The organism is Sphingomonas sanguinis, from assembly GCF_001476905.1.
Classification (GTDB): Bacteria; Pseudomonadota; Alphaproteobacteria; order Sphingomonadales; family Sphingomonadaceae; genus Sphingomonas; species Sphingomonas sanguinis_B.
Genome location: NZ_LDTE01000001.1, coordinates 56,022 through 111,283 on the forward strand (window position 1 = coordinate 56,022; position 55,262 = coordinate 111,283).

Here is a 55,262-nt window from a genome sequence, read left to right on the forward strand (position 1 = left end):
CCTCGGCGACACGTAGCGATACGGGCGTCAGGACCGGGATGCCCAGGCTTTCCGCCGCCTGCTGCACGGGCGAGGGCACCAGTTGCCGTCCGCGACGCCCGCCGGGACGCGGTGGCTGGCTATAGCTGGCGACGACATCATGCCCGGCCTCGACCAGTGCGTGCAGGACCGGGACGGCAAAGCCCGGCGTACCCATGAAGATGATCCGCATGACGCGTCCTCTCCCCGCTGGCGGGACGGCGCGCAACCCCCTATCTGTTCGTCATGGCATCCCCCGAGATCGAGGCGCTGACCCAGGCGCTGGCGCGTATTCCTGGCCTTGGCCCCCGATCGGCACGTCGCGCGGTCCTGCATCTGCTCAAGAAGCGTGAGGCAGCGCTGAGCCCGTTGCTGGCCGCGCTGAGCGCGGTCGAGGAGCGGCTAGAGACCTGTTCGACCTGCGGCAATATCGACACGGCAAACCCGTGCGCGATCTGCGCCGACCCTAGGCGGGATGCGGGGGCGCTGTGCGTCGTGGAGGAGGTCGCCGACCTCTGGGCGTTGGAGCGGTCGCGGCTGTTTCCGGGCCGTTTCCATGTTCTGGGCGGCCGTCTCTCTGCGCTGGAGGGCGTGCGGCCCGAGGATCTCAGCATCGACGCGCTGGTCCGCCGGATCGAGGGCGGCGGGGTGGACGAAGTGGTCCTTGCGATGAACGCGACGCTGGAGGGCCAGACCACAGCGCATTATATCGCCGAGCGGATCGAGCGCTTCCCCGTGCGGGTCACGCAGTTAGCCCACGGCCTGCCGGTCGGCGGCGAACTCGATTATCTCGACGAAGGGACGCTGGCCCAGGCGCTGCGGGCGCGGCGGCCGGTCGTCTGATCCGCTGGCTTGACGGTTTGGGCCACTGACCGTAGCGAAACCGCCATGGCCATTCTTCCCATCGTCGAAGTTCCCGACCCCCGCCTGCGTCTCGTCTCCAAGCCCGTCGAGACCGTGGACGATAGCGTCCGCCAGCTCGTCTCCGACATGATCGAGACGATGTACGACGCGCACGGCATCGGCCTGGCTGCGATTCAGGTTGGCGTCGATCAGCGTATCCTCGTCATCGACCTGCAGGAGGAAGAGGATGAGGAAGGCAAGCCGGTCAAGAACCCCAAGGCCTATATCAACGCCGAAATCCTGTCGGTCAGCGAAGAGCTGTCGACCTATAATGAGGGCTGCCTGTCGATCCCCGAGCAATATGCCGAGGTGAAGCGGCCCGCGACGTGCCAGGTCAAGTGGCTGGACGAAAAGGGCGAGGCGCATGAGGCCGAGCTCGACGGTCTGCTCGCCACCTGCATGCAGCATGAGATTGACCACCTGAACGGGGTGCTGTTCATCGATCATGTCAGCCGACTGAAGCGCGACATGCTGATGCGCAAGCTGACCAAGCTCCGTAAGGGCTGAGCCCAGCTAACCGTTGCGTTTTGCGAAGCCGGTCGAATAGCCTTGTTCGACCGGCTTCGTTCGTTCTATGTTCCGACCTGTTTCCCGTATCTGACAGGTTGTTGAAATGCCCGAATTGATCGCCGTCGCGCTGCTCGCCCTATTGCTGGGGGGCATGGTCGGTTGGCTGGCCGCGCGGCGTAAGGCCGATGGGCTGGCGGCCGAACTGGCTACCGCGACGACCCGCGCCGCCGAGGTCGAGCCGCTGCGCGCAGCTCGCGAGGCGGCGGAGCGGGAACGCACCGATGCGCTGCAGGCGCTGGCCGAGCTGCGGGGCCGGGCGGCCGATCTCGATGTGATCCGGGCAGCGCGCGATGCCGTCGAGGCGGAGCGCAACACGGCGTTACGCGAGATCGCTGAGCTGCGGGCGCGGGCGCAGGAGCGCGAGACCGCCTATGCCCAGACGCTGGAGGCGCTGGGGCAGGCACGCGAGCAGATCAACGCCCAGTTCGGTGAGGCCGCCGCCCGCGCGCTGGAAGTCGCCCAGCGCCAGTTTCTGGAGCGGGCCGAGGCGCGGTTCCGTCAGTCGGAGGAAGCCTCGGGCCAGACGCTCAAGGCCTTGCTCGACCCGGTGCACCAGCGGCTCCAGCGTTACGAGGAAGGGGTGCGCAAGGTCGAGGACGAGCGCCGCGATGCGTTCGGCGAGTTGAAGGGCCAGATCGAGGCGATGCGGATCGGCCAGGAACGTGTCTCGGGCGAGGCGGCCAAGCTGGTCAATGCGCTGCGCAACGCCCCTAAGGCGCGGGGGCGCTGGGGCGAGCAGCAGCTTCGCAACGTCCTGGAAACCTGCGGCCTGTCCGAACATGCCGATTTCCAGACCGAGGTCAGCGTCGCGGACGGCGAAGGCGGACGTCTTCGTCCCGATGCGATCGTGCGCGTTCCGGGGGGCAAGGCGCTGGTGATCGATGCCAAGGTCTCGCTGAACGACTATCAGGATGCGTTCGGCGCGGTCGATGAGGCCGATCGGCAACTGGGGCTGTCGCGCCATGCCGCGGCGATGCGCGCGCACGTCAACGGGCTGGGTAACAAGAGCTATTGGAACCAGTTTGAGGACGCGCCCGACTATGTGATCATGTTCGTACCGGGCGAGCATTTCCTGTCGGCGGCGTTGGAGCATGATCCGACGCTGTGGGACTTCGCGTTCGACAAGAAGGTTCTGCTGGCGACGCCTACGAACCTCATCGCCATCGCTCGGACCGTCGCCGCCGTCTGGCGCCAGGAAAAGCTGGCGCAGCAGGCGCACGAGATCGGCGTGCTCGGCAAGGAGTTGTTCGGCCGCCTGTCGGTCATGGGCGGGCATGTCGCGAAGCTGGGTAAGAATCTCGATACGGCGATGACCGCGTATAATGCCTTTGTCGGCAGCCTGGAGAGCAATGTCCTGACCAGCGCCAAGCGCTTCGAGGCGCTGAACATCGATACGGGCGGCAAGACGATCGAGTCGCCACCGCTCATCGAACAGTCGGTGCGTCCGCTGACCAAGCTGATGCCGGTAGCGGAACTCACCGACGCGGCCGAGGTGGCGGAGTAACGCCCTACGTCCTGACGGAGTGGCGGGTCGCCATCTCCGTCAGGATCGAGTGATATCGTTCAGCCCGCCTTCACGCCACCTTGTTGGGCCAGAACTTCATAGGCCATGACCGCCGTCGCGACCGCCGCGTTCAGGCTGTCCGCCTTGCCCAGCATCGGGATCTTCACCAGCGTGTCGCACGCGGCGGCATAGTCGTCGGGCATCCCCTGCGCCTCGTTACCGGTCAGCAGGAAGGTCGGCGCGGTATAATGCGCCGCGCGATAGTCCGAGTCGGTGTCCAGGCTGAGCCCCACCAGCTGGCCCGGCCCCTGCCTCAGCCAGTCGAGAAAAGGCTGCCACTCGGTCCGCACGATCGGCACGGTAAACAAAGCGCCCATGCTGGCGCGCACCGCCTCGACGGAGAAGGGATCGACGCACTCACCGATCAGGATCAGGCCGCCCGCGCCTACCGCATCGCCGGTGCGCACGATCGTGCCCAGATTGCCCGGATCGCGCAGGCGTTCGGCGACCAGCCAGATACCGGCCTTGCTGCGATCGAGATCGTCCAGCGTGACCGCGAATTCCTCGAACACGCCGACGACCGCCTGGGGATTGTCCTTGCCCGACAGCTTGGACAGGATATCGGGCGTCGTCTCGATCGCCTCACCCTCGGCGGCCTCGACCGCCTTGACCAGATCGCGGACGAGCGGGTGATTGGCAGAGGGCCTGGCGTAGAACAGAAGGTGCGGCAGCCGCCCCGTCTCGCGCGCCTCGGTCAGGATGCGCAGGCCCTCGGCCAGGAACTGGCGCGCCTGCTTGCGGTGGCGCTTGTCGCGCAGGTCGCGAGCCCACTTGATCAGCGGGTTGGAATAAGCCGTAATCTCACGAGGCATCAGTCTTCGCCGAACTTCGCTTCCACGAGCGCGACCAACGCTTCGACCGTCTCTCCCGCGCCATCGCCCGCCGCACTGATCGTGATGGTGTCACCCATGGCGGCACCCAGCATCATCAGGCCCATGATCGACGTGCCGGTCACCGTGCTGCCATCCTTGGCCACGCGCACCTCGCAGGGCTGGGTAGACGCGAGGGTGACGAACTTGGCGCTGGCGCGGGCATGGAGGCCACGGCGGTTGGTGATGAGGACGGTGCGGCTCTGCTCCGTCATGCGGCGGCCTCGCCCAGCACTTCGGAGGCGACCGAGATATATTTGCGACCCGCTTCGCGCGCAGCGGCGACGGCGTCGACGACCTGCATCGACTTGCGCGCCGATCCCAGGCGGATGAGCATGGGCAGGTTCATGCCCGCGATCACCTCGACCCGGCCCCGCTCCATCAGCGAGATGGCGAGGTTGGAGGGCGTGCCGCCGAACAGGTCGGTCAGCACGATCACGCCGCGCCCGGCATCGACGGTGGCGATGGCGGCAGCGATGTCGGCGCGCCGCTCCTCCATGTCATCCTCCGGCCCGATCGCGATGGTGGCGATCCGCTCCTGCGGACCGACCACATGTATCATCGCGGTCACGAACTCATCGGCGAGCCGCCCGTGCGTCACCAGAACCAGACCGATCATGTCAGACACGCATATCCATCATTGCTTGGCCGGCCCGGCTTCCAGAGAGTCTTTCGGCACGGCACTCAAATCACGATGTACCACCGTGGGCGAAAATCCGCCTTTGCGCAACCGTCCCGCGATCCGTTCGGCGACATGGACCGAACGATGTCTCCCGCCGGTACAGCCGATGGCGATGGTGATGTAGGATTTTCCGCTGGCGATATAGCGCGGGACCAGCGTGTCGAGCAGCGTCTCGATCTGGCCCACGGCGGTCTCATAAGCAGGATCGCGGCGGATATAGTCGATCACGCCCTGATCCAGCCCCGTGCCCGGGCGGAGCTCGGCCGACCAGTGCGGATTGCGCAGGAACCGCATGTCGAACACCAGATCGGCGTTGCGCGGCAGCCCCTTGGAGAAACCGAAGGACATGACGGTCAGCACCGGTTCGCTCAGCCCCTCGACCGCGTAATTGGCGCGCAGCCATTGGCCCAGGTCGTTGCTGGTCATGTTAGTCGTGTCGAGCAGCCGGTCGGCCATGTCGCGAACCGGGGCAAGCAATGCCCGCTCATGCGCGATTCCGTCATCGGCCGATCGGTCCATCGCGAGGGGATGGCGGTGGCGCGTCTCGGCATAGCGCCGCTTCAGCTCCGCGCCGCCGCAATTCAGGAACAGCGTCTCGATCGCCAGATTGGGGCTTTCGTTTAGCCGCCGGATGCTCTGCGTGATCTGGTTGGGAGCAAAGTCGCGGGTGCGTACGCCGATGCTGATCGCCAGCGGCCGGTTCTTGCCCTCCATGCCACGGGGCGGTGCGGCCTCCAGCAGCCCGTCGAGCAGGAATAGCGGCAGGTTGTCGACCACCTCCCAGCCGAGATCCTCCAGCGTCTTCAACGTCGTCGATGTGCCCGCACCGGACATGCCGGTGACCAGCAGGATACGTTTTCGGTCCATTATGGGCGTTCCTTAAGGCACGATACCAGAAGTTCGACCTTGATCGGGGCCGAAGCGGGCAAGGGGACAAGGCTATAGACGGGGATTGTGACGCCCGCGATCACGGTTTCGCGAGGCTCGGGCAGCCGCTCTTCCCCTTCGATCTCGCTGACCAGACGGATGGCGAGCCCGATCGTCGCGGTCGGGCGATGGGGCAGGGGCATGATGCCCACCCCGCGCACTTCGATCCGTCCCGCGATCCGGTCCGGCACGACGACTTGCAGGCTGCCATCGACTTGTCGAGCGTGGAGATAATCGTCGCCGATCAGCGTCGCGCCGCGATCGATCAGCCGCAACGCCAGATCGGATTTGCCTGCGCCCGACGGACCGAGCAGAAGCACGCCGGTCTCGCCGATCGCGACGGCGGTCGCGTGGATCAACTCCGGCTCTTGCGGCCCCGTCATGCACCGACCGCCAAGGGAAGCCGCACGACGAAGCGGGCACCGCTCAACCGGTCTTCGCGCGACTCGACATGGATGCGGCCCTGATGCGCCTCGACGATGGTCCGCGCGATGGCGAGGCCCAGGCCGGAATGCTGGCCGAAATCCTCGCTGCTGGGGCGGATCGAATGGAAGCGTCGGAAGATCGCCTCGCGCGCTTCTTCCGGCACGCCGGGGCCTTCATCCTCCACCCGGACAACGACATCCTCCTGCTCGCGCGCCAGGCTGATCGCCACGACGGCGTCGTCGGGGGAGAAGGACAGGGCGTTGACGATCAGGTTCTCGAACACCCGCTCCAGCCGTGCGCCTTCGCCTGCGATGATAGCGGGGCCCGGTTCGGTCGAGTCGAAACGCAGGCGGATGCCCCGTTCGACCCCGCGCGCCTCTCGCTGAGAGATCAGGCCTGCCAGCAAGGCGTGAAGATCGACAGGATCGAACTTGGCGCGGCTGAGCTGTGCGTCCAGTCGCGAGGCATCCGAAATGTCGGTGATCAGCCGGTCCAGCCGCCGCACATCGTCGCGCACGATCGCCAGCAATTGGGCCTGGAGATCGGGGTCGTGGACCGTCTCCAGCGTGTCGACCGCCGAGCGCAGCGACGCCAGCGGATTCTTCAACTCATGCGTGACATCGGCGGCAAATGCTTCGGTGGCGTCGATCCGGGCGCGCAGGGCCAGGCTCATGTCGGATAGCGCGCGCGCCAGCATCCCCAGCTCGTCCCGCCGATCGGGCAGGCGGGGCACCACGACCTCGCGAGCCCGCCCCAGCCGGACCCGCACCGCCGCACGGGCAAGGCGACGGAGCGGCCGGACGATCGTCCTAGCGAGAAACAGTGACAGCAGGACCGATATGAGCGCAACGAGTGCCAGCAACACGCTCAGGCGGAACCGCTCGATCCGTACCGTCTCGGTGATGAAGCGGGCATTTTCGGTCGCCATGATCGTGCCGCCGCCGGGCAGGGGGGCGGCCGCGGTGATGACGGGGGTCCGGTCGGGCGCACGCCAGACCGAGGCAGACACGCGCCCCTCACGCGCCAGCCGCACGTCGGGCCATTCCGCGCCGCCGCGTCGCTCGCGATAGAGCGGAGGCCGCGCTGCACCGACCACCGTGTCGATCCCGGCGTCCAGGAAGCGGGCGATCACCTGCCCCCAATCCTGCTTGTCGGGATCGCGCAGCACGACATTGCGGATGCCGAGCGCGCGGCTGTCCGCGACCAGGCTGCCTTTGGCATCGAACAGCCGGATGCGCCCGCCCGTATCGCGCGCCAGCCGCATCACCAGCACATCGCGCTCCTCGCTCCGCACCGAGGTCAGCGCCTCGCCCATCAGCCGCACTTCGCGCAGCGACTGGGCAACCCGGTTGTCGAGCAGCCGGGTACGATAGCTGTCGAGATAGAAGAACCCGCCTGCCAGCAGCAGCAGCGCAAAGATGTTGATCGCCAGAATCCGCTGCGTCAGCGAAATCTGGCCCGACCAGCGTAACGCCAGGTCGGGGGCTTCACTCCTCGGAGAATCGGTAGCCGGCGCCATAGAGCGTCTCGATGGCGTCGAATTCGGGGTCTACCTGCCGGAACTTGCGGCGCAGGCGTTTGATGTGGCTGTCGATGGTGCGGTCGTCGACATAGATGTCGTCCTGATAGGCGGCATCCATCAACTGGTTGCGGGTGCGCACGATGCCGGGGCGCTGGGCCAGCGTTTCCAGGATCAGGAATTCGGTGACGGTCAGCGTCACCGGCTCCCCCTTCCACGTCACGCGATGCCGCGCCGGGTCCATCGCCAGCGCGCCGCGTGTCAGCGGTCCCTGCGCATCGGCAGCGGGCGTCCCCTGCGGCGTGCCGACATATTCCGACCGGCGCAGGATGGCACGGATGCGCGCGATCAGCAGGCGCTGGGAGAAGGGCTTGGCGATATAGTCGTCCGCGCCCATCGCCAGGCCCAGCGCCTCGTCCAGCTCGTCGTCCTTGCTGGTCAGGAAAATGACCGGGATCTGGCTCTTCTCGCGCAGGCGGCGAAGCAGCTCCAGCCCGTCCATGCGCGGCATCTTGATGTCGAAGATCGCCAGGTCGGGCGGATTGTCGGTCAGCGCCTTCAACGCGGCCTCGCCATCGGCATAGACGCGGGTCACGAAGCCCTCCGCCTGAAGCGCGATCGACACCGAGGTCAGGATGTTCCGGTCGTCATCGACCAGCGCGATGGTTGCGGTCATGCGATCAACCCCAGAGCCCTGTCATGCGAAGGAACCGCCATAAGCGTCGGTTAGGCCAAAGTGAGACACGGCTCAACCATCTTCGCGTTCGGAGCTGTTTGACGTGTTAAACAAATCGGCTATGGAACCGGTCAACGCATACGTATTCGCATGCGCTGGATAGGGCCGGGCGACCATGACCCGGGCGGCTTGGGGAATGAGGAAACTCTTATGAACGAACGGATTCCTGAGATCGGTTTGCAGGCGCAAGGCATCGAGACCCGGGCGACGCTGCACTGGAACCTGGTCACCGCACGACTGATCGAAACCGCCGTCGCGCGCGGCGAGGGCAAGCTGTCGGCGGACGGTCCGCTGGTCGTCGAGACGGGCGAGCATACCGGCCGGTCGGCGCAGGATAAGTTCATGGTTCGCGACGATGAGACCCGCGATACGGTCTGGTGGGGCAAGACCAACAAGCCGATGAGCCCGGACGATTTCGCCGCGCTGAAGGCCGATTTCTTCGCGGCGTTGGGCCAGAAGGAAGACCTGTTCGTCCAGGACCTCTATGGTGGCTCGCAGCTCGAGCACCGCGTCCGCGTCCGCGTGGTGACCGAGCTGGCCTGGCATAATCTGTTCATCCGCACGATGCTGGTCCGGCCGGAAGAGCATGAGCTGCGCAAGTTCGTCGCGGACTATACCATCATCGATCTTCCCAGCTTCCGCGCCGACCCGGCGCGTCATGGCTGCCGGTCCTCGACCGTCATTGCGGTGAACATGACCGAGAAGCTGATCCTGATCGGCGGGACGCGCTATGCGGGCGAGATGAAGAAGTCGGTTTTCGGCCTGCTCAACTATCTGCTGCCGACGACCGGCGTGATGCCAATGCACTGTTCGGCCAATATGGGCTCGGACGGATCGACGGCGGTGTTCTTCGGCCTGTCGGGCACGGGCAAGACGACCCTGTCGGCCGATGCCAGCCGCACGCTGATCGGCGACGACGAGCATGGCTGGTCGGACACGGCGGTCTTCAATTTCGAGGGCGGCTGCTATGCCAAGATGATCCGCCTTTCACCCGAGGCGGAACCGGAAATCTTCGCGACCACCAAGCGGTTCGGCACCGTGCTGGAAAATGTCGTGATGGACTCGGTCACGCGCCAACTCGACCTGAACGACAACAGCCTGGCCGAGAATAGCCGCGGCGCCTATCCGATCGACTTCATCCCCAATGCGTCCAAGGACAATATGGGGGGTGTGCCGCGCAACATCGTGATGCTGACGGCGGACGCGTACGGCATCCTGCCGCCGATCGCGAAGCTGACGCCCGAACAGGCGATGTACCATTTCCTCTCGGGCTATACCGCACGGGTTGCTGGCACCGAGATCGGCGTGACCGAGCCGGATGCGACCTTCTCGACCTGTTTCGGGGCGCCGTTCATGCCGCGTCATCCTTCGGTCTATGGCAATCTGCTGAAGGAGCGTATCGCCAAGGGGGGTGTCGATTGCTGGCTGGTCAACACCGGCTGGACCGGCGGCAAGTATGGCGTCGGCCACCGCATGCCGATCAAGGCGACCCGCGCGCTACTGAATGCCGCGCTCGACGGCAGCCTGAACCAGGCCGAGTTCCGCACCGATCCGAATTTCGGCTTCCAGGTGCCGGTCGCGGTTCGGGGCGTCGATCCCGCGATCCTGAACCCGCGCGACACCTGGGCGGATAAGGCCGCCTATGACGCGACGGCGGCCAAGCTGGTCGATCTGTTCAACGAAAACTTCCAGCAGTTCGCCGAGCATGTCGACGAAGGCGTCCGCGCGGCGGCGCCCAAGGTGGCGGTCACGGGCTAAGGCTGGTCAGGGGAAAGCGTTCTGGGGAGGGCGCTTTCCCTTGGCCTTCGGCATCAGTCTCCATTCCCGATCGGCTCGACCAGCAAAATCCCGCTGTCGACATGTGCAACCCGTAACCGCGTCCCGATATCCGCGTCCGGCCCGCGTACCGGCCATTCGCCATCGCCCAGCCGTGCCCGGCCCTCGCCGCCAATGATCGGCGTGGTGACGGTCACGATCTGCCCGCGCAGCCGAAGGGTGGGGGCGTTCAGCACCGGCGCATCGCTTTCGACCGGGAAATCCTGATACCAGCGCCGCCCGATCATCACACAAGCGACGCTCCAGACCGCGAACTCGGCGAGCTGCAGCCCGACCGGCAATTCCGGGATCGCCCAGGCGGTCAGGGCGGTCATACCTGCGGCAATCGCCAGGAAAACCAGGAAGACGCCGGGCACCAGCAGCTCCGCGATGCCCAGCGCCAGCCCCGCCGCGAGCCATAGCGCGGCGGGATCGAGTTCCGCGATCGTCACGATGCGGACTGGTCGAACGGCCCCGGCTTGGTCGTGACGCGTGGGGTAGCGCCGTCGGACTTGGCGTTACCCAGCGCTTCCTTGGCCAACTCACCGATGCCGCCCAGCGTGCCGATAAGCTGGGTCGCCTCGACCGGGAACAGGATCGTCTTGGCATTGGGGCTGGTCGCGAACTTGCCGACCGCTTCGACATATTTCTGCGCGATGAAATAGTTGATCGCTTGGGTGCCGCCCGACTCGATCGCTTCGGACACGACCCGCGTCGCCTTGGCCTCGGCCTCGGCCGCGCGCTCGCGGGCTTCCGAGTCGCGATAGGCCGACTCGCGGCGGCCTTCGGCTTCCAGGATACGCGCCTGCTTCTGTCCTTCGGCGCGCAGGATTTCCGAGGCGCGCGAACCTTCCGCCTCGAGGATATTGGCGCGCTTCTCGCGTTCGGCCTTCATCTGGCGGGCCATGGCGTTGACGATGTCGACCGGCGGACGGATGTCCTTGATCTCGACGCGGGTTATCTTCACGCCCCAGGGTGTCGTCGCGTGGTCGACGACATTCAGCAGTCGCGCATTGATTTCGTCACGCTTCGACAGCGTCTCGTCCAGGTCCATCGAACCCATGACGGTCCGCAAATTCGTCGTCACCAAATTCAGCAGCGCGACATACAGGTCCGACACCTCATAGGCGGCCTTGGGCGCGTCCAGCACCTGAAAGAAGACAACCCCATCAGTCGAGATCATTGCATTGTCTTTTGTGATGATCTCCTGCCCCGGAATGTCGATCACCTGCTCCATCATGTTCACCTTGCGGCCGACACGATAGAAAAAGGCGGGGTAGAAATTGAAACCGGGGATGGCCGTGCCGGTATAGCGGCCGAAATGTTCGATCGTATATTGATAGCCCTGGCGGACGATCTTGATCGACATCATCAGATACATCAGCACCAGCAGGACGGCGAGTGCGGCGATGATCAGGCCCATGGACGGCTCCCCCTTTTATCGGTCTGATGCGGGTTCTAGCATGGCGGTGCAGCAAGGGCCTAGCGGGAACGGCTTGCTTTGGTTACATGGCCCGCCACTTGTTCCCTCCGCAGGATTTGGCAGCCCCATGGATATCCGCCTCGGCCTCACCTTCGACGACGTGCTCCTCGTGCCCCAGGAGTCCGACGTTCTGCCGAGCACCGCAGACACGCGCACGCAACTGACCCGCTCGATCGCGCTGAACATCCCCGTCCTGTCGGCGGCGATGGACACCGTGACCGAAGCCGACATGGCGATCGTCATGGCGCAGCTGGGCGGCATGGGTGTGCTCCACCGGAACCTGACCGTCGAGCAGCAGGTCGCCGCTGTCCGCCAGGTCAAGCGGTTCGAGAGCGGCATGGTCGTCAACCCGATCACCATCTCGCCGACCGCGACCCTGGCCGAAGCACAGGCGCTGATGGCGCGGCACCGGATCAGCGGCATTCCGGTCGTCGAGTTCGATGGCCGTCTGGTCGGCATCCTGACCAACCGCGACGTCCGCTTCGCCGAGAACCCGCAGCAGCCCGTCTCCGAGCTGATGACGCACGAGAATCTCGCGACGGTGAAGGTCGGCGTCGGTCAGGACGAGGCGCGTCGCCTGCTCCATGCGCGCCGCATCGAAAAGCTGCTGGTCGTCGACGAAAGCTACCGCTGCGTCGGCCTGATCACGGTCAAGGACATCGAAAAGGCGGTGACCTATCCCTCGGCCACCAAGGACGCGGCCGGTCGCCTGCGCGTCGCGGCTGCGTCGACGGTAGGCGAGAAGGGGTTCGAGCGGACCCGCGCGCTGATCGAGGCCGAGGTCGATTGCGTCATCATCGACACCGCGCACGGCCATAACCGCGACGTCGCGCGTGCGGTCGAGGCCGCCAAGAAGCTGTCCGACACCGTACAGGTGATCGCAGGCAACGTCGCGACCGCCGCTGCCACCCGTGCGCTGATCGAAGCAGGCGCGGATGCGGTGAAGGTCGGTATCGGGCCGGGCTCGATCTGCACCACCCGCGTCGTCGCGGGCGTCGGTGTGCCGCAGCTGACCGCCGTCATGGACTGCGCCGAGGAAGGCTGGAAGTCGGGCGTGCCGGTAATCGCCGATGGCGGCCTGCGCACCTCGGGCGACTTGGCCAAGGCGCTGGCGGCAGGGGCGGGTGCCTGCATGGTCGGCTCGCTGCTGGCGGGCACCGAAGAGGCGCCGGGCGAAACCTTCCTGTACCAGGGCCGCGCCTATAAGTCCTATCGCGGCATGGGCTCGGTCGGGGCCATGGGTCGCGGTTCGGCGGACCGCTATTTCCAGGGCGATATCAAGGATCAGATGAAGCTGGTCCCCGAAGGCATCGAGGGTCAGGTCGCCTATAAGGGCCCGGCGCGCGACGTCATTCATCAGTTGGTCGGCGGTATCAAGGCAGCGATGGGCTATACCGGCTCGGCGACGCTGGAGGCCCTGCGCGAACGGGCACAGTTCGTCCAGATCACTGGCGCGGGCCTGAAGGAAAGCCACGTCCATGACGTGACGATCACGCGGGAAGCTCCCAATTACCCGACCCGCTAAGTCCACGGACGCCCTCGCATGACCCCCGGAGCCCGCACCCAGGCGGCGATCGAATTGCTGGACGAGATCGTCGCCGCGGCCGCCAGCGGCGGGGCGGCGGCGGACACGCTGATCGCGCGCTACTTTGCGACGCGCCGCTACGCCGGATCGAAAGACCGACGCGCGGTGCGTGAGCTGGTCTATGCTGCCATCCGCCAGGCTGGGCCTGTGCCGGTATCGGGTCGCGCCGCCACGGTGGCGGTGGCCGACCATGATCCGGCGTTGGCTGCAACGTTCGACGGCCTAGGCCATGGTCCCGCGCCGATCGAAGCCGACGAACCGCGCGCCGAGGGCGGTGTCGCACCCGCCTGGCTGGTCGAGGCGCTGACCGCTTCCGGGTTGGACGAAGGCCAGCAGACCGCACTGGTGGACCGGGCCCCGCTCGATCTCCGGGTCAACAGCCTGGCCACCACGCGCGACGCGGTGCTGGTCGAATGGCCCGAGGGGGCCGCCACGCCGCTGGCCCCGCTAGGCATCCGCTTGCCCAACGGCACGGCAGTCGAACAATCGGACATCTACCGCGCTGGGCTTGTCGAGGTACAGGATGAGGGCAGCCAGCTTGTCGGAGCCGCGCTGAACGCGAAGCCCGGCGAATGGATCGTCGACCTGTGCGCGGGGGCGGGGGGTAAGACGCTCCAGCTTGCCGCCGCCATGGCCAATCAGGGCGCGCTGCTTGCCTGCGACATCGACCGGGCGCGTCTCCAGAAACTGTCGCCACGCGCGGAGCGGGCCGGCGCGAGCATCATCGAAAGCCGACTGCTCAATCCGGGCCATGAAGCCGAGATGCTGGCCGACTGGGCAGGCAAGGCGGACGGCGTGCTGATCGATGCCCCCTGTTCGGGCACCGGCACTTGGCGGCGTAATCCCGAGGTACGCTGGCGGCTGACCCCTGAGCGGCTGGAGCGGCTGGGTGGGATGCAGGCGCAGGTGCTGGAGATCGGCGCAGGGCTCGTCAAACCGGGCGGTCGCATGATCTATATCGTCTGTTCGTTACTCGATGCCGAGGGCACGGATCAGGTCGCGGCTTTCCTGGCCGGGCATGGCGGCTGGTCGGTCGAGGCGATCCAGCCCGCCATCGGGACGCCGCACGGTCTTGGCCATCGGCTCGATCCGGCTGCCCACGGCACCGACGGCTTTTTTGTCGCCTGCCTCCGGGCGCCATGCTAGCATTGGGCCCAGTGCCACGTCCGGAGTTCCTCATGCGTTTGTCGTCCCTGGCCGCCGCCGCCGCATTGGCGGTGGTTTCGCTTTCCACCTCGCTCAGCGGCCAGCGCCCGGACAGCCAGATCGACGCCCGCTCGATGCAGTTGCTGGAACAGGGCCGAAGCCTGAAGGCGGCGGGCAATCTGGAAGGCGCGACGGACATCCTGGAGACGGCGGTGACCGTCGATCCGCGTAACCGGGCCGCGTTCGTGCTCCTCGCCGAGGTCGCCGATGCCCGCGGCCTGCCGGGCAAGGCGATCCGGCTGTACCGCGAGGCCTTGCTGCTTGACCCGAACGACACGCGCGCGCTGCGCGGGCAGGGCGAGGCGCTGGTGCAGCGCGGTGCGGTGGCGCGCGCGAAGGATAACCTCGCGAAGATCAAGACGCTCTGCAAGGCCGATTGCGCCGACGCGACCGCGCTCGCCGCGCAGATCGCCAAGGGCCCGCCCGCGACCGTGACGACGGCGCAGGTCGACAGCAAGAACCCGCCGACGCCGTAAGGGCTTTAATCCTCCCCAATATGGGGAGGTGGCAGGGCGCAGCCCTGACGGAGGAGGGCTTCCTTAGCGGACGTACCTAGCCGCACGCCCCCTCCACCATGCTTTGCATGGTCCCCCTCCCCTTGCAGGGGAGGGCCCAAATCACCCCAAGGCGCGGGCGAGGCCGACGAACTCCGCCACTGACAGCGTTTCGGCCCGGCGCGCAGGGTCGATACCGATCGACTCCATCGCTTCGTTCGCGCCCGCGACCGGCTTCAAACTCTGGCGCAGCATCTTGCGGCGCTGCCCGAAGGCGGCCGCCGTCAGGCGCTCCAGCGTGCGGAAGCTGACCCCTTCGGGCGCTTCCTTCGGCGTGATGTGCACGACCGCCGACATGACCTTGGGTGGCGGGGTGAAGGCCGAGCGGTGAACCGGCATCGCGATCCGCGAATCGCTGCGCCACTGGGTCAGCACGGCCAGACGACCATAGGCCGACTGATCCGGGGCGGCGACGATCCGCTCCGCCACTTCCTTCTGGAACATCAGCGTGCAGGACCGCCACCAGGGCAACCATGCGGCCGACAGCCAGCCGACGAGCAGCGGCGTGCCGACATTATAGGGCAGGTTGGAGACGATATGCGGCTTGCTGTCGAACAGCTCGGGCGCATTGATGCGCAGAGCATCACCCTCGATGACCTTCAGGCGATCGGGAAAAGCCTCGGACAGTTCGGCCAGCGCCGGGATACAGCGGCGGTCGCGCTCGATCGCCGTGACCTTTGCGCCCGCCATCAGCAGGGCGCGGGTCAGGCCACCGGGACCGGGGCCGATCTCGAGCACCGGCTGATCGGTCAGATCGCCGGGAATGGCGGCGATCCGGCCAAGCAACTGGCCATCGAACAGGAAATTCTGGCCGAGCGACTTGGCGGCGGACAGACCATGGCGCGCGATGACCTCGCGCAACGGCGGCAGGGGCGTAACGGGGTCCATGTCAGGCGGCGGCTTCGGCCCGGCGACGCGCGGCGTCGCCCGCCATCGCGATGGCGGCGATCATCGCTCCCGGATGCGCGACGTCCTGGCCCGCAATGCCGAAGGCGGTGCCGTGATCGGGAGAGGTCCGCACGATCGGCAGGCCCAGCGTGATGTTCACGCCCTCGTCGAAATGCAGCGTCTTGATCGGCACCAGCGCCTGGTCGTGATAGCAGCACAGCGCCGCATCATAGGCCGCACGCGCGCGCGGGTGAAAAAGCGTGTCGGCCGCAAACGGCCCGGTCGCGTCGATCCCCTCGGCACACAGTTGCGCAATGGCGGGTTCGATCAGGTCGATCTCCTCTCGCCCGATGGCGCCGCTTTCGCCCGCATGGGGATTGAGCCCGGCAAAGGCGAGGCGCGGCGCGGTGATGCCAAAATTCTTGCACAGCCCCCGGGCGGTTGCGCGTCCCTTCGCCACGATCAGGTCGACCGACAGCAGGCCGGAGACGTCTGTCAATGGCACATGGGTGGTGATCGGCACGACCCGCAAGCTCGGGCCCGCCAGCATCATGACCGCATTGGCCCCGGCCACACCGCAGCGTTCGGCGACGAACTCGGTCTGGCCCGGATGGTTGAAGCCGATATCGTACAGCTGGGCCTTGCTAACCGGCCCGGTGACGAGCGCGCTGGCGGCCTCCGACCGGACCAACCCGACCGCGAGTTCCAGCGAATGCAGGGCGCAGCGCGCACCCTCGACATCCGGCTGGCCGGGGCGAATTTCGCCCGCGTCGTCGACCGACAGGATCGGCAGCGCCTCGTCAAAGGCCGCGACAGCCGCCGCCATGTCCGACACCCGTACGATCGGACCGTTCCAGACCCGCTCGACCGCCCGCGCGTCGCCGACCGCCACAAAGGGAAGTAGATCGGCATCGCGACGCGCGACCCATGCCTTGGCAATGATCTCCGGCCCGATCCCGGCCGGGTCGCCCATCGAAATCGCCAGCGGCCGGATCATGGCTTTACCCTCATCAGCGATATTCGATCACCGCGTCGCGGCGAAGATCGCGCATCTTCTGGTTCGCGCGCAGATTGACCCGCTGTTGCTCGAGCTGATTCTGGAGCTGGTCGTTGGTCGGCAACTGGCCCGAGCGCGGTTCCTCGCGGTCGCACAGGACGAGCGAGCGGACACCCTGTTCGGGCGAACCGAAGGGTGGCGTCGCCTGGCCGATCTGCAGCTTCAGCAGGATTTCCTGCAGCGGTGCGGGCAGCTGGCGAATGGTAACCTGGTCATTGTCGACCACTTCGGCGTTCAGCGTGGTGGCAACGCGCTGCACGTCGCCGCAGCCGCGGATCGCCTGCGTCGCCTTGGCGAATTCGGCGGCACGCGCGCTGGCCTGAGCCTGGGTGGTGCCCGCCGGGAACTTCACCGTCAGCTGCTTGAGCGACAGGCGCGAGTCGCGCGGATCGGCGGTCAGCACCTGACGCTTGTCGGTCAGGTACAGGATCGAGAAGCCGCCCGGGATCTGGATCGGTCCGGCGACCTGGCCGACCTGCATCTGCTGCACCGCCGACTGGAGTTCGGGCGGCAGCTGCGCCGAGCGGACCCAGCCGAGATCGCCGTTGACCGCGCGGGTCGACGCCTCGGAGAAGCTGCGCGCGAAATATTCGAAGGGCTGCTGGCCCTTCTGAATCTCGCCGATGATCTGGCGAGCGTTGGCGAACACCTGCTGCTGCGTCGCCTCGTTGGCCGAGAGGAAGATTTCCTTGAGGTTATATTCCTCAGTGCCCTTGGCGGCTTCCAGGCGGGCGCGGATCGCGTTCACTTCGTCGTCGCCGACATTGACAGTCGGCTCGACCTTGCGGCGCAGATAGCGGCTCCAGGCCAGTTCGCCTTCGATCTGGCGGCGCATCGACTTGTCGGACGAACCGACCTGTCGCAGAAAGGCGCTCATCTCGCTGGGCGACTTGCCGAACTGCTTGGAAAAGCGAGCAAAGGCCTGGTTGATCTCATCGGCGCTGACGGTGATGTCGGCGGTCTTCGCCTCCTGGATCTGCAGCGTCTCGTCGATCAGCTGACGCAGGATCTGCATACGCAGCCGGTCGCGGTCCTCTGGCGACAGGTTGGTCGCGTTGTTCAGCGCCATGGCCAACGCCATACGCTGGTCGATATCGGTCTGGGTCAGCACCGTGTCGTTCACGATCGCGGTCGGCTTGCGGACATTGGGGTCCAGCTTGCCGAACAGCTGCATGTTCGACGGGATGTTCAGGCCGCCCGTATCGGGCACGGTCTGGTCGGGCACGGTCTGCGCCAGCGCGCCCGTCGCCACCGCGACCAGCATCAACGTTGCGCCCGCGCGGAAGCGGCGGCCCTTGGTACGAATGTCGTGCTTCACCGTGTCTGTGATCCCCATCGCGCCTGACGAAGGCGCGTAACCGTCGCGATATGGTTCGCCCATGCTGAATATCGGCTTAGCGGCCGAGATTGGTGAATGCCAGTGTCAACAGGAAGCTGTTGCCTGCCCGCGCGTCGCCGGTGTTCACATAATCGCGCCGCCAGGTGAAGCCGAGCCGAAGGCAGTCGTCCTCATACTGCACACCCAACCGGTGGCGAATCGGATCGAAGCCGTTGGACAGCGACAGCGCATCCTCCGACCGGTCGGTCAGGTCGATGACGGTCGAACCGAACGCCGACCAGAAGCGCGCAAACTGCACGCGTCCCGCCAGCCGCACTTCCTCGCGATCCTGCAAATCCTCGATCGAGGTGAAGATGTTCCGCTTCAGGCGAAGATAGCCGACCTGCGCATAGGTGGTGCGGGAACCCACCGTCGCATCGATCTCGTTCCTGCGGACCGCAAAGCTATCCTTGTCGAGGCGGAAACGGTGGGTCAGGGAGACGAAATCGCGGAACCGGATGTCGGTACGCCCGACAATATCCGACCAGCGATCGGACAGGCCGGTGCCCGGATACAGGATCGTCGGTCGGTCGTTCAGGCGAAAGCTCTGCCCGACGATGGTGTCGAAGGTGAAGCCGGGCAAGGTCAACGCCCATTGCGCGCCATAGGTGATGCGCGTCGAATCCTCGAATCGGTCGTAACCGGGAAAGCGGTTCAGCGCGAAGAGGTTGGAATCCTCAAGATCGACCGACCGCGCGTCCTCGTTGGGGATTTCGATGTTGCGGATCTTGGGACTGGCGACGATCTGCACGCGCGGGGTGAAGCGCTGGCTGCCGCCCCACAGCTCGCCGACGAACGGCCATTTCACATCGACCGCCAGCGCGCCGATGCCGCGCGCCTGAAAACCCTCCAGCCCCTGATAGACCAGTGGCGTGGTCGCGATGTTGTTGGCGTTATAGGCGTCGGCGCGGCCATAGGCGGTGAAGGTCACCTCCTGGCCCCAGTCGGTCAGGCGGCGCAGGTCCCAGCGCATGCTGGCAAAGGCGCGCTGCGTATCCTGTCCGGCGGTCCGGCTGATCGCCAGCGTGTTGAGCTGCATCTCGAACTTGCCGCCCAGCCAGGGGTCGTTGAAGCGACGGCGATAGTCGAGTTCGGGCAGTGCGATCGGCTGCTGCCCCTGCGGATCGTTGACGCGCAGCGTTTCCACATACCAGCCGGTCAGCGCGAAATAGCTGTCGGCGTCGATATGCTCCAGGCTGGCGGTGGTGCGCAGCCGGTCGTCGCGGGAAATGTCATAACGACGCAGGAAGGTACGGTCGGTGGTGATCCGCATCGAGCCCGACAGGCTCCATTCCGGCGAGAATTGGTAGCGGCCGACGGCATCCAGATAACCACGGAACGCCTGGCTGGTGTCGGTCGGATTGAGCGTGTTCAGGTCGTCGCTGCGACGGCTGGCGGTGCCATAGCCGGTGATGCGGAACGCCCCCTTGGTGGTCAGCGCCTCATATTGCGCCTCCAGCATCGGCAGCACGGCGGTGAAGATATGCGGCGTGACGGTCAGCCCCTTATTGGGGGCGAGCTTCCAATAATAGGGTGCGGCCAGCTCGACCCCGTTCACGCGGTCCAGCCGAATGTCGGGGGTTAGGAAACCGCTGTCGCCACCCGAGCCGACCGGCGCGGACAGCCGGGGAAGCGGGATGGTCGGCAGGCCGAACAGGTTGAGCTTGGCACCGTTAAAATAGACGCGCTCGCGGTCGGGGCGATAGGTGACGCGGACTGCGGTGATCTTCCACGAGGGCTCCTTGGGACAGCCTTCGGAGGTTTCCACTGCGCAAGGGGTGTAGGCGGCACGTTCCAGGTTGACCGTACCGTCCTGTTGGCGGGTGCCGCGTACGGCCGCCAGGCGACCGCCCTGTTCCAATACGACCAGCATGTTGTCGACCACGCCGTCCTTGAGCGAATCGGTCAGCTCGATCTGGTCGCCATAGGCAATATCGCCCTGGGGGTTGGTGACGGCGATATTACCCGTCGCCAGGACCTTGCCCGTCTTGCGGTTCCAGGTGACCTTGTCGGCGCGCAGCCGTTCGCCCTGGCGGAGCATCCGCACTTCGCCGGTCGCAGTGACGATATCGGCGTTGATGTCATATTCCAGCTGCTCGGCGCTGAAACGGACCTGGTCGGGATTGTCGGGCGCGGGCCCTTCGCTGGGCGGCGGCGCGACGGCGCGATCCTGAAGGTCCTGGGCGGCCGACGGCGCGGCCATCAAAAGGGCAAAGGGCAGGGCGCTGCCGGTCAGAAGCGTCATTCTGCGCACGATGATATCTGGTCCGTCCTTGCCGACACGATGATAAGCCTCCCCCGGCCGGGCGACGCCGCTGAACGCCCGCCTATCGCATCACCGGCGGCTTGCTGCAATCGCGCGCTTGCCTCGAGCGGCACAAGGCCTAGATGGTAGCATCCGTTATCAGTTGATCAGAGGTTCTTCATGCAGATCGCGTTCAATGCCTCCGTCGAGTCCGACGACGTTGCGGTCATTCCGCTGGGCAAGGATCAGACGGACTTCGCTCGAGCGGGCGGGGACGGCATGGTCGCGACGGGCCATGCGGCGATCGCGGCCGCGCGCTTCAAGGGCGAGGCGGGCTCCGTGGTCGAGTTCTTCGCGCCCTTCGACGGTGGCATTCGTCGCATCGTCCTGCTGGGCATCGGCGCGGGCACCGATGCGGATTGGCGCAAGGCGGGCGGCGCGCTGACCGCCAAGCTGCTGACCACCGCATCCTCGGCGTCGCTGATCCTGACCGGGCTGGGCACCAAGCCGTCCGCGAGTGCGGTTGCCGAATTCGCCGGGGCCGCGGTGCAGCGCGGCTGGCGTCACGACGTCTATCGCACCAAGCTACCTGACAGTGCCAAGCCGACCCTGACGCGTATCGCGATCGTCGACGCGGACACCGATGCCGAGGCGGCCTATACCCGCATCCATGCGGTGAACGGTGGCCTGGAGCTGACCCGGACGCTCGTTTCGGAGCCGCCGAACAAGCTCTATCCCGAGACCTTCGTCGAGCGCGTGCTGGCCGATGTCGAGGGCCTCGGCCTGGAGGTCACCGTCCTCGACGAGGCGGAGATGCGCGACCTGGGCATGGGGGCGCTGCTCGGCGTCAGCCAGGGCTCGGTACGTGAGGGGCGCCTGCTGGTCCTGAAGTGGAATGGCGGCGCCGCCGATGCCGAGACGCTGGCACTGGTCGGCAAGGGCGTGACCTTCGATACCGGTGGCATCTCGATCAAGCCGGCCGCGGGCATGGAAGACATGAAGTGGGACATGGGCGGCGCAGGCGCGGTCGCCGGTGCCATGAAGGCGATCGCGGCACGCAAGGCCAAGGCGAACGTCGTCGGCGTCATGGGCCTGGTCGAGAACATGCCCGACGGCAATGCGCAGCGCCCCGGCGACGTTGTGACGTCGATGTCGGGCCAGACGATCGAGGTCATCAACACCGACGCCGAGGGCCGCCTGGTCCTGTGCGATGCGCTGACCTGGGTCCAGAAAACGCATTCGCCTTCGACCATTGTCGATCTCGCCACGCTGACCGGCGCGATGATCATCAGCCTGGGCAACGAGCATGGCGGCCTGTTCGCCAATGACGATTCGCTCGCCGACGCGCTGCTGGCGGCGGGCAAGGAGACGGACGAGAAGCTGTGGCGCTTCCCGCTGAGCGATGCCTATGACAAGCTGATCGACAGCCAGATCGCCGACATGAAGAATGTCGGTCCACGGGGCGGCGGCTCGATCACGGCGGCGCAGTTCCTGAAGCGCTACATCCATGAGGGCGTTGCCTGGGCGCATCTGGATATCGCGGGCATGGTCTGGTCGGACAAGCCCGGCGTGAACCACGACAAGGGAGCGACCGGTTACGGCGTACGTCTGCTCGACCGGTTTGTCGCTGAGCGGTTCGAGGCGTAATCCAGGCAGGGAGCGGCGCGCGTGCAGGTCGATTTCTACCATCTGACGATGGCGCCGCTCGACCGGCTGCTGCCCGTCATCGCCGATCGGGTGATGGCGGGCGGCGGTCGCCTGCTGATCGTGAGCGGTAACGCCGAACAGCGTGCCGCGCTCGACCGGCAATTGTGGATGATCCCCCCGGACGGCTTCCTGCCCCATGCCCAGGCCGGGGAGGGGGACGATGCCGCCCAGCCGATCCTTATTGCGCCGGAGGTGCAGCCGACCAACGGTGCGCGCCACGTCGCACTGGCGGACGGCGTGTGGCGCGACGAGGCGCTCGACTTCGACCGCACGTTCCACTTCTTCGATGGCGACCGTATCGCCGAGGCGCGCGCAGCCTGGCGCGCGCTGGCCGACCGCGAGGGGGTGGAACGGCGTTACTGGAAGCAGAACGACCAAGGCCGCTGGGAACAGGCTGCATAGGGATCGCGTCCCTGTGCTGGCGAGGATCAGCCGCTTACCATAAGACATTGCAATGCCGCCCGGCCCCGACTAGGGCGGCGCCACTTCCAGCCAACTTATTCAGGAGCTGCGTGACCATCATGGCCGCGAACCGTACCTTTTCGATCATCAAGCCCGACGCGACCCGCCGCAACCTGACCGGCGCCGTCACCAAGATGCTGGAGGAAGCCGGCCTGCGCGTCGTCGCCTCGAAGCGTATCCAGATGACCCGCGAGCAGGCCGAGGGCTTCTATGCGGTGCACAAGGAGCGCCCCTTCTTCAACGATCTGGTCGAGTTCATGATCTCGGGCCCGGTCGTCGTGCAAGTTCTCGAGGGCGAGAACGCGATGCAGCGCAACCGTGACATCATGGGCGCGACCAACCCGGCAAATGCCGAGCCGGGTACGATCCGCAAGGAACTGGCCGAGTCGATCGAAGCCAACACCGTCCATGGTTCGGACTCGGACGAGAATGCCGCGATCGAGATCGCTTACTTCTTCAAGCCGGAAGAAATCGTCGGCTGATGGAATGGCGGCTGCGACAGGCGGGGCCGGGCGATGCGCCCGCGCTATCGCTGGTCGCGGCCGCCAGTTTCCTCGAGACCTTTGCCGGGATCATCACGGGTCCCGACATGGTGCGCCACTGGACCACCAATAGCTCAGCCACCAAATTCGATGGCTGGATCGCGGACATGTCCTGCGTCGCCACCCTGGCCGAGCATCCCGACGGCGCCGCCCCGGTCGGCTATAGCCTTCTCGTACCGCCCGATCTGCCGATCGAAACCGGGCCCCACGACATCGAACTGCGCCGCATCTACGCCCTGTCGCTGACGCGCGGCACCGGACTGGGTCACAAGCTCATGGCGCGTGCGATCGACGATGCGAGAGCGCTGGGACGCCGCCGTATGCTGCTGGGCGTACTGGGCATCAACCATAACGCGCGCGCCTTCTACGAGCGCGAGGGCTTCATGCTGGCTGGAACGCGTCAGTTTCGGGTGGGCGATACCGTCTATGACGATGTCGTTTACGCCCGCGAGCTTTAGCCGCGCTTGGCCGCCCAGGCTGCGTCGAGCTTGGCGGGCGTGCCGTTGCGGTCCGTCAGTCGCAGCCCTTCCAGCCGCAACGTTCGACCGCGCAGCAATCGGCCATGCGTGCTCCAGATCACGTCATACAGTTCCGTCACGGTCCGTGCGGTGTCGCCGTCCCAGTAGCGGACGGTGATCAGCACCGGCAGGCGGCCTTCCTTCGTATCCGTCTGGCCATCGGTCAGAGCCAGGATCGGATCGGCGATCGGGCCCGCCTCGATCACCGGATCGCCGACGGGTGCCTGACGGGCAATGCCCGACTTTGCCGGAAAGTCGATCGCCACATCCTGAAGATCGTGATTCGGATCACGCAATGCCAAGCGGCGACCGTCATTCTCGACCGTCGCGGTCAGGTCCAACCGGGCGCGTTCATTGCGCTGGGCGCTGGCGGTAGCGGCCTTGTCGGCGGCATCGCTGCGCCGTTGCGACCAGTTGAGATAGAGCGTGAGCGCGGCGACGAGCAGGCCCGCCACCGCGACGAACTCCGCCAGGCTCAGCAGGCGACGCCGTGACTTGGCGCGATCGGCCGCTTCGTCGCCAGCCCGGTCGCTCATCGGCCGCCAGCCTCCAGCAACTCCGTGGGCGCAACCAGTTCCCAGCTGCGCGCGATCCGATCCTCGACCAGCGTCCAGTCGATGTCGCCCGACAGAGCGATCTCGCTCCAATGCGGCTCGGTGCCTTCGTCGGCGGTGCAGACATGCACGCCCGACGCGCCTTCCGCGACGCGGACGAATGGCTTACCTTCGACCAGGAACCGGATTTCGCTCGCCTGTGTGTCCTCGGTCGCTCCGGGCAGCAGCATGGCGATGTCGCGGATGCGGGTCAGGGTATCGGTCATCGGCGCACGAACTCCGTCAGGACTTGGGGATAGAGACGATGCTCCTCAACGAGCACACGCGCCGCAAGTGCCGCAGCGTCGTCACCCGGCAGGATCGGGACCTCCGCCTGGCCCAGCACTTCGCCGTCATCCATCTCCTCGATCACGACATGGACCGAGCATCCCGCCGTCGCATCGCCCGCCGCAATGGCGCGCTCATGCGTGTCGAGTCCCTTATAGAGCGGCAGCAGCGAGGGGTGGATGTTGACGATGCGCCCCCGCCACCGCGCGACGAAATCGCCGGACAGCAGCCGCATGTAACCGGCCAGCGCGATCACCTCGACGCCCGCATCGCGCAGAGCCTGGTTGATCGCCGCTTCATAGGCGGGCTTGCCGATGCCCTTGGGCGACAGGGCGAAAGTAGCGATCCCCTGTTCCTTCGCCCAGGCCAGTCCGGCCGCGTCGGGCTTGTCGGAGGCGACGAGGGCGACCTGATAGGCCGCGCCCGCTTCCTTCGACGCCGCCACCAGCGACTGCATGTTGGAACCCCGGCCGGAAATCAGGATGCCGACCTTCACCGGCTGGTCAACCGACATGGGTCGCGGTCCAGTCCGCCTTCGCGCTCCAGGTGCCTGCGGAACCCTTGACGGTGCAGCCGCGCTCACCCGATTCGACCCGGCCGATGGTGACGACCGTCTCGCCCGCCGCACGCAGCGTCTCGGCCACGGCTTCGGCCTGGTCGGCCGCGACGATCACCGCCATGCCGACGCCGCAGTTGAAGGTACGCGCCATTTCCTCGGGCTCGATGCCGCCCTGTGCCTGCAGGAAAGCCATCAGGCGCGGCTGTTCCCAGCCATCGGCATCGACCACGGCATGCGCGCCCTTGGGCAGCACGCGCGGGATGTTTTCCAGCAGGCCGCCGCCGGTGATGTGGGCGAGCCCCTTAATCGAACCCGCCTTGATCGAAGGGAGCAGCGAGCGGACGTAGATTCGAGTCGGAGCCATCAGCGCCTCGATCAGCAGCACGTCCTGATCGAACAGGGCGGGACGATCGAGCTTCCAGCCCTTGTCGGCGGCCAGGCGGCGGACCAGCGAAAAGCCGTTGGAATGGACGCCGGACGAAGCAAGGCCCAGGATCACGTCGCCGTCACCAATGGTCGCACCGGTCAGCACCTGATCGCGCTCGACCGCGCCGACGCAGAAGCCCGCCAGGTCATAGTCGCCCGGCGCATACATGCCCGGCATCTCGGCCGTTTCGCCGCCGATCAGCGCGCAGCCCGCGATACGGCAGCCCTCGGCAATCGAGGCGATCACGCGCTCGGGAACATCGCCTTCCAGCTTGGCGGTCGCGTAATAATCGAGGAAGAACAGGGGCTCGGCCCCCTGCACGACCAGGTCGTTGGCGCACATCGCGACCAGATCGATGCCCACGCCGTCATGGCGGTTATGCTCGATGGCGAGCTTCAACTTGGTGCCGACGCCGTCATTGGCGGCAACCAGCAGCGGGTCCGTGAAACCGGCGGCCTTCAGGTCGAAGAAACCGCCAAAGCCGCCCAGGTCGGCATCGGCCCCCGGCCGTCGTGTCGCCTTGGCGAGCGGGCCGATCGCGCGGACCAGCGCGTTACCTGCGGCGATCGAAACGCCCGCATCGGCATAGGTGTAGGACGCGCCGGTTTCGGCGGGCGAAGGGGTTGGGGACGGCGTGCTATTGTCGGTCATGTTTGCCGGTTAGCGACATCGCGCTTGGATTTCCACGTCTGGTTCGCCAAAAGGCCGCGATGCGTTTGCGTTCGCCCTCCCTGATGTTCGGTCTGGTCGCGCTTGTCGGCCTGTGTGCCGGGGGCGGGGCGGTGCTCGCCCAGATCGAGGGGCCGTCGCGCGGCGTCACGCCCATCGACAATGGCGGGTCCTACGAAGTGACCGGAGTGTCGGTCGACGTCTCGGGCAAGACGGCGGAGGACGCGCGGCTGGGTGGCTGGCGGATCGCGCAGCGCAAGGCCTGGGCGATGCTGGCCCAACGACTGGGGCGGAGCGGCACCGGTGCGTCGGACGGCTTGCTCGATTCGCTGGTCAGCGGAATCGTGGTCGAGAACGAACAGATCGGCCCGACCCGCTATGTCGCCAAGCTGGGCGTGTTGTTCGACCGGGTGCGGGCGGCTTCGGTGCTGGGCGTGTCGGCCTATGCCGATCGCTCGCCGCCGATGCTGGTCATGCCGCTACAGGTGTCGGGCGGCGTGTCGCAGATGTTCGAGGCGCGCACGCCGTGGCAACAGGCCTGGGCGCGGTTCCGCACGGGCAACAGCACGATCGACTATATCCGGCCGTCAGGCACCGGCACCGACCCGTTGCTGCTGAACGTCGGGCAGATCGGCCGCCGTTCGCGCGGATGGTGGCGGACCGTGCTCGATCAATATGGCGCGTCGGACATCCTGATCCCGGTCGTCCATCTTTACCGCCAATGGCCGGGCGGCCCGGTGATCGGCGTGTTCGAGGCGCGGCATGGTCCCGACAACGCGCTGCTGGGTACGATCACCCTGCGAGTCGGGAGCACGGATGGTCTTAACCAGCTGCTCGACACCGGCGTGGCGCGGCTGGACGGACTGTATCAGCGGGCGCTGGCCAGCGGCGCGCTGCACCCCGATTCGTCGCTCACCCCGCCGCCCAAGGCGGAGGCGGTCGTCATCGACGATAGCGCGCCGGGCGAGGAGCCGATCGCGGGACTGGATGCCGCCATCGCATCGTCGGGCGCGGGCATCGCCGTCTCGCTGCAATATGATGCGCCCACCGCCAGCGCGGTGGCCAATGCCGAAAGCCTGGTGCGTACCATTCCCGGCGTGGTCCGGGCCAGCACGACCAGCCTGGCACTGGGCGGCGTATCGATCATGGCGGTGACCTATGACGGTGATCCTGACCAGCTTCGCCGCGCGCTCGAGCAGCGTGGTTTTCAGGTGTCCGGTTCGGGCACGACCTTGCGCATCAGGCGCGCACCCCAGGTGCAGACGCCCGCGCTTCCAACGGATAGTGTGACGACCGGATGAACCAGATGGCGCTGCCGCTGCAATGGCCGGCCGACCCCCGATCCGATGCGTTCCTGATGACCGAGTCCAACCGGTTGGCGGCGCGGATGCTTGATCAATGGGAGGCGTGGCCGACCATGGCCGCGATCCTGACTGGCCCGCGCAAGTCCGGGCGGTCGCTGCTGGCGCGCATCTTCGCCGCGCGGACCGGCGGCACGATCATCGACGATGCCGAGCGGGTGCCGGAGGTTCAGATCTTCCATGCCTGGAACCGGGCACAGGCCGACCGGCTGCCGCTGCTGATCGTCGCCGATGCGCCGCCGCCGCGCTGGGAGGTTAAGCTGCCCGACCTGCGCTCGCGCCTGGCGAACAGCAGCCTGGCCGAGATCGGCGCGCCCGACGACGAGCTTGTCGCAGGGTTGTTCGAGCATCTGTTCGAGCGGCGCGGACTGGATGCGCGACCCGACCTGATCGAATGGTTGACGCTGCGGATCGAGCGTAGTCACCTTTCTGTCATCCGCGCAGTGGATATGCTCGACCAGGGGGCGATGGAACGGCGCGCGCGCTTGTCCATTCCCCTAGCACGATCCACTCTGATCGCGGCTGGCCTGATCGCCGAGCCGTAAGCCCAAGCGAGAAACGATGACCCGTCCTGCTCATATCGCGCAAATGTCCGAACCGGACGACGATCACTTCTCGACCGAGCCGAACGGCCGTTACTTCAATCGCGAACTCTCCTGGCTCGCCTTCAACCGGCGGGTGCTGGAGGAGGCGTGCAACGCCGCCCATCCGCTGCTCGAGCGGCTACGCTTTCTCTCGATCTCGGGATCGAACCTCGACGAGTTCTTTATGGTCCGCGTGGCGGGCCTGAAGGGGCAGCAGGCACAGGATGTCGAGCAGCGCTCGGTCGACGGGCTGACGCCGGGGCAGCAGTTGAGCGGGATCGTGCAAGAGGCCGATCGCCTGATGGAGAGCCAGCAGGAGGTGTGGGGCGACCTGCGTAACCTGCTGGACGAGGCGGGCATCTTCGTCCTGCGTCGCGACGCCATCGACCAGGAAGCCAGCGCATGGCTGGAAAACCATGTCCGCGATCAGGTCTTTCCGATCCTGACCCCGCAGGCACTGGACCCGGCCCATCCCTTCCCATTCATCCCCAACAAGGGTCTGTCGATGATCTTCGACCTGACCCGCGTGTCGGACAAGGCGCCGATTCGCGAACTGGTGATGATCCCGTCCACCATGCCGCGTTTCATCCGCCTGCCGGGCGAGGGATCGCGTTATGTCTCGATCGAGACCATCCTTCGCCGGTTCTCGGGGCTGTTGTTCCCCGGCTATATCGTCAACGGGGCGGCGACCTTCCGCGTGCTGCGCGACAGCGATATCGAGATCGAGGAAGAGGCGGAGGATCTGGTTCGTTACTTCGCAAATGCCATCAAGCGGCGGCGGCGCGGGCGGGTGATCCGGCTGGAGCTGGAAACCGGCATGCCTGACGAGTTGGCCGACGTACTTCGCGACGAACTGGGTGGCTCGGACGCGATCATTACCGAGAGCGGCAACATGCTGGGCATCGGCGATCTGGTGGCGATGGTCGACGAAGATCGCCCCGACCTGAAATTCCCGTCTTACTCCCCGCGTTTCCCGGAGCGTATCCGCGAATTTGCGGGCGATTGCTTCGCCGCGATCAAGGCCAAGGATATCGTCGTCCACCACCCTTATGAGACGTTCGAGGTCGTCATCGCCTTCCTGAAACAGGCGGCAGCGGACCCGGACGTGGTGGCGATCAAGCAGACGCTCTACCGCGCGGGCAAGCAGTCGGCGGTCATCGCCGCGCTGATCGCGGCGGCCGAAGCAGGCAAGTCGGTGACCGCCATCGTCGAGCTGAAGGCGCGCTTCGACGAGGAACAGAACCTCTATTGGGCGTCCGCGCTGGAGCGGGCGGGCGTGCAGGTCGTCTATGGCTTCATCGACTGGAAGACCCATGCCAAGGTGTCGATGGTCGTGCGGCGCGAGGGCAGCGATTTCCGCACCTATTGCCACTTCGGCACGGGCAACTACCACCCGGTCACCGCGCGCATCTATACCGATCTCAGCTTCTTCACCGCCGACCCTATGATCGGGCGCGATGCGGCGCAGATGTTCAACTATATCACCGGCTATGTCGAACCGGTGGCGATGAACCGGGTCAGCCTGTCGCCGCGCGACCTGCGTCACAATCTGATGGCGCTGATCGATGCCGAGATCGCCCATGCCCGTGCGGGGCGTAAGGGCAGCCTGTGGGCCAAGGTCAACTCGCTGGTCGACCCGCAGGTCATCGAAAAGCTGTACGAGGCCAGCGATGCAGGTGTCGAGATCGACCTCATCGTGCGCGGCATCTGCTGTCTGCGGCCCGGCGTGCCGGGCATGTCGGATAATATCCGGGTCAAGTCGGTCGTCGGCCGTTTCCTGGAACATAGCCGCATCTGGGCGTTCGGCGACGGCAAGGTCCTGCCCCACGACTCGGCGAAGGTCTTCATTTCGTCGGCCGACTGGATGCCGCGCAACTTCGATCGCCGGGTCGAATATATGCTGCCCATTCAGAACCCGACCGTGCACGACCAGATTCTGGACCAGGTGATGGTCGCGAACCTGCTCGACAACGAACAGAGCTGGGAGCTGGAGCCGGACGGCAGCTATGTCCGCGACACGCCGGGTGATCGCCCCTTCAACCTGCATCGGTATTTCATGACCAATCCCTCGCTTTCGGGGCGCGGTGCCGCGCTCGACACCAGCAAGGCGGTGCCGACCTTGTCGCTTCGGCGGCAGCGGTGACGGGCGGTCGCTGAAGCATGGCGGTTTCCCGCGCGCCGCGTACGGCGATCATCGATATCGGCTCCAACTCGGTCCGCCTGGTGGTCTATCAGGGCCCGGCGCGCCTTCCCGCCATCTTGTTCAACGAAAAGGTGATGGCGGGGCTGGGGCGCGGGTTGGCGGCGACCGGGGCCATCGATCCGGGCTCGCTGGGAAAGGCACAGGTGGCGCTCGCTCGTTTCGCGAGCCTGGCGCGCGAGATGGGCGTCACGAGCCTGCGGACGGTCGCGACGGCGGCGGTGCGCGATGCGGCCAATGGCGGTGAATTGATCGCGTGCGCCGAGTCGCTGGGGCTAGAGGTCGAACTCCTGTCGGGCGAACAGGAAGCCAAGGCGGCGGGCGAAGGCGTATTGTCGGCCATTCCCGATGCCGACGGCATCGTCGGTGATCTCGGCGGCGGCAGCCTGGAACTGGTGCGGGTTCGCGACGGCGAGGTCGAGGACCGGGTGTCCTTCCCGCTCGGCGTCCTGCGTATCCCGGCGCTGCGCGAAAAAGGGAGCAAGAGTTTCGAGCGGCAGATCGGTCGCCTGATCGAGGATGCGGGTTGGGAGGGTCGGGGCAGGGGCCTGCCCTTTTATCTGGTCGGTGGATCGTGGCGGGCGCTGGCGCGGCTGGACATGACGCTGGCCGACTATCCGCTCCCGATCATCCATCATTACGAGCTGACGCCGACCGACATATTGCGGCTGTCGCGGACCATTCCGCATCTCAGCAAGGCACGGTTGCGCGAAGTGAAGGGGCTATCCTCCAACCGCGCCGCGACGCTGGGCGATGCGACCGCATTGCTGAGCGTGCTGCTCAAGCATCTGGGCAGCAGCACGACGGTCGTCTCCGCCTTCGGCCTGCGCGAGGGGCTGCTCTATGGCGGGCTCGACGCGAAGACCCGTGCGCTCGATCCGTTGATCGTCGCGGCGCGCGAGGAGGGAAGGCTTTTGGGGCGTTTCCCGGAGCATGGCGATCTGCTCGAACAGTGGATCGCGCCGCTGTTTGTAGGCGAGGCCGCGGCCGAAGCACGGTTGCGCCATGCGGCCTGTTTGCTCGCCGATGTCGGTTGGCGCGCCAACCCGGAATTCCGGGCGGAGCGCGGCGTCGAGATCGCCCTTCATGGCAATTGGGTGGGTATTGATGCGGAAGGGCGGGCGATGCTGGCACAAGCGTTGCATACCAGCCTGGGTGGTGGCCTCGACGTGCCTTCGCCATTGGCCGAACTGGCGAGTCCCGCGCAGCTGAAGCTCGCGACGAGCTGGGGCCTCGCCATTCGTCTGGGGCAGCGGTTGAGCGGTGGTCTGGCCGGACCGCTGGAGCGGACCGCTCTAGAACTCGGCGAGACGACGCTGGGCCTTGCCCTCATGAGCGAGGATCGGGGTTTTTACGGCGAGGCGGTCGAACGCCGCCACGCCGCACTGGCCACGGCCCTGGGTAAGACGCCGGCGAGGATTAACCGCACTTGATGCGAGTGATCCGGCCGTTGGCGTCGGTTTCGATGTTCAATCGTTCGGGGCGGAAGTCCATCGTGACGACCGTGCCCGGCGCTATCACCCGCAGCGACGGCGCGCCCGAGGCTTTCAGTGTCTTGGCTCGCTGCGACTCGCGCCAGACCTGACCGACCAGCTTGGCGACCCTGGTGTCGCCGCAGGTGCTGCCCTCGCCAAATGCCGCAGGCTTGGGTGCGAGCGCGCAGGCGGCAAGGCCAGTCAGCGCAATCAAGCCGAGCGCACGCGTCACGCAACCTCCTCGGTATTCCGAACCATCTTAAGCTTGCCGCCCTTCACCACAAAGCCCAGCCGACCTTCTACCAGATCGAGCGCATCGCGCCCGAACTGCTCGAATCGCCAACCTTCCAGAACCGACAGGTCGGATCGAACGCCTGCCGCCAGCATCTCGAGATCGTCGGCGCGGGCGAGAAGGCGAGGGGCCACGTCGATGTCGCGGGCCCGGATCTTCAACAGCAGCTTCAGCAGGTCGGCCACCAATGCGCCTTCGCGACCGAGGCCCGGCTTGCGCTCATCGCGCGCGGGAAGCTCGTCGGCGTCCAGCGGCTGAGCGGCTTCGAGCGCATCCATCAGGCGCGCCCCGATATCGTTACCCGCCCACGTGGCGGACAGGCCGCGGACCTTGGCAAGGTCCGCCTGCTTGCGCGGCGGATGCCCGGCCAGGTCGGCCAGCGTCTCGTCCTTGACGATGCGCCCGCGCGGCAAATCCTTGGCCTGCGCCTCCAGCTCGCGCCAGCGGGCCAACGCCTTCAGGCGGCCGAGCATGTCGGGCTTGCGACCGGAAACACGGACGCGCTTCCAGGCGACATCGGGGTCGTTCGCGTAATGCGCGGGATCGGCCAGCCGTTCCATTTCCTGATCCAGCCACGCGCCGCGCCCGGTCTTGCGCAGACGCTCCAGCATCTTGGGGAAGATCGCGGCCAGATGGGTGACGTCGCCGATCGCATAGTCGACCTGGCGCTGGTCGAGCGGACGACGCGACCAGTCGGTGAAGCGCGCGCCCTTGTCGACCGAAATGCCCAGCCAGCTGTCGACCAGATTGGAGTAACCGATCTGCTCACCCTGGCCCAGCGCCATGGCCGCGATCTGGGTGTCGAACAGGGGATGCGGGGTCTTGCCGGTCAAGTTGTAGATGATCTCGATATCCTGGCCGCCCGCATGGAAGACCTTCAGCACGTCGTCATTGTTGACCAGCAAGTCGAGCAGCGGGGTCATGTCCAGCCCCGGTGCCTTGGGATCGATAGCGGCGGCCTCTTCGGTATCGGCGATCTGGATCAGGCAGAGCTCCGGCCAATAGGTGCTTTCGCGCATGAACTCGGTATCGACCATCACATAGTCGGCTTGCGAGAGGCGGGCGCAGAGATTGGCGAGCGTGGCGCTGTCGGTAATCAACGGATGAACGTGCATCGCATGCACATAGCCCGACCCGCGCGGGTTGACAAAGAGGAACGCGCGCGAAGGCCGTTCGGCCACATTGGGATTGACAAAAAGGGGGCAGGCGGGGAAGCGGCAGCACTTTCCCCCGACGTACAGAGAATGTCCGCCATGCACGCCTATCGTACCCACACCTGCGCCGCGCTGACTGCTGAGGCAGTTGGCGAGACGGTCCGCCTGTCCGGCTGGGTCCATCGCAAGCGCGATCATGGCGGCGTGTTGTTCGTCGATCTGCGCGACCATTATGGCATCACCCAGATCGTGGCGGACAGCGACACGCCCGCGCTCGCCATCCTGGAGAGCGTCCGGGTCGAGTCGGTCGTGACGATCGACGGCGTGGTGAAGGCGCGCTCGGCGGGGACCGTCAATGCCAACCTGGCGACCGGCGAGATCGAGGTGTTCGCACGGGGCGCGACCGTGCTGTCGGCGGCCGAGGAACTGCCGATGCCGGTGGCGGGCGAGCAGGAATATCCCGAGGATATCCGCCTGCGCTACCGCTTCCTCGACCTGCGCCGCGAGACGCTGCACGCCAATATCGTGCGCCGTACGCAGGTGATCTCCGACATGCGTCGTCGCATGGAGGCCGGTGGCTTCACCGAATATTCGACCCCGATCCTGACCGCGTCGTCGCCGGAAGGCGCGCGCGACTTCCTGGTGCCCAGCCGCATCCATCCGGGCAAGTTCTACGCGCTGCCCCAGGCGCCGCAGCAGTATAAGCAGCTGCTGATGGTCGCGGGCTTCGACCGCTACTTCCAGATCGCGCCCTGTTTTCGTGACGAGGACCCGCGCGCCGACCGCCTGCCGGGCGAGTTCTACCAGCTCGACCTGGAAATGAGCTTCGTCACCCAGGAAGAGGTGTGGGAGACGATGGAGCCGGTGATCGGCGGCATCTTCGAGAAGTTCGCCGACGGCCGCACCGTCACGCCGATCGGCCAGTTCCCGCGTATTCCGTACTCGGAGTCGATGCTGAAATACGGCAACGACAAGCCCGACCTGCGCAACCCGCTGATCATCACCGATGTCTCCGAGTATTTCACGTCCTCGGGCTTCGGCCTGTTTGAGAAGATCGTTGGTTCGGGCGGCGTCGTCCGTGCGATCCCGGCGCCCAAGACCGCTGAGAAAAGCCGCAAGTTCTTCGACGAGATGAACGAGTGGGCGCGCGCCGAGGGTCATGCGGGCCTGGGCTATGTCACCCGCAAGGGCGGCGAGTTCGGCGGTCCGATCGCCAAGAACCATGGCACCGAGGGCATGGAAGCCATCTATGCCGCGCTGGGCCTCGGCCCCGATGACGGCCTTTTCTTCGCGGCGGGTAAGGTCGAGGCGGCCGCCAAGCTGGCAGGGCTTGCGCGCACCCGTGTCGCCGAGCAGCTCGGCCTGATCGAAGATGGTGCGTTCCGCCTGTGCTGGATCGTCGACTTCCCCTTCTATGAATGGGACGAGGACGAAAAGAAGGTCGAGTTCGCGCACAACCCCTTCTCGATGCCGCAGGGTGGCATGGAGGCGCTGAACTCCGCCGATCCGCTGTCGCTGAAGGCGTACCAGTATGATCTGGTCTGCAACGGCTTCGAGATCGCGTCGGGCTCGATCCGCAACCAGTCGCCCGAGCTGATGGTCGCGGCATTCGAGAAGGTCGGCCTGTCCAAGGCGGATGTCGAGGAGCGCTTCGGCGGCCTCTACCGCGCGTTCCAGTACGGCGCGCCGCCGCATGGTGGCATGGCCGCCGGTGTCGACCGCATCGTCATGCTGATCTGCGGCGCGCAGAACCTGCGCGAAATCTCGCTGTTCCCGATGAACCAGCGCGCCGAGGACCTGCTGATGGGCGCGCCCAGCCTGCCCAGCAACAAGCAGATGCGGGAACTGTCGCTGCGCTCGACGGCCGAGCCGAAGAAGGATGTGGATCAGGTGGTCGCCGGCTGACCCGGTTTTTCATGGCAAGGAAAAGGGCGGGCGCCGGATGCGGCGTCCGCCCTTTTTTGCGTCTCGAGTCCGGGTCAGGGACCCGGACCGAGTTCTTTATGCCGCAACCAATGCGGGAACGGCGGGCTCGAATTCGCCGCTCTCGTTCATCAGATGCAGGACACCATCGGCGATCGCGAAATAAGCGCCACGCAGGGTCAACGTACCCGCATCCTCACGTTTGGTGACGAACGGGAAGGTCCGCAGGTTAGCGATGGAGGTACGGACCGATTCCAGCTCCATCTCGCGCATCGCATCGGCATCGGCACCATCGCCATGCTTGGAGATGACCTTTTCACGGGCGCCATCGAGCAGGCTGACCCAGTCCGAGACGAAGCCGCCTTCGCCTTGGGGGGCATGCGCGAAACCCTGCGTCAACGCGGCCTTGCAGCCGCCGCATGCACCATGGCCCATGATGACGACATCGGTCACTTCCAGTTGCGTCACCGCGAATTCCAGCGCCGCTGATACGCCGTGATGGCCGCCACCGGTCTCGAACGGGGGCACTAGATTGGCGACGTTGCGCACGACGAAAATCTCGCCGGGCAGCGTGTCGAAGATCTGCGCCGGATCGACGCGGCTGTCCGAGCAGGCGATCACCATCACCTTGGGGCTCTGGCCTTCCTTCAACTCGGCCCAGCGGTCGCGCTGGCGACGCCAATCGGACGTCCGAAAGCGCTGATAGCCATCCACGAGGTCGTTAAAGTCGGTCATTGCTCTCTCTTATCCCATGAAGGAATTTTCGTTCTAGCAGGCCAACCAGACACGGCCGTTTCGGTTCCATATCAAAGTATGTCTGCCGGGTGTTGGCCACGAGCCCGGTAGGCATTGTGTCCGACCCGGTGCATCGCTATTTCGCAACCCATGAACGAGTTGACACCGTTGGCCGCGCCGGCGCGCGCGCGCAAGCCCGACTGGATTCGCGTCAAGGCTCCGACCAGCGCCGGGTTCGCCGCCACGCGCGAACTGATGCGGTCCAAGAGCCTGACGACGGTCTGCGAAGAGGCCGCTTGCCCGAATATCGGCGAATGCTGGTCGAAGAAGCACGCGACCGTCATGATCCTGGGCGACACCTGCACCCGCGCCTGCGCCTTCTGCAACGTGAAGACCGGTATGCCGCGCAAGGTCGACGCGATGGAGCCGCAGAATGTGGCGGACGCCGCCGCGCAGATGGGGCTGAACCATATCGTCGTCACCTCGGTCGACCGCGACGATCTGCCCGATGGCGGTGCGTCGCAGTTCGTGAAGGTGATCCAGGCGCTGCGCCGGACCACGCCCAACACCACGATCGAAATCCTGACCCCGGACTTCCGCAACAAGGCGCAGGCCGCGATCGAGTCGATCGTCGAGGCGCGGCCGGACGTCTACAACCACAATCTGGAGACGGTCCCCCGGCTCTATCCGACGATCCGTCCGGGCGCGCGCTATTACGCATCGCTCCGCCTGCTGGAGAGCGTGAAGCGGCATGATCCGTCGATCTTCACCAAGTCGGGCGTGATGCTGGGCCTGGGCGAAGAGCGGCTGGAGGTCCATCAGGTGATGGACGACATGCGCTCGGCCGATATCGATTTCCTAACCATGGGCCAGTATCTCCAGCCGACGCCGCGCCACGCCAAGGTCGCCGAGTTCGTGACGCCCAAGGCGTTCGACGCCTATGCCGCGATCGCGCGGGCTAAGGGCTTCCTGCTGGTTGCCAGCTCGCCGCTGACCCGTTCGAGCTATCATGCGGGCGACGATTTCGAGCGGCTGCGGGCAGCTCGTGAGGCAAAGCTGGCCACCGCGCGCTGATGCCCAAGCATAGCGAGACGCGGCATCTGCCCTATACGCCGGAGCAGATGTTCGATCTGGTGGCCGATGTCGCCCGCTACCCGGAGTTCCTGCCCTGGGTGTCGGCGATGCGCGTCCGCTCGGACACGCCGACCGAAACGGTGGCCGACATGATCGTCGGCTTCAAGGGGCTGCGCGAGACCTTCACCAGCCGCGTGACCAAGGCGCGGCCGGAATCGATCGACGTCGAGTATCTCGACGGGCCGCTCAAATATTTGCGCAACAACTGGCGTTTCCGGCCCGAGGAACAGGGGTGTGCAGTCGATTTCACCGTCGACTTCGCATTCAAGAACCGGGTGTTCGAGATGCTGGCGGGGCAGGTGTTCGGCACCGCCCTCCGCCGCATGATCGGCGCGTTCGAGGACCGCGCCGCCAAGCTTTACGGCAGCAACAGCTCCAGCGCCAACAGCGCCGCCTGAAGCCGGATCGCCCCGCGACCGATATCGCCGAACTCGTGACGCTCGGCCTTGACCTCTTCCGGGTCGCCGCCGCGTAGCGCCTGGGCGAAGACGACGGTGCCGACCGGCTTCTTCGGGGTGCCGCCGCCAGGCCCGGCCACGCCGGTGATCGCGACCGCGACATCCGCCTCGCTCGCCGCCAATGCCCCCTGCGCCATGCCCCAGGCGGTTGCCGTCGATACCGCGCCAAAGGTTTCGATGACCTCGGCGCTGACGTTCAACATGCTGATCTTGGCTTGGTTGGAATAGGTCACGAACCCGGCCTCGACCACATCCGACGATCCCGGAATTTCGGTCAGCGCTGCCGAGACCAGTCCACCAGTGCAGCTTTCGGCCAGCGCGACGCGCCGACCCGCAGCCCGGTTGGCGACGACCACGCGCTCGGCCAGTTCGATCAGCTCGCGGGGAAGAAGGACGTCCATATCAGTTTCCGTTGGTGCACAGCGGCAGGTCTGGCACGGCCACCTGCCGTCCCCGCGCCTTTTCAGTCTTGAGATATTGCAGCGCGGTCACGACCACGCCTGCCATGTTGCGCGGGGGCAGGGGGGCAAGCTGGGTCACCAGCCGGTCGATGGTGCCGCAATCCTCCAACCCGATCCGCCCGACGATGAACGGCACGAGCAGCGAGGTCAGCAGCGGCCTGGCATAGTCCGACTGAAGCAGCGTATCGATCGCCGGATCGGACAGCTTGACGATCGCTGCCCGTGCGGCGGGCCATGCCTGGTCGGCCGCGCCCTCATATTTCGAGATCAACGAACCGCCGCCCCGGATCAGGCTGGTCGCGGGCAGGCGTGCACCGCACACGCGGCCCGTCTCGCGCAGGATGTCCGGCATGGCGACCAGCGTCATGGCCTCCGCCTCGGGCGCGGTGATGCAGGCTCGCTGGGCCGTCGCCATTTCGGGCGCGAGCAAGGCCGCCAGCGCGGCAATCAGGCCCAGCCGCTTCATGCCGCCGCCCCGCCGGGCAGGCGGACGGTCGCCACGGCCTGGGTCGCGATGCCTTCGCCGCGCCCTGTAAAGCCCAAGCGCTCGGTCGTCGTCGCCTTCAGGCTCACCCGGCTCTGGTCGATGTTCAGCAGTCCGGCGATCCTTTCGACCATGGCGGCGCGGTGCGGGCCGATCTTTGGCGCTTCGCAGATGATGGTCAGGTCGACGAAATCGATCCGGCCGCCCTTGTCGGCAATCAGCTTGGCGGCGTGTTGCAGGAACTGGCCCGACTCGGCACCCTTCCACTGCGGATCGCTGGGGGGGAAGTGGGTCCCGATGTCTCCGGCCGCGATCGTGCCGAGCAGCGCGTCGGTCAGCGCGTGGAGCGCGACGTCGGCGTCGCTATGCCCCGACAGACCCTGATGGTGCGGGATCAGCACGCCGCCCAACCACAATTCTTCGCCATCCTCCAGCCGATGGACGTCATAGCCCATGGCGGTCCGGGTTTCCCAGGTCAGGCGCATATCGGCTCCGGTCATGTCGTCGGGATAGGTGATCTTTTCGAGCATGGCATCGCCCTGCACCAAAGCGACGCGCCCGCCAAGCCGTCGCACCATCTGTGCATCGTCCGTGGCTTCCGCTTCGGCGGGCCAGGCGGCATGGGCGGCGATCACGGCTTGCAGGTGAAAGCCCTGCGGCGTCTGGACGCGAACCACGCCGTCGCGGGGCACGATCTCGCCCAGTACGGCGTCTTCGCCCCTCGCCAGCGTATCGGCGACGGGCAGCACCGGCATGGCACCATCTGCCGAGGCTAACCCTGCCAGTACGCGGTCGATGACCTCGGCCGACAGGAAGGGACGGGCGGCGTCATGGATTAACACCTTGGTCAAGCCCTTCAGCGCCAGATGGCGAAGGCCGCGCGCCACCGACTCGCGACGGCTGGCCCCGCCTGCCTCGATCCAGGCACCTGGCAGGATCGAGGCGGCATGGTCCTGATGATCCTCCGCGACGACGGTCAGGACCGTATCGATCGCCGGATGCGTCGAGAAGGCGACGTGACTCCAGGCCAGCATCGGCCGCCCGCCTAGGTCACGAAACTGTTTTGGCACGCCGCCACCCATCCGGCTGCCGCCGCCCGCCGCGACGATCAATGCGGCGATCTTTCCATCCTGGCTCATGGCGTTCCGCCTAGCGGCTTTTCGGCGAGGCTGCCAATCTTGCCTTTGTGGGGGCCTTGCGATAAGGCGAATGCTTATTTTTCAGGCAGTATGATGCGTAATCTCGCTCCCATCCAGGTCGGTCCGGTGACGATCGACAGCCCCGTTGTGCTGGCACCGATGACCGGTGTCACCGACATGCCCTTCCGCACGCTCGTCCGCCGCTATGGCTCGGGCCTGAACGTCACCGAGATGATCGCCAGCCAGGCCGCGATCCGCGAGACGCGCCAGTCGATCCAGAAGGCCGCCTGGCACCCGCTGGAGGAGCCGGTGTCGATGCAGCTGGTCGGCTGCACCCCCTATGAAATGGGAGAGGCGGCCAAGCTGAACGCCGATCGTGGGGCCGCGATCATCGACATCAACATGGGCTGCCCGGTGCGCAAGGTCGTCAACGGTGATGCAGGCTCGGCCCTGATGCGCGACTTGAAGCTGGCCTCGGCGATCATCGAGGCGACGGTGAAGGCGGTCGACGTGCCCGTGACACTGAAGATGCGGATGGGCTGGTGCCATGACAGCCTGAACGCGCCCGAGCTGTCGCGCATCGCCGAGGATATCGGGGTCAAGATGATCACCGTCCATGGCCGTACCCGCAACCAGATGTACAAGGGCAGCGCGGACTGGGCGTTCATCCGCAACGTCAAGGATGCGGTGTCAATTCCGGTGATCGCCAATGGCGATATCTGCTCGATCGACGATGCCGATGCAGCGCTCGACCAGTCGGGCGCCGACGGCGTCATGATCGGGCGGGGCGCCTATGGCCGTCCCTGGCTGCTCGGGCAGGTGATGCACTGGTTCGCCACCGGCGAACGGCGTGCGGACCCGGCTCTCGACGAGCAATATCGCGCCGTGACCGAACATTATGACGCGATGCTGGAGCATTACGGCACCGAGACCGGCGTCAACATGGCCCGCAAGCATATCGGCTGGTACACGCGCGGCCTGCACGGTTCTGCCGAATTTCGCAACACGGTAAACCACGAAGCTAGCGCCGAGCGGGTCAAGGCGATGCTGTACGATTTCTACATGCCGCAGATCGAGCTTGCAGCGGCTGCCTGATCCGGCAGGGCGCGGTCGCCCTGGGTTCGGGGCGATGTTCGCCGCCTTGCCCGTCGCAATTGTGGTGGTCGACCCCGACAATCGCATCGCCCATGCCAATGCGCTGGCCGAACAGCTGCTGAACCTGTCCGAGCGGCTGATGGTCGGACAGCCGCTCGCCGCGATCCTTCCGCCACCCGACGCGCCGCGCAGCCGGGACGGCCATGGCTTCGCGGTGTACGATACCGTCATCGCTACACCGCACGGACCCAAGATCCGGGTCGACTTCGTCGAGGCGCAGATCCCGGACTATCCCGGCTGGCATGCGATCACATTGCACAGCGCGGGGCCGTCTCGACGGCTCGGCCATGCATCCGAGCGCAGCGCGGGCGCGCGGGCGGCAGTGGGAGCAGCCGCCATGCTGGCGCATGAGATCAAGAACCCGCTGTCGGGCATTCGCGGCGCGGCGCAATTGCTCAATGGCGGCGAATTGACGACGCTGATTACGACCGAGGTCGACCGCATCGCCGCGCTGATCGACCGGATGCAGGATTTTAGCGATACCAGGCCCTTGCCGCTGGCATCGGAGAATATCTATCCGCTGCTCGCCCATGCGCGGGGGGTCGCGCTGGCGGGTTTTGCGCGCGGGGTTCCGGTCGAGGAACGGTTCGATCCCTCGCTGCCGCCCGCCCGGATCAACCGTGATGCGCTACTTCAGATCGTCATCAACCTGCTGAAAAACGCCCGCGAGGCCGTGCGGGAGGTGCGTAATCCGCGCATCGTCATCACTACCGCCTATCGCCACGGCATGTCGGTCAGCACCGGCGAAGGCCGACCCCGCCTGCCACTGCCCATCGAAATCTGCGTCATCGACAATGGGCCGGGTGCGCCGGCCGATATCGCCGACCATCTGTTCGACCCCTTTGTTTCGGGGCGCCGCGAAGGGCAGGGGCTGGGCCTCGCGCTCGTCGACAAGCTGGTCCGCGACATGAGCGGTATCATCCAATATGCGAGAGAGGGTTCGCCCGAAATGACCGTATTCCGTCTGCTGCTGCCCAGGGCCCAGGCATGAGCCACGTCCTGGTGGTGGATGACGACGCCGCGATCCGTACCGTCGTCGGGCAGGCGTTGCGCCGGGCTGGGCATGAGGTGACGGCGGTCGAGACGCTGGCGCGACTGGACCGCGTGCTGGCGGGCGGCGCGCCGGACGTGCTGGTGACCGATGTCATCCTGCCCGATGGCGACGGCATCGATCACATCCGGGGCGTGGCGGAGCGTTTCCCTGCGCTGCCCATCATCATCCTGTCGGCGCAAAACACGCTGACCACCGCCGTCCGGGCGGCGGAGGTCGGGGCCTATGAATATCTGCCCAAGCCCTTCGATCTCGACGCATTGACCCAGGCGGTGGCGGGCGCGCTGGCGCGGGGCGGTGTGCTGGTCGAGGACGGCCTGGGCGAGGATGACCGCGCCCTGCCGCTGATCGGCCGGTCGCAGGCGATGCAGGGCGTGTACCGGGTCATCGCGCGCGTGGTGTCGACCGACCTCACCGTGCTGGTCTCGGGCGAATCCGGCACCGGCAAGGAACTGGTCGCCCGTGCCATCCACGACCTGGGCCCCCGCCGCGCCGCGCCCTTCGTGGCGATCAACATGGCCGCCATCCCGCGTGAGCTGATCGAGGCCGAGCTGTTCGGGCATGAGCGCGGAGCCTTTACCGGCGCGGCGCAGCGCAATGCGGGACGCTTCGAGCAGGCGGCGGGCGGCACGCTCTTCCTGGACGAGATCGGCGATATGCCGATGGAGGCGCAGACGCGATTGCTGCGTGTCCTGCAATCCGGCGAGTTCACGACGGTGGGCGGCGCGCGGACGATCCGCACCGATGTCCGCATCGTCGCCGCGACCAATCGCGACCTCAGCCAACAGGTTGCCTCGGGCCAGTTTCGCGAAGACCTATTCTACCGCCTGAACGTCGTGCCGATCGCCTTGCCCGCGCTGCGCGAACGGCGGCAGGACATTCCATTGCTCGCTCGCCATTTCCTGGAAAATGCCGCGCTTCAGGGGCTTCCCCGGCGTCGGATCGACGCCCATGCGCTTGATGTGCTCGTCGCGCACGACTGGCCCGGCAATGTCCGCGAGCTGGAGAATATGATGCGGCGCCTGGCCGTGTTGGCGCGCGATGAAGTGATCGACGCCGATGCGGTACGCATCATGCTGGGAGAGGCGCGCTCGTTCCTTGTCCAGCAGAGCGATGGCGGCGCCGGGGGTGATCTGAGTGCGGCCGTCCATGCCTATCTGACCCGGCTGGCGACGACACAGCCACACGCGCTGGACGATGGGACGCTCTATGATCGGATCATCGGCGAGGTCGAGCGGCCCCTGATCGAGGCGATGCTGGCACGGCATGGCGGCAATCAGCTGCGCACCGCGCGCGCCATGGGCATCAATCGCAATACGCTGCGCAAGCGGCTCGACAGCTTGAACATCCCGGTCAGCGGCGACGACGATGCGGGATAAGGGCTGACATTATTTTCACGAATTGTGTCTTGCAGGACACGCTTCACGTTGTACGATTGCAACGATGTTGGCGTTCCTGAAGCCTGCTGGACCTGCCGAACCACCGCGATCCCGTTTCGCGGTGACCCCGGCGATGGAGATCGCGGTCATCATCGGCGCCGTGGCCGTCGCGATGGGTACCTATGTCTTCATCGACAGTCGCCATGATACACAAGGACTGATCGCGCCTCCGGTCATGGCGGCCTTGCTGGCGCTGAACTTGGTGCCGGGCGTTCTGCTTCTGATGTTGCTAGGGCGGCGTGTTGCGATGCGCCGTGCGGATGAGTCTCCGGTCGGCGGGGGTGGACGGCTGCATGTCCGGCTGGTCGCGATCTTCTCGCTGACCGCCAGTATTCCCATCCTATTGACCGTCGTCACGGCCTCGGTGCTGTTCCAATCCTCGGCGGAGTTCTGGATTTCCGACCGTGCGCGCAAGGCGTTCGGCGACGCGATGGATATCGCCCGCCAGTCGCAGCAGCAGATCATCGAGCGCTGGGTCAAGGGCGCGGGCGCGATGTCGGGCGACCTCGGTCGCAACCTTCCGGTCCTCAAGGAAAATCGCGAGGAATTTCACCAATATCTCGGATCGCAGATGCTGGTGCGTGAATTGGAAGAGGCGGTACTCTTCTCCTATGACCCGAAGCAGGGTTTCAAATTCTACGACTATGTCTTTCCGCCGTCGGACTCGAAGTTCCGCGAACTGGTGACCCCGGACATGGTGCAGCAGGCCCAGCGCGCCAACCGACCGGAAGTCGGCATCAACGAGCGCCGCGTCTGGGTGGTCACTCCCCTCCCCAATAGCAAGGGGATCATGTTGTATGTCGGCACCGGCGTGAATGCCGACTTCCTCAGCAAGCAGCATTTTGCGGCCGAGGACGTGTTCGACGATTATCGCGCGCTTCAAGGTCGCGCCCGATCGCTCCAACTCAAGTTCAACCTCGTCCTGTTCGCGATCGCCCTGCTGATCGTCGGCATTGCCGTCTGGATCGCGCTGGCCGTCGCCGACCGGCTTGTCCGGCCGGTTGGCGAACTGGTCGAAGCGGCACGGCGGATCGCGGGCGGCGATCTGACGGCGCGAGTGCCCGATCCGCGCACCCGGGACGAAGTTGGCACGCTGGCCAACGCCTTTAACCAGATGACCGGCCAGCTCGAGCGCCAGAACACGCAGCTGGTCACCGCCAATGCGCAGCTCGACAACCGCCGTGCCCTGATCGAGGCGGTGATGGCGGGCGTATCGGCGGGCGTCATGGCGGTGGGGCGCGATCGGTGTATTCGTATCGCGAACAACTCGGCCGACCTGCTGCTGGGAGCGGATCACGATGGCCTGGTGGGCCGCAAGCTGGCCGAGGTCGCGCCCGAGCTCGACGATTTGCTGGACCAGGGGCGCCGCGAAGCGACCGTGCAGGTCGCGTTGCATGGTGACATGCGGACGCTGGCGGTGCGGATCGCGCAGACCGGCGATGGCCCCATCCTGACCTTCGACGACATTACCCAGCAATTGCTCGACCAGCGGCGCGCGGCTTGGTCCGACGTTGCCCGGCGCATCGCGCATGAGATCAAGAACCCGCTGACGCCCATCCAGCTGGCGGCCGAGCGTCTCCAGCGGCGCTATGGCAAGATCATCGGGCCGGAGGACGAAACGTTCGGACGCCTGACCGAAACCATCGTCCGCCAGGTCGGCGACCTGCGCCGCATGGTCGACGAATTCTCGTCCTTCGCGCGTATGCCCAAGCCCGTGTTCCGCGAAGAAGCGATCGCCGATATCTGCGCGCAGGCCATGTTCCTGCATGAAGTTGCGCACCCGGACGTGACCTTCCAGCTGGACCAGGAAGAGTCCGCGCCGACCTTGGTCTGCGACCGGCGGCAGATGAGCCAGGCGCTGACCAACATCGTCAAGAATGCCGTCGAAGCCATTGAATCCCGGCCCGAAGGCATGAAGGGCGGCAAGGTCGTGATGACCGTCGGCCAGCAGGCGACGATGGTGACCATCACGGTTTCCGACAACGGCATCGGCCTGCCGCCCGAGCGCGATAGGATCATCGAGCCTTATATGACGACCCGCGCGCGGGGCACTGGCCTGGGCCTCGCCATCGTCAACAAGATCATTGAGGAACATGCCGGCACGATCGGCTTTTCCGACAATCCCACCGGTGGCACCATCGTGTCGATGATGTTCGATGCCGGTGCTCTCGCGGCGCTGGATCAGGGCGGCGCCGAACCCGAACTGGCTGGGGAGGGCCAGCTCACTGCTTTGACTCGTACCCGGACGTAAAAGATCATGGCTTTGGACATCCTCGTCGTCGACGACGAACTTGATATCCGCGAACTCGTCGCGGGCGTGCTGGAAGACGAGGGTTATGACGCCCGCGTCGCGGCGGACAGCGATGCCGCGCTGGAGGCCGTGGCGGTGCGCCGTCCGTCGCTGGTGCTGCTCGACGTCTGGTTGCAGGGGTCGAAGCTCGACGGGCTGGAACTGCTCGACGAGATCAAGCGCCGCGATCCTTCCATCCCGGTGCTGGTCATTTCGGGGCATGGCAATCTCGACACCGCCGTCGCCGCGATCCGCAAGGGGGCGGCCGATTTCATCGAAAAGCCGTTCGAGGCCGAACGCCTGCTCCTGATGGTCGGCCGGGCGACTGAGACCGAGCGGCTGCGGCGCGAGAACGCCTCGTTGCGCGCCTCGGCCGGGCGCGAGACCGATCTGACCGGATCGTCGAGCGCGATCAACGGCATCCGCGCCACCCTGAAGCGCGTGGCGGCGACGGGCAGCCGGGTGCTGATCATGGGCGCGGCGGGTGTCGGCAAGGAAGTCGCCGCGCGGCTCCTCCACGGCTGGAGTAACCGGGCGGACGCCCCCTTCGTGGTGGTCAGCGCCGCGCGGATGACGCCCGAGCGGGTCGAGGAGGAATTGTTCGGTGTGGAGGAGGGGGGGGACCTCGTTCGCACCGGCCTTCTCGAACAGGCGCATGGCGGCACGCTATTCCTGGACGAAATTGCCGATATGCCGATCGCAACCCAGGCGCGTATCCTGCGCGTGCTGACCGATCAGAGCTTTACGCGCGTCGGCGGTACGCGCGTCGTCAAGGTCGATGTCCGCGTCGTTTCCGCTACCGCGCGAGACCTGACCCAGGAAATCGCCGAGGGGCGTTTCCGCGAAGACCTGTATTACCGCCTCAATGTCGTGCCGGTGACCATCCCGTCGCTGGCCGAGCGGCGCGAGGACATTCCGCCGCTGGTCGAGCATTTCATGGCGCATTATGCGACCGAGCGGCGCGTGCGCACGCCCGAGATCGCACCCGATGCGATGGTGGCGATGCAATCCTATGACTGGCCGGGCAATGTCCGCCAGCTGCGCAATGTCGTGGAACGAACGATCATCCTGGCACCGGGCGACCGGGTCGGGCGTATCGACCTCGACCTGCTGCCCGCCGAAGTGCTGGGTGAGGGGGCCGATATGGGCGGAACGGGCGCGACTGCGATCATGGGCGCACCGTTGCGCGAAGCGCGCGAAAGCTGGGAGCGGGAGTATCTGCGGGTGCAGATCCGGCGCTTCTCCGGCAATATCTCGCGCACTGCCAGCTTCATCGGCATGGAGCGCTCGGCGTTGCACCGCAAGTTGAAGCTGCTGGGCATCAGCGAAACGCGCGAGGATTGATCGAAGGGGCGGGCGGTCCCTCTGGACGAACGCCTCTCGAAATCTTAGATGTTGGCGGTGCCCGGTCCACGGGCGCATCTCCGACGCCGGGAAACGGCGCTAATCGCGGGCACGGACCCGCCAAGAACAAGGGCTTTCCCATGGCCGACAAATCGGGTTCGCTGCAGGACCTGTTTCTGAATGCACTGCGCCGCTCCAAGGCGCCGGTGACCATGTTCCTCGTCAAGGGCGTCAAGCTCCAGGGTATCGTCACCTGGTTCGACAATTTCTCGGTGCTGCTGCGCCGCGACGGCCAGTCGCAGCTGATCTACAAGCACGCCATTTCCACCATCATGCCCTCGGGCCCGCTGGACGTCGCCGCGATCGTCGACGGGGTGAACGAGCAGCAGCGCAAGAACCCGCTTTTGCAGGAAATCTTCCTGAACGCGGTTCGCAAGTCCGAAGATCCGGTGACCATGTTCCTCATCAACGGCGTGATGCTGCAGGGGCAGATTGCAGGCTTCGACCTGTTCTGCATGCTGCTCCAGCGCGAAGGCATGGCGCAGCTCGTCTACAAGCACGCCGTGTCGACCATTCAGCCCGCCCGCCCGCTGAACCTGGCCGAAGAGCAGGCCGGATCGGCCGAGGATTGAGCACGGGTTTCGATCGTGACCGCGGCGAATTCGCGCGCGGTGCGCGCACGGTTATCGTCCTGCCCGATCAGGGCGATGCCGCGCGTGATGCGGAGGCGCGTCTTGAGGAAACCGCTGGGCTCGCCATGGCGATCGGGCTCGACGTGGTCGAGCGTATCGCCCTTCGCGTCCGCGCGCCCAAGCCTGCCACGCTGATCGGCAGCGGCCAGGTCGAGCAGGTCGCGCAACAGGTGCGGATGGAGGAAGCGCAGCTCGTCGTGTTCGACGCTGCGCTGACCCCGGTGCAGCAGCGCAATCTGGAAACCGCGCTGGAGGCCAAGGTCATCGACCGGACCGGCCTGATCCTCGAAATCTTCGGCGAGCGTGCCGCGACGGCCGAGGGCCGGTTGCAGGTCGAACTCGCCCATCTCGATTATCAGGCGGGCCGGCTGGTCCGCAGCTGGACCCACTTGGAACGCCAGCGCGGCGGATTCGGCTTCCTGGGTGGGCCGGGTGAAACCCAGATCGAGGCCGACCGGCGCATGATCCGCGACCGCATGGCGCGGCTGCGGCGGGAGTTGGATCAGGTCAGCCGGACGCGTGGTCTTCACCGCGAACGTCGTCAGCGGGCACCCTGGCCGGTGATCGCGCTGGTCGGTTATACCAACGCCGGAAAGTCCACGCTTTTCAATCGCCTGACGGGCGCTCATGTCACGGCGAAGGACCTGCTTTTCGCCACGCTCGACCCAACGCTGCGCCAGATCCAGTTGCCCGGCATCGACAAGGCGATCCTGTCAGATACGGTGGGCTTCGTTTCCGACCTGCCGACTCAATTGGTTGCCGCCTTCAAGGCCACGCTGGAAGAGGTCGTTTCCGCCGACCTGCTGATCCATGTTCGTGACATCGCGCATCCCGATACTGAGGCGCAGCGTGCCGACGTCGAGGCGGTGCTGACCGAAATCGGCGTCGATCCCGAAACCCCGCGGTTCGAGGCGTGGAACAAGGTCGATCTGATCGATGGCGATCACCGCGAGGACGTGCTGGTCGAGGCGGCGCGGCGCCCGAATATCGTTGCGCTATCCGCCATGACGGGGGAGGGCGTGGACGACCTGATCGAACAGGTTGCCGCCGCGCTGACCTCCGGCCATCGTCGTTATCGCATCGCGCTGGATGCCGGTGACGGGGCGGGGGCCGCCTGGCTCCACGCGCATGGCGAGGTGCTGGATCAGGTGATCGAGGGGGAACAGGCGGTCTATGACGTCCGCCTGTCCGAACCGGATTACGAGCGGTTCAACCGCCGCGACGTTTGACGTCCTGCCAGAGGGCTTCCTTCGCTTCCAAGTCGAGGGCGGAGAAGCCTTCACCGGCGATCTCCTCCATGCCCCGGAAGCGGCGCTCGAACTTCAGATTGGCGTTGCGCAGCGCGGCTTCGGCATCGACGCCCCGGTGACGGGCCCAATTCACGATGGCGAATAGCAGGTCGCCGAACTCTTCTTCCAGCGTATCGGGCGTGGCTTCGACGATCTCCTGGATTTCCTCGTCGATCTTGGCGCGCGGGCCAACCTCGTCGGGCCAGTCGAAGCCGACCCGCGCCGCCCGGTTCTGGAGCTTTTCCGCCCGCATCAGCGCGGGCAGACCGAGCGCCACACCGTCGAGCGTCCCACCGGCGGCCTTGGCACGGCGTTCCTCGGCCTTGATCTGCTCCCACAGATGATGGCCGCCCTCGGCCACATCACCGAAGATATGCGGGTGGCGCCGCTCCATCTTATCGCTGATCGCGGTCACGACATCCGGGAAGGCAAAATGCCCCATATCCTGAGCAATCTGCGCGTGGAAGACGACCTGTAGCAGCAGGTCGCCCAGTTCGTCCTTGAGATCGGCCATGTCGTCGCGTGCGATCGCGTCGGCGACTTCATGCGCTTCCTCGATCGTATAGGGCGCGATCGTCTCGAAGCTCTGCGCCACATCCCATTCACAACCGTTCTGGGGGTCGCGAAGGCGCTTCATGATGGTCAGCAGGCGCTCCAACACCGATCTCCTTGCATTTGATAATATATATTATGTAAAAATAAGTCAGTCTGGCGGGTTGAGGGTCAGGATACCCTGCTCGACCCGCCAGGCGCGCAGACGGCTCAACACGTTCATGCCGATGATGTCCTGATCGCCAAATGCCGGTGATACGTCCGCACCAACATCGTCCAGAATGACCGATCCGATGCCGAGCTTTGCAACCGTAACATGGTCCGCCGTGGCCGGGCCGTTGGCCGTGTCGATCAGGCTGCCGAAAGGACTTTGCGTCAGATCCAGTCCGGCCGCCCGCGCCGTGGCCACCGATAAGGCCGTTGTGGTGGCGCCGCTGTCGATCATCATGCGCCGCTCGATACCGTTGATGCGGACATTGGCCCAGTAATGGCCGTCCGGGCCGATCGGAATCCGCGCGGTGCCGGCCGACACTTTCGAACTCGGCCACCAGCCCGTAAGACGATCGCGCTGGGCGATGATCAGGAACATGGCGCCGAATATCCCGATCCAGATCAACGCCATGCGCATGGTCTGGCGGATGGGAATGCGCCGGGCCAGCAAGGCGCTGAGCGGCAATATCAGGATCAGGCCATAAAAGACGATGTCCATGGCCCGGTCGGTGCTCACGGGATCAGCTCCATCCCATCATAGGCGGGCTCGACCCCTTCGGGCAGTTCGCGGCAGAGCGTTGCATAATCCATCGACTGGTCCATGTGGATCAGCACGGTGCGGCGCGGCTTCAGCATCTCCACCCAGTGCAGCACGGATGGCAGGTCGGCATGAGCCGGATGCGGATGACGACGCAGGGCATCGACGATCCAGATATCGAGATCGCGATACAGATCGGCCATGTCGGGCGTCAGGTCATGAAAATCCGTGGCATAGCCGATGCTCTTGCGATCGCATTCGAAGCGAAAACCTGCCGACAGAATGCGGCCATGCGGCTGGTCGACGGTACGCACCCGCACGCCGCCGATCGTCATGTCGTCTTCCAGCATCGCCATGGTCGCGGTCGGCGGATAGCCGGTCTTTCCGCGAAACACATAACCGAAGCGGCTTTCCAACGATGCGGCCGTGGCGGGGCGCGCATAGCCCGACACCGGCTGGCCCAGGGCATGAAAGATCTGCCGCACATCGTCGATGCCATGGCAATGATCGGCATGGTCGTGCGTCCAGAGGATCGCATCCACCGTGGCGACCTCGGCGGCCAGCAGCTGTTCACGCATATCCGGGCCGGTATCGATCAGGATACGCGTGTCGTCATGCTCGACCAGCGCCGACATGCGCATCCGCCGGTTGCGCGGCTCGCCGGGGTCGCACGCGCCCCAGTCATTGCCGATCCGGGGAACGCCGGACGACGTACCGCAACCGAGGATGCAAATTTTCACGCGCGCGTCTTCGCGAACAGCCGGTGGAAATTCTCGGCGGTCGCGGTGGTCAACTGCTCGACCGTTTCGCCGCGCAGCTCTGCCAGGAACTTGGCGGTGTCGGCGACGAAGGACGGCTCCCCGGTCTTGCCGCGATGGGGCACGGGCGCCAGGAACGGAGCATCGGTCTCGACCAGCAGCCGGTCGAGCGGCAGGCGCGCGGCGGTGTCCTGCAAATCCTTCGCGCTCTTGAAGGTCACGATACCCGAAATGGATATATAAAAGCCTAATGCCAAGGCCTTATCGGCAAATGCTCCACTGGCGGTGAAACAGTGGATGACGCCTGGATAGGCCCCCTTCCCCATTTCCTCGGCCAGGATCGCGGCGGTATCGCCTTCGGCATCCCGGGTGTGGACGATCAGCGGTAGGCCGGTCTCGCGACATGCCGCGATATGGGCGCGAAAGCTTGCCTGTTGCCGTTCGCGGTCGCTGTGATCGTAATAATAGTCGAGGCCACTCTCCCCAATGCCGACGACGCGCGGGTGGCGGGCGCGTTCGACCAGCTTGGCGGTGTCGATATGGGGATGAGCATCCGCCTCATGCGGGTGAATGCCGACTGTGGCCCAGACATCCGGCTCACGCTCGGCAGTGGCGATGACCGCATCCCATTCGCTTTCGCGCGTGGAGATGTTGAGCATCGCGGTGACGCCCCGATCCCGTGCCCGCGCGAGCATCCCGGCCTGATCTTCGATCAAGCCCTTGTAATTCAGATGGCAATGGCTGTCGGCGAGCATCAGGCGTCGGCCTCGACCGGGATTTCCAGGCGCGGAAAAGCCGGGGTCGGCGCGGCCAGCGGCGTACCGTTCACCGCGCGGCGGGCGTACCAGCCATCATCGTCGATCGCGGCGTGATCCCGCTCCTCGGCCCCCAGCGTGTCGAGGACGAGCCCTGCCCCGCGCGGCGTGACGGGCAGGATCGCAATGGCGAGCATACGGATCGCGCGGACGAGCGTGCCGAGCACAGCGTGCATCCGCTCGGGGTCGGTCTTGCGCAGCGACCAGGGGGCCTGCACATCGATATACTGGTTGCAGGCATAGACGCCGCGCATCCACGCTTCGATCCCCTGGCTGAGCGCCAGATCGCCGAACGCCGCTTTCAGGCCCGCGCAGGCCACGACGACCTCCTCCAACAGCATCGCATCGGCCGGATCGCTCCGTCCCGCCTCGGGGAGTGCGCCACCCAGATTCTTGGCGATGAACGACAGGGTGCGCTGCGCCAGATTGCCGAAGCTGTTGGCGAGTTCCGCGTTGACGCGGGTGACGATCGCCTCGGCCGAATAGGAGCCGTCCTGACCAAAGCTCACCTCGCGCAGGAAGAAATAGCGCAGCGCGTCGACGCCGAACGCATCGGCCAGGCCCATCGGGTCGACGACATTGCCGACCGACTTGGACATCTTCTCGCCCCGGTGGAGCAGGAAGCCGTGCCCGAACACTGATTGGGGCAAAGGCAAGTCCGCCGACATCAGGAAGGCGGGCCAATAGACAGTGTGGAACCGAACGATGTCCTTGCCGATCAGGTGCAGATTGGCGGGCCAGAAGCGCGCTAGATCGCTATCCTTGTTCGGATAGCCGGTGCCGGTCAGGTAGTTGGTCAGCGCGTCGACCCAGACATACATGACATGGCCGGGGCTGTCCGGCACCGGCACGCCCCAGTCGAAGCTGGTCCGCGAGACCGACAGGTCGGACAGGCCGCCCTCGACGAAGCGCATCACCTCGTTGCGGCGGCTTTCCGGACGGATGAATTCGGGATTGTCGCGGTACAGGTCGAGGAGCGGCTGCTGATATTTGGACAGGCGGAAGAACCAGGTTTCCTCGGCCGTCCACTCGACCGGCGTGCCCTGCGGCGACAGCTTGGTGCCGTCCTCGGCGGTCGTCAGTTCGCCCTCGTCGTAAAAGGCTTCGTCGCGGACCGAATACCAGCCCTCATAGCGGTCGAGGTATAGATCGCCCTTGTCCTGCATCGCCTTCCAGATCGCTTGGCTGGCGGCATAGTGATCGGTGTCAACCGTGCGGATGAACCGGTCGTAGGAAATCTCAAGACGGTCCGCCATCACATGGAAATGGCTTGACATTTCGTCGGCGAATTCGCGTGTCGGGATGCCACGGGCGCGCGCCGCCTGGGCCATCTTCAGCCCATGCTCATCGGTGCCCGTCTGGAACAGGACATCCCGGCCCGCCTGACGCTGGAACCGGGCGATGACGTCGGCCGCCACCATCTCATAGGCATGGCCGATATGCGGGCGGCCATTGGGGTAGTGGATGGCGGTGGTGATATAGAATGGATCGGCCATGGCCGGTCCCTAGAACATCCCCTCGCGCAGGTGAAGCCCGGCTTAGCCACGAAGGCTCCAGGCCAGCCACAGCCAGCCACCGATCAGGATCGTACCCCCGATCGGTGTGATCGCCCCCAACCAGCGCGGCGCGCCGAAGGCCATGGCGTAGAGCGTACCCGCAAAGATCGCCGCCCCGATGACGAAGGCCCAGGCGACGCCGCGCGCCTCCATCCGAAGCGCGACGAGCGCGGCGACCGCATGGATCAGTTGATAGTGGCCGCCGGTACGCAGCCATTCGACCGCCGCGCCTTCCGCCCGGTGTGCGCCGAACGCCCCGGCGGCGATCGCCATCGCACCCGATAACGCGGCCAAGATCGCCACCCATCCCATGGTTCAGCCCTTTCGCTCGTCCTGCGTGATCATCCGGTCACTCGCCGCGTGCAGGTCTCCGGCTGCGGCCTGGGCAGCCAGCCTTTCCTTGTCGCGGGCCCGGTACATCGTCTCGACCCGGTCGATTTCGGCCTCGTCGACTTCCAGGCTGCCCAGGGCCAGCCGGGCCATCTTCACCGCCGACTCCAGAACCTCGCGGACGACATATCGCGCCGGTCCGCCCTTCAGGCGCAGGACGGCGCGGCGGTCATAGGCGCGGACGAACAGCGCGGCATTGGGGAAGGCGGCGTGGACGCTTTCCAGAAATTCCAGCGTGATCTGATCCTCGTCGAGGCAGAACAGGATCAACTCCGCCTCGGCCGCGCCCGCCTGTCGCAACAGGTCGAGCCGGGTGCCGTCGCCATAATAGACCTTGGCCCCGAAGGACGCGGCGATGTCGATCATCTCGATATCGCGGTCGATCAGCGTGACGGGCACGTCGCTGGCGATCAGCATCTGGGCGACAGTCTGGCCGAAACGGCCATAGCCGACGATCAATGCGTTGGCACCATCGGTCATCGGCCCCTCGCGTTGGCCGCCGCGGGTGATGACCGGCTCCTCACGGATACGCCTTGTGGCGGCCATCAGGAACGGCGTCGTCGCCATCGACACGGTGATGATCGCGCCGAACAGGCTCGCGGCTTCGGGTGCGATCAGATAACCCGCCTGGGCCTGGGCGAACAGAACGAAGCCGAACTCGCCGCCCTGGCTCATCAGCAGCCCGAGCGCGAAGGCGGAACGCCAGTTCATCTTGAACGCCAGGCCGATCAGCATGATGACCAGCGTCTTGGTCGCGATCAGCGCCAGGGCCATCACCGCGACGAAGAGCGGCCGCTCGGCAATGGCGGGCAGGTTCAGCATCATGCCGACCGCCAGGAAGAACAGACCAAGCAGGATCGAGCGGAACGGCTCGACATCCGCCTCCAACTCATGGCGATAGGGGCTGTCGGCAAGCATGACGCCCGCGATGAATGCGCCGAGCGCCGTCGACAGGCCGAGCAACTCCATCACCGCCGCGCTGGCGATGACCGTGAACAGTCCGGCGAAGACGAACATCTCGCGCTCGCCCATATTGCCAATCAGGCGGAACAAGGGGCGCAGCAAAAAGCGTCCGGCCACGATCAGGCCGATGATCGCGCCGATGGTCTCCAACGCCAATATCCAGCCCGGCGGGCCGGTGTGGTCCGCCGGATTGCGCGACATGGCCGCCACGATGGTGATTAGCGGGACGATGGACAGATCCTGGAAAAGCAGGATCGAGAAAGCGCGCTCTCCAAAGGGCGTGCGCATCCGCCCCGAGGATTGCAGCATCGGCAGGACCTGCGCGGTAGACGACAGCGCCAGTGGCAACCCCAGCGCCAGCGCGGCCTCCAGCGAGAAATGCGCCAGGAGGACGATGCCGGTGATGGCCAGGCCACAGGCCGCGACTTGGATCAGGCCGAGCCCGAAAATTTCGTGCTTCATCCGCCACAGCCGGGCTGGGTTCAACTCCAGCCCGACGATGAACAGCAGCAGGGTGATGCCGATCTCGGCGATGCCCAGTTTCGACTCGGCGTCGCCGACCAAGCCCAGCACATGCGGGCCGACCACCGCGCCCGCGACCAGATAGCCCAGCGTAGCACCGAGACCCAG

56 protein-coding genes (2 of these 56 cut by a window edge) are annotated in these 55,262 nt (G+C 66.0%); 25 read left to right on the plus strand and 31 right to left on the minus strand.

The genetic code is table 11. The annotated features are described in order from the left end of the window. Positions 1-211, minus strand: the 5' portion of a protein-coding gene (fmt, locus tag SB4_RS00265; protein WP_058750917.1) for a methionyl-tRNA formyltransferase. It extends 695 nt beyond the left edge of the window; 211 of the gene's 906 nt are visible here — the first part of the coding sequence; it begins with the start codon at positions 209-211; its stop codon lies off the left edge, out of view. A gap of 53 nt (positions 212-264) precedes the next feature. Between fmt and recR the strand changes: the two genes are divergently transcribed. From recR to SB4_RS00280, 3 genes are all read left to right on the plus strand, one after another. Further along, complete coding sequence (gene recR / locus SB4_RS00270; RefSeq protein ID WP_058716879.1) at positions 265-861, plus strand: recombination mediator RecR; 597 nt, start codon at positions 265-267, stop codon at positions 859-861. A 45-nt stretch (positions 862-906) separates the two neighbouring features. Continuing rightward, positions 907-1,428, plus strand: a complete 522-nt coding sequence (gene def, locus SB4_RS00275; RefSeq protein ID WP_058750918.1) for a peptide deformylase — start codon at positions 907-909, stop codon at positions 1,426-1,428. A gap of 106 nt (positions 1,429-1,534) precedes the next feature. Then, a complete protein-coding gene (locus SB4_RS00280) occupies positions 1,535-2,995 on the plus strand; it encodes a DNA recombination protein RmuC (protein WP_058750919.1) in 1,461 nt (486 codons plus the stop codon). Between the two features lie 59 nt (positions 2,996-3,054). On the opposite strand, the gene SB4_RS00285 is transcribed toward SB4_RS00280, so the two are convergent. From SB4_RS00285 to SB4_RS00315, 7 genes are read right to left on the minus strand one after another with little or no spacing between them, the layout of a single operon-like run. Next, positions 3,055-3,867 (minus strand): TrmH family RNA methyltransferase, encoded by an 813-nt coding sequence (locus SB4_RS00285; RefSeq protein ID WP_058750920.1) that lies wholly within the window; start codon positions 3,865-3,867, stop codon positions 3,055-3,057. Continuing rightward, the gene (locus SB4_RS00290; RefSeq protein ID WP_058750921.1) at positions 3,867-4,139 is read right to left on the minus strand and encodes an HPr family phosphocarrier protein; all 273 of its coding nucleotides are present in this window, start codon (positions 4,137-4,139) and stop codon (positions 3,867-3,869) included. The genes SB4_RS00285 and SB4_RS00290 overlap by 1 nt, the downstream gene beginning before the upstream one ends. Beyond that, the gene (locus SB4_RS00295) at positions 4,136-4,543 is read right to left on the minus strand and encodes a PTS sugar transporter subunit IIA (protein ID WP_042482384.1); all 408 of its coding nucleotides are present in this window, start codon (positions 4,541-4,543) and stop codon (positions 4,136-4,138) included. Before SB4_RS00295 ends, SB4_RS00290 begins: the two co-directional genes overlap by 4 nt. An 18-nt stretch (positions 4,544-4,561) precedes the next feature. Further along, positions 4,562-5,473: an RNase adapter RapZ gene (gene rapZ / locus SB4_RS00300; RefSeq protein WP_058750922.1), complete on the minus strand. Its 912-nt coding sequence runs from the start codon at positions 5,471-5,473 to the stop codon at positions 4,562-4,564. Further along, a complete protein-coding gene (locus SB4_RS00305; protein WP_058750923.1) occupies positions 5,473-5,916 on the minus strand; it encodes an HPr kinase/phosphorylase in 444 nt (147 codons plus the stop codon). The genes rapZ and SB4_RS00305 overlap by 1 nt, the downstream gene beginning before the upstream one ends. Next, on the minus strand, positions 5,913-7,478 hold the full coding sequence (locus SB4_RS00310) for a sensor histidine kinase (RefSeq protein ID WP_058750924.1): 1,566 nt from the start codon (positions 7,476-7,478) through the stop codon (positions 5,913-5,915). Before SB4_RS00310 ends, SB4_RS00305 begins: the two co-directional genes overlap by 4 nt. Then, complete coding sequence (locus SB4_RS00315) at positions 7,447-8,154, minus strand: response regulator transcription factor (RefSeq protein WP_058716887.1); 708 nt, start codon at positions 8,152-8,154, stop codon at positions 7,447-7,449. Before SB4_RS00315 ends, SB4_RS00310 begins: the two co-directional genes overlap by 32 nt. Positions 8,155-8,364: 210 nt before the next feature. Between SB4_RS00315 and SB4_RS00320 the strand changes: the two genes are divergently transcribed. After that, positions 8,365-9,972, plus strand: coding sequence for a phosphoenolpyruvate carboxykinase (locus SB4_RS00320; RefSeq protein WP_058750925.1), 1,608 nt, complete (start codon positions 8,365-8,367; stop codon positions 9,970-9,972). Positions 9,973-10,025: 53 nt separating this feature from the next. Here SB4_RS00320 and SB4_RS00325 read toward each other — a convergent pair whose 3' ends face one another. Both SB4_RS00325 and SB4_RS00330 read right to left on the minus strand, forming a co-directional pair. Then, the gene (locus SB4_RS00325) at positions 10,026-10,481 is read right to left on the minus strand and encodes an NfeD family protein (protein WP_058750926.1); all 456 of its coding nucleotides are present in this window, start codon (positions 10,479-10,481) and stop codon (positions 10,026-10,028) included. Next, positions 10,478-11,452 (minus strand): SPFH domain-containing protein, encoded by a 975-nt coding sequence (locus tag SB4_RS00330; protein WP_058750927.1) that lies wholly within the window; start codon positions 11,450-11,452, stop codon positions 10,478-10,480. Before SB4_RS00330 ends, SB4_RS00325 begins: the two co-directional genes overlap by 4 nt. 127 nt (positions 11,453-11,579) lie before the next feature. Between SB4_RS00330 and guaB the strand changes: the two genes are divergently transcribed. The 3 genes from guaB to SB4_RS00345 are packed head-to-tail and all read left to right on the plus strand — an operon-like array spanning position 11,580 to position 14,779. Next, the gene (gene guaB, locus SB4_RS00335) at positions 11,580-13,037 is read left to right on the plus strand and encodes an IMP dehydrogenase (RefSeq protein WP_058716891.1); all 1,458 of its coding nucleotides are present in this window, start codon (positions 11,580-11,582) and stop codon (positions 13,035-13,037) included. 18 nt (positions 13,038-13,055) lie between these two features. Further along, positions 13,056-14,243 (plus strand): RsmB/NOP family class I SAM-dependent RNA methyltransferase, encoded by a 1,188-nt coding sequence (locus SB4_RS00340; protein WP_058750928.1) that lies wholly within the window; start codon positions 13,056-13,058, stop codon positions 14,241-14,243. A gap of 32 nt (positions 14,244-14,275) precedes the next feature. Further along, positions 14,276-14,779 (plus strand): tetratricopeptide repeat protein, encoded by a 504-nt coding sequence (locus tag SB4_RS00345; RefSeq protein ID WP_153005997.1) that lies wholly within the window; start codon positions 14,276-14,278, stop codon positions 14,777-14,779. A 141-nt stretch (positions 14,780-14,920) separates the two neighbouring features. On the opposite strand, the gene rsmA is transcribed toward SB4_RS00345, so the two are convergent. The 4 genes from rsmA to SB4_RS00365 are packed head-to-tail and all read right to left on the minus strand — an operon-like array spanning position 14,921 to position 20,425. Then, on the minus strand, positions 14,921-15,745 hold the full coding sequence (gene rsmA, locus SB4_RS00350) for a 16S rRNA (adenine(1518)-N(6)/adenine(1519)-N(6))-dimethyltransferase RsmA (RefSeq protein WP_058750930.1): 825 nt from the start codon (positions 15,743-15,745) through the stop codon (positions 14,921-14,923). A gap of 1 nt (position 15,746) precedes the next feature. Beyond that, entirely contained in the window at positions 15,747-16,742 is a 996-nt protein-coding gene (pdxA, locus tag SB4_RS00355; RefSeq protein ID WP_082669859.1) for a 4-hydroxythreonine-4-phosphate dehydrogenase PdxA, read from the minus strand. Between the two features lie 13 nt (positions 16,743-16,755). Next, a complete protein-coding gene (locus SB4_RS00360; RefSeq protein WP_058732431.1) occupies positions 16,756-18,138 on the minus strand; it encodes a peptidylprolyl isomerase in 1,383 nt (460 codons plus the stop codon). A gap of 58 nt (positions 18,139-18,196) precedes the next feature. Beyond that, positions 18,197-20,425: an LPS-assembly protein LptD gene (locus SB4_RS00365; protein WP_193753704.1), complete on the minus strand. Its 2,229-nt coding sequence runs from the start codon at positions 20,423-20,425 to the stop codon at positions 18,197-18,199. 180 nt (positions 20,426-20,605) lie between these two features. On the opposite strand from SB4_RS00365, the gene SB4_RS00370 reads away from it, so the two are divergent. The 4 genes from SB4_RS00370 to SB4_RS00385 all read left to right on the plus strand — a co-directional run bounded on the left by SB4_RS00370 (position 20,606) and on the right by SB4_RS00385 (position 23,594). Further along, positions 20,606-22,072 carry a leucyl aminopeptidase gene (locus tag SB4_RS00370; RefSeq protein WP_058750932.1) on the plus strand — a complete coding sequence of 489 codons (1,467 nt, stop codon included), beginning with the start codon at positions 20,606-20,608 and terminating at the stop codon, positions 22,070-22,072. Between the two features lie 21 nt (positions 22,073-22,093). After that, positions 22,094-22,534: a DNA polymerase III subunit chi gene (locus tag SB4_RS00375; RefSeq protein WP_058750933.1), complete on the plus strand. Its 441-nt coding sequence runs from the start codon at positions 22,094-22,096 to the stop codon at positions 22,532-22,534. 119 nt (positions 22,535-22,653) lie between these two features. Further along, positions 22,654-23,076 (plus strand): nucleoside-diphosphate kinase, encoded by a 423-nt coding sequence (gene ndk, locus SB4_RS00380; protein ID WP_042482585.1) that lies wholly within the window; start codon positions 22,654-22,656, stop codon positions 23,074-23,076. Further along, positions 23,076-23,594, plus strand: coding sequence for a GNAT family N-acetyltransferase (locus SB4_RS00385; RefSeq protein WP_058750934.1), 519 nt, complete (start codon positions 23,076-23,078; stop codon positions 23,592-23,594). Before ndk ends, SB4_RS00385 begins: the two co-directional genes overlap by 1 nt. On the opposite strand, the gene SB4_RS00390 is transcribed toward SB4_RS00385, so the two are convergent. Genes SB4_RS00390 through purM form a run of 4 tightly spaced genes read right to left on the minus strand, consistent with a single transcriptional unit; the run spans position 23,591 to position 26,172 of the window. After that, positions 23,591-24,190 (minus strand): hypothetical protein, encoded by a 600-nt coding sequence (locus SB4_RS00390; RefSeq protein ID WP_058750935.1) that lies wholly within the window; start codon positions 24,188-24,190, stop codon positions 23,591-23,593. The two genes, SB4_RS00385 and SB4_RS00390, sit on opposite strands and share 4 nt — an antisense overlap. Continuing rightward, positions 24,187-24,474: an MmcQ/YjbR family DNA-binding protein gene (locus tag SB4_RS00395; protein WP_058750936.1), complete on the minus strand. Its 288-nt coding sequence runs from the start codon at positions 24,472-24,474 to the stop codon at positions 24,187-24,189. Before SB4_RS00395 ends, SB4_RS00390 begins: the two co-directional genes overlap by 4 nt. Then, positions 24,471-25,049, minus strand: a complete 579-nt coding sequence (purN, locus tag SB4_RS00400) for a phosphoribosylglycinamide formyltransferase (RefSeq protein WP_058750937.1) — start codon at positions 25,047-25,049, stop codon at positions 24,471-24,473. The genes SB4_RS00395 and purN overlap by 4 nt, the downstream gene beginning before the upstream one ends. Beyond that, complete coding sequence (purM, locus tag SB4_RS00405) at positions 25,039-26,172, minus strand: phosphoribosylformylglycinamidine cyclo-ligase (protein ID WP_058750938.1); 1,134 nt, start codon at positions 26,170-26,172, stop codon at positions 25,039-25,041. Before purM ends, purN begins: the two co-directional genes overlap by 11 nt. A gap of 59 nt (positions 26,173-26,231) precedes the next feature. On the opposite strand from purM, the gene SB4_RS00410 reads away from it, so the two are divergent. Genes SB4_RS00410 through SB4_RS00425 form a run of 4 tightly spaced genes read left to right on the plus strand, consistent with a single transcriptional unit; the run spans position 26,232 to position 31,768 of the window. Further along, entirely contained in the window at positions 26,232-27,491 is a 1,260-nt protein-coding gene (locus SB4_RS00410) for a heavy-metal-associated domain-containing protein (RefSeq protein ID WP_058751025.1), read from the plus strand. Next, the gene (locus SB4_RS00415) at positions 27,488-28,096 is read left to right on the plus strand and encodes an HdaA/DnaA family protein (RefSeq protein WP_058750939.1); all 609 of its coding nucleotides are present in this window, start codon (positions 27,488-27,490) and stop codon (positions 28,094-28,096) included. The genes SB4_RS00410 and SB4_RS00415 overlap by 4 nt, the downstream gene beginning before the upstream one ends. Positions 28,097-28,112: 16 nt before the next feature. Continuing rightward, complete coding sequence (locus SB4_RS00420) at positions 28,113-30,278, plus strand: RNA degradosome polyphosphate kinase (protein ID WP_058750940.1); 2,166 nt, start codon at positions 28,113-28,115, stop codon at positions 30,276-30,278. Between the two features lie 17 nt (positions 30,279-30,295). Then, on the plus strand, positions 30,296-31,768 hold the full coding sequence (locus tag SB4_RS00425; protein WP_058750941.1) for a Ppx/GppA family phosphatase: 1,473 nt from the start codon (positions 30,296-30,298) through the stop codon (positions 31,766-31,768). Here SB4_RS00425 and SB4_RS00430 read toward each other — a convergent pair. Next, complete coding sequence (locus SB4_RS00430; RefSeq protein ID WP_058750942.1) at positions 31,755-32,042, minus strand: I78 family peptidase inhibitor; 288 nt, start codon at positions 32,040-32,042, stop codon at positions 31,755-31,757. The genes SB4_RS00425 and SB4_RS00430 overlap by 14 nt on opposite strands. Continuing rightward, a complete protein-coding gene (rnd, locus tag SB4_RS00435; RefSeq protein ID WP_058732433.1) occupies positions 32,039-33,217 on the minus strand; it encodes a ribonuclease D in 1,179 nt (392 codons plus the stop codon). Before rnd ends, SB4_RS00430 begins: the two co-directional genes overlap by 4 nt. A 138-nt stretch (positions 33,218-33,355) precedes the next feature. On the opposite strand from rnd, the gene aspS reads away from it, so the two are divergent. Continuing rightward, positions 33,356-35,161, plus strand: a complete 1,806-nt coding sequence (aspS, locus tag SB4_RS00440; protein WP_058750943.1) for an aspartate--tRNA ligase — start codon at positions 33,356-33,358, stop codon at positions 35,159-35,161. A 96-nt stretch (positions 35,162-35,257) separates the two neighbouring features. On the opposite strand, the gene SB4_RS00445 is transcribed toward aspS, so the two are convergent. Next, positions 35,258-35,914 (minus strand): carbonic anhydrase, encoded by a 657-nt coding sequence (locus SB4_RS00445; RefSeq protein ID WP_058750944.1) that lies wholly within the window; start codon positions 35,912-35,914, stop codon positions 35,258-35,260. 150 nt (positions 35,915-36,064) lie between these two features. Between SB4_RS00445 and lipA the strand changes: the two genes are divergently transcribed. Together lipA and SB4_RS00455 are read left to right on the plus strand one after the other, a co-directional pair. Beyond that, positions 36,065-36,988, plus strand: a complete 924-nt coding sequence (gene lipA, locus SB4_RS00450) for a lipoyl synthase (protein ID WP_058732393.1) — start codon at positions 36,065-36,067, stop codon at positions 36,986-36,988. Next, positions 36,988-37,446, plus strand: coding sequence for a type II toxin-antitoxin system RatA family toxin (locus tag SB4_RS00455; protein WP_058750945.1), 459 nt, complete (start codon positions 36,988-36,990; stop codon positions 37,444-37,446). Before lipA ends, SB4_RS00455 begins: the two co-directional genes overlap by 1 nt. Here SB4_RS00455 and SB4_RS00460 read toward each other — a convergent pair. Genes SB4_RS00460 through SB4_RS00470 form a run of 3 tightly spaced genes read right to left on the minus strand, consistent with a single transcriptional unit; the run spans position 37,407 to position 39,590 of the window. Continuing rightward, positions 37,407-37,907 carry a CinA family protein gene (locus tag SB4_RS00460; protein WP_058750946.1) on the minus strand — a complete coding sequence of 167 codons (501 nt, stop codon included), beginning with the start codon at positions 37,905-37,907 and terminating at the stop codon, positions 37,407-37,409. The genes SB4_RS00455 and SB4_RS00460 overlap by 40 nt on opposite strands. A 1-nt stretch (position 37,908) precedes the next feature. Beyond that, positions 37,909-38,433 carry a hypothetical protein gene (locus tag SB4_RS00465; RefSeq protein ID WP_058750947.1) on the minus strand — a complete coding sequence of 175 codons (525 nt, stop codon included), beginning with the start codon at positions 38,431-38,433 and terminating at the stop codon, positions 37,909-37,911. Continuing rightward, positions 38,430-39,590, minus strand: coding sequence for a bifunctional 2-C-methyl-D-erythritol 4-phosphate cytidylyltransferase/2-C-methyl-D-erythritol 2,4-cyclodiphosphate synthase (locus SB4_RS00470; protein WP_058750948.1), 1,161 nt, complete (start codon positions 39,588-39,590; stop codon positions 38,430-38,432). The genes SB4_RS00465 and SB4_RS00470 overlap by 4 nt, the downstream gene beginning before the upstream one ends. A 93-nt stretch (positions 39,591-39,683) precedes the next feature. Here SB4_RS00470 and dusB point away from each other — a divergent pair, with 93 nt between their 5' ends. The 7 genes from dusB to hflX all read left to right on the plus strand — a co-directional run bounded on the left by dusB (position 39,684) and on the right by hflX (position 48,790). Beyond that, on the plus strand, positions 39,684-40,685 hold the full coding sequence (gene dusB / locus SB4_RS00475) for a tRNA dihydrouridine synthase DusB (RefSeq protein WP_058732434.1): 1,002 nt from the start codon (positions 39,684-39,686) through the stop codon (positions 40,683-40,685). 34 nt (positions 40,686-40,719) lie between these two features. Continuing rightward, positions 40,720-41,736: a two-component system sensor histidine kinase NtrB gene (locus SB4_RS00480; protein ID WP_082669862.1), complete on the plus strand. Its 1,017-nt coding sequence runs from the start codon at positions 40,720-40,722 to the stop codon at positions 41,734-41,736. After that, positions 41,733-43,175, plus strand: a complete 1,443-nt coding sequence (ntrC, locus tag SB4_RS00485) for a nitrogen regulation protein NR(I) (RefSeq protein ID WP_058750950.1) — start codon at positions 41,733-41,735, stop codon at positions 43,173-43,175. Before SB4_RS00480 ends, ntrC begins: the two co-directional genes overlap by 4 nt. A 64-nt stretch (positions 43,176-43,239) precedes the next feature. Further along, positions 43,240-45,486 (plus strand): sensor histidine kinase NtrY-like, encoded by a 2,247-nt coding sequence (locus SB4_RS00490; RefSeq protein ID WP_058750951.1) that lies wholly within the window; start codon positions 43,240-43,242, stop codon positions 45,484-45,486. A 6-nt stretch (positions 45,487-45,492) separates the two neighbouring features. Continuing rightward, a complete protein-coding gene (gene ntrX / locus SB4_RS00495; protein ID WP_058750952.1) occupies positions 45,493-46,869 on the plus strand; it encodes a nitrogen assimilation response regulator NtrX in 1,377 nt (458 codons plus the stop codon). A gap of 140 nt (positions 46,870-47,009) precedes the next feature. After that, positions 47,010-47,501: an RNA chaperone Hfq gene (hfq, locus tag SB4_RS00500; protein WP_042482301.1), complete on the plus strand. Its 492-nt coding sequence runs from the start codon at positions 47,010-47,012 to the stop codon at positions 47,499-47,501. Continuing rightward, entirely contained in the window at positions 47,498-48,790 is a 1,293-nt protein-coding gene (hflX, locus tag SB4_RS00505; protein WP_058750953.1) for a GTPase HflX, read from the plus strand. The genes hfq and hflX overlap by 4 nt, the downstream gene beginning before the upstream one ends. Here the strand turns inward: hflX and mazG are convergent. The 7 genes from mazG to SB4_RS00540 form a co-directional block, all read right to left on the minus strand. Further along, positions 48,771-49,487 carry a nucleoside triphosphate pyrophosphohydrolase gene (gene mazG / locus SB4_RS00510; protein ID WP_058751026.1) on the minus strand — a complete coding sequence of 239 codons (717 nt, stop codon included), beginning with the start codon at positions 49,485-49,487 and terminating at the stop codon, positions 48,771-48,773. The two genes, hflX and mazG, sit on opposite strands and share 20 nt — an antisense overlap. Before the next feature lie 66 nt (positions 49,488-49,553). Continuing rightward, positions 49,554-50,129, minus strand: coding sequence for a retropepsin-like aspartic protease family protein (locus tag SB4_RS00515; RefSeq protein WP_058750954.1), 576 nt, complete (start codon positions 50,127-50,129; stop codon positions 49,554-49,556). After that, positions 50,126-50,890 carry an MBL fold metallo-hydrolase gene (locus SB4_RS00520; RefSeq protein ID WP_058750955.1) on the minus strand — a complete coding sequence of 255 codons (765 nt, stop codon included), beginning with the start codon at positions 50,888-50,890 and terminating at the stop codon, positions 50,126-50,128. Before SB4_RS00520 ends, SB4_RS00515 begins: the two co-directional genes overlap by 4 nt. Beyond that, positions 50,887-51,663, minus strand: a complete 777-nt coding sequence (locus SB4_RS00525) for a TatD family hydrolase (RefSeq protein WP_058750956.1) — start codon at positions 51,661-51,663, stop codon at positions 50,887-50,889. Before SB4_RS00525 ends, SB4_RS00520 begins: the two co-directional genes overlap by 4 nt. Beyond that, positions 51,663-53,219 (minus strand): methionine--tRNA ligase, encoded by a 1,557-nt coding sequence (gene metG, locus SB4_RS00530; RefSeq protein ID WP_058750957.1) that lies wholly within the window; start codon positions 53,217-53,219, stop codon positions 51,663-51,665. The genes SB4_RS00525 and metG overlap by 1 nt, the downstream gene beginning before the upstream one ends. Before the next feature lie 42 nt (positions 53,220-53,261). Further along, entirely contained in the window at positions 53,262-53,591 is a 330-nt protein-coding gene (locus SB4_RS00535) for a DUF423 domain-containing protein (protein WP_058715960.1), read from the minus strand. Positions 53,592-53,594: 3 nt separating this feature from the next. Further along, positions 53,595-55,262 carry the 3' portion of a cation:proton antiporter domain-containing protein gene (locus SB4_RS00540; protein WP_058750958.1) on the minus strand. Its footprint extends 81 nt past the window's final position, so the window shows 1,668 of its 1,749 coding nt (coding positions 82-1,749); its start codon lies beyond the right edge, outside the window; it ends in the stop codon at positions 53,595-53,597.

Coding starts and splice junctions, on each gene's coding strand:
- recR (WP_058716879.1), top strand. CDS start 265: ATGGCATCCCCCGAGATCGAGGCGCTGACCCAGGCGCTGGCGCGTATT.
- def (WP_058750918.1), top strand. CDS start 907: ATGGCCATTCTTCCCATCGTCGAAGTTCCCGACCCCCGCCTGCGTCTC.
- SB4_RS00280 (WP_058750919.1), top strand. CDS start 1,535: ATGCCCGAATTGATCGCCGTCGCGCTGCTCGCCCTATTGCTGGGGGGC.
- SB4_RS00285 (WP_058750920.1), bottom strand. CDS start 3,867: ATGCCTCGTGAGATTACGGCTTATTCCAACCCGCTGATCAAGTGGGCT.
- SB4_RS00290 (WP_058750921.1), bottom strand. CDS start 4,139: ATGACGGAGCAGAGCCGCACCGTCCTCATCACCAACCGCCGTGGCCTC.
- SB4_RS00295 (WP_042482384.1), bottom strand. CDS start 4,543: ATGATCGGTCTGGTTCTGGTGACGCACGGGCGGCTCGCCGATGAGTTC.
- rapZ (WP_058750922.1), bottom strand. CDS start 5,473: ATGGACCGAAAACGTATCCTGCTGGTCACCGGCATGTCCGGTGCGGGC.
- SB4_RS00305 (WP_058750923.1), bottom strand. CDS start 5,916: ATGACGGGGCCGCAAGAGCCGGAGTTGATCCACGCGACCGCCGTCGCG.
- SB4_RS00310 (WP_058750924.1), bottom strand. CDS start 7,478: ATGGCGCCGGCTACCGATTCTCCGAGGAGTGAAGCCCCCGACCTGGCG.
- SB4_RS00315 (WP_058716887.1), bottom strand. CDS start 8,154: ATGACCGCAACCATCGCGCTGGTCGATGACGACCGGAACATCCTGACC.
- SB4_RS00320 (WP_058750925.1), top strand. CDS start 8,365: ATGAACGAACGGATTCCTGAGATCGGTTTGCAGGCGCAAGGCATCGAG.
- SB4_RS00330 (WP_058750927.1), bottom strand. CDS start 11,452: ATGGGCCTGATCATCGCCGCACTCGCCGTCCTGCTGGTGCTGATGTAT.
- guaB (WP_058716891.1), top strand. CDS start 11,580: ATGGATATCCGCCTCGGCCTCACCTTCGACGACGTGCTCCTCGTGCCC.
- SB4_RS00340 (WP_058750928.1), top strand. CDS start 13,056: ATGACCCCCGGAGCCCGCACCCAGGCGGCGATCGAATTGCTGGACGAG.
- SB4_RS00345 (WP_153005997.1), top strand. CDS start 14,276: ATGCGTTTGTCGTCCCTGGCCGCCGCCGCCGCATTGGCGGTGGTTTCG.
- rsmA (WP_058750930.1), bottom strand. CDS start 15,745: ATGGACCCCGTTACGCCCCTGCCGCCGTTGCGCGAGGTCATCGCGCGC.
- pdxA (WP_082669859.1), bottom strand. CDS start 16,742: ATGATCCGGCCGCTGGCGATTTCGATGGGCGACCCGGCCGGGATCGGG.
- SB4_RS00360 (WP_058732431.1), bottom strand. CDS start 18,138: ATGGGGATCACAGACACGGTGAAGCACGACATTCGTACCAAGGGCCGC.
- SB4_RS00365 (WP_193753704.1), bottom strand. CDS start 20,425: ATGACGCTTCTGACCGGCAGCGCCCTGCCCTTTGCCCTTTTGATGGCC.
- SB4_RS00370 (WP_058750932.1), top strand. CDS start 20,606: ATGCAGATCGCGTTCAATGCCTCCGTCGAGTCCGACGACGTTGCGGTC.
- ndk (WP_042482585.1), top strand. CDS start 22,654: ATGGCCGCGAACCGTACCTTTTCGATCATCAAGCCCGACGCGACCCGC.
- SB4_RS00385 (WP_058750934.1), top strand. CDS start 23,076: ATGGAATGGCGGCTGCGACAGGCGGGGCCGGGCGATGCGCCCGCGCTA.
- SB4_RS00390 (WP_058750935.1), bottom strand. CDS start 24,190: ATGAGCGACCGGGCTGGCGACGAAGCGGCCGATCGCGCCAAGTCACGG.
- SB4_RS00395 (WP_058750936.1), bottom strand. CDS start 24,474: ATGACCGATACCCTGACCCGCATCCGCGACATCGCCATGCTGCTGCCC.
- purN (WP_058750937.1), bottom strand. CDS start 25,049: ATGTCGGTTGACCAGCCGGTGAAGGTCGGCATCCTGATTTCCGGCCGG.
- purM (WP_058750938.1), bottom strand. CDS start 26,172: ATGACCGACAATAGCACGCCGTCCCCAACCCCTTCGCCCGCCGAAACC.
- SB4_RS00410 (WP_058751025.1), top strand. CDS start 26,232: ATGCGTTTGCGTTCGCCCTCCCTGATGTTCGGTCTGGTCGCGCTTGTC.
- SB4_RS00415 (WP_058750939.1), top strand. CDS start 27,488: ATGAACCAGATGGCGCTGCCGCTGCAATGGCCGGCCGACCCCCGATCC.
- SB4_RS00420 (WP_058750940.1), top strand. CDS start 28,113: ATGACCCGTCCTGCTCATATCGCGCAAATGTCCGAACCGGACGACGAT.
- SB4_RS00425 (WP_058750941.1), top strand. CDS start 30,296: ATGGCGGTTTCCCGCGCGCCGCGTACGGCGATCATCGATATCGGCTCC.
- rnd (WP_058732433.1), bottom strand. CDS start 33,217: ATGCACGTTCATCCGTTGATTACCGACAGCGCCACGCTCGCCAATCTC.
- aspS (WP_058750943.1), top strand. CDS start 33,356: ATGCACGCCTATCGTACCCACACCTGCGCCGCGCTGACTGCTGAGGCA.
- SB4_RS00445 (WP_058750944.1), bottom strand. CDS start 35,914: ATGACCGACTTTAACGACCTCGTGGATGGCTATCAGCGCTTTCGGACG.
- lipA (WP_058732393.1), top strand. CDS start 36,065: ATGAACGAGTTGACACCGTTGGCCGCGCCGGCGCGCGCGCGCAAGCCC.
- SB4_RS00455 (WP_058750945.1), top strand. CDS start 36,988: ATGCCCAAGCATAGCGAGACGCGGCATCTGCCCTATACGCCGGAGCAG.
- SB4_RS00460 (WP_058750946.1), bottom strand. CDS start 37,907: ATGGACGTCCTTCTTCCCCGCGAGCTGATCGAACTGGCCGAGCGCGTG.
- SB4_RS00465 (WP_058750947.1), bottom strand. CDS start 38,433: ATGAAGCGGCTGGGCCTGATTGCCGCGCTGGCGGCCTTGCTCGCGCCC.
- SB4_RS00470 (WP_058750948.1), bottom strand. CDS start 39,590: ATGAGCCAGGATGGAAAGATCGCCGCATTGATCGTCGCGGCGGGCGGC.
- dusB (WP_058732434.1), top strand. CDS start 39,684: ATGCGTAATCTCGCTCCCATCCAGGTCGGTCCGGTGACGATCGACAGC.
- SB4_RS00480 (WP_082669862.1), top strand. CDS start 40,720: ATGTTCGCCGCCTTGCCCGTCGCAATTGTGGTGGTCGACCCCGACAAT.
- ntrC (WP_058750950.1), top strand. CDS start 41,733: ATGAGCCACGTCCTGGTGGTGGATGACGACGCCGCGATCCGTACCGTC.
- SB4_RS00490 (WP_058750951.1), top strand. CDS start 43,240: ATGTTGGCGTTCCTGAAGCCTGCTGGACCTGCCGAACCACCGCGATCC.
- ntrX (WP_058750952.1), top strand. CDS start 45,493: ATGGCTTTGGACATCCTCGTCGTCGACGACGAACTTGATATCCGCGAA.
- hfq (WP_042482301.1), top strand. CDS start 47,010: ATGGCCGACAAATCGGGTTCGCTGCAGGACCTGTTTCTGAATGCACTG.
- mazG (WP_058751026.1), bottom strand. CDS start 49,487: ATGAAGCGCCTTCGCGACCCCCAGAACGGTTGTGAATGGGATGTGGCG.
- SB4_RS00525 (WP_058750956.1), bottom strand. CDS start 51,663: ATGCTCGCCGACAGCCATTGCCATCTGAATTACAAGGGCTTGATCGAA.
- metG (WP_058750957.1), bottom strand. CDS start 53,219: ATGGCCGATCCATTCTATATCACCACCGCCATCCACTACCCCAATGGC.
- SB4_RS00535 (WP_058715960.1), bottom strand. CDS start 53,591: ATGGGATGGGTGGCGATCTTGGCCGCGTTATCGGGTGCGATGGCGATC.